Origin of the sequence: Pseudaeromonas sharmana, from assembly GCF_042649925.1 — a bacterium.
GTDB classification, from domain to species: domain Bacteria; phylum Pseudomonadota; class Gammaproteobacteria; order Enterobacterales; family Aeromonadaceae; genus Pseudaeromonas; species Pseudaeromonas sharmana.
On record NZ_JBHSAF010000003.1, the window covers coordinates 1 to 57,671 of the forward strand.

At 55.6% G+C, this 57,671-nt stretch carries 52 protein-coding genes, 1 tRNA gene and 2 pseudogenes (1 of these 55 running past the window's edge); 35 read left to right on the forward strand and 20 right to left on the reverse strand.

Annotated elements, in window-relative coordinates; genetic code table 11:
- Positions 1-110 precede the first annotated feature (110 nt).
- From ACFOSS_RS04875 to ACFOSS_RS04905, 7 genes are all read left to right on the forward strand, one after another.
- Positions 111-187 (forward strand) — tRNA-Asp (locus tag ACFOSS_RS04875).
- A gap of 127 nt (positions 188-314) precedes the next feature.
- Entirely contained in the window at positions 315-1,385 is a 1,071-nt protein-coding gene (locus ACFOSS_RS04880) for a squalene/phytoene synthase family protein (RefSeq protein ID WP_377150995.1), read from the forward strand.
- Entirely contained in the window at positions 1,382-2,524 is a 1,143-nt protein-coding gene (locus ACFOSS_RS04885) for a diguanylate cyclase (RefSeq protein ID WP_377151218.1), read from the forward strand. Before ACFOSS_RS04880 ends, ACFOSS_RS04885 begins: the two co-directional genes overlap by 4 nt.
- Positions 2,525-2,539: 15 nt before the next feature.
- Positions 2,540-2,809: a YihD family protein gene (locus ACFOSS_RS04890; RefSeq protein WP_377150996.1), complete on the forward strand. Its 270-nt coding sequence runs from the start codon at positions 2,540-2,542 to the stop codon at positions 2,807-2,809.
- Positions 2,810-2,837: 28 nt separating this feature from the next.
- On the forward strand, positions 2,838-3,818 hold the full coding sequence (locus ACFOSS_RS04895) for a serine/threonine protein kinase (protein ID WP_377150997.1): 981 nt from the start codon (positions 2,838-2,840) through the stop codon (positions 3,816-3,818).
- Positions 3,819-3,883: 65 nt separating this feature from the next.
- On the forward strand, positions 3,884-4,492 hold the full coding sequence (locus ACFOSS_RS04900; RefSeq protein WP_377150998.1) for a thiol:disulfide interchange protein DsbA/DsbL: 609 nt from the start codon (positions 3,884-3,886) through the stop codon (positions 4,490-4,492).
- A gap of 180 nt (positions 4,493-4,672) precedes the next feature.
- The gene (locus ACFOSS_RS04905; protein ID WP_377150999.1) at positions 4,673-5,161 is read left to right on the forward strand and encodes a DUF523 domain-containing protein; all 489 of its coding nucleotides are present in this window, start codon (positions 4,673-4,675) and stop codon (positions 5,159-5,161) included.
- On the opposite strand, the gene ACFOSS_RS04910 is transcribed toward ACFOSS_RS04905, so the two are convergent.
- The 3 genes and pseudogenes from ACFOSS_RS04910 to ACFOSS_RS04920 all read right to left on the reverse strand — a co-directional run.
- Positions 5,095-6,057, reverse strand: a complete 963-nt coding sequence (locus ACFOSS_RS04910; protein WP_377151000.1) for an acyltransferase — start codon at positions 6,055-6,057, stop codon at positions 5,095-5,097. The genes ACFOSS_RS04905 and ACFOSS_RS04910 overlap by 67 nt on opposite strands.
- Positions 6,058-6,074: 17 nt before the next feature.
- Positions 6,075-6,971: an acyltransferase gene (locus ACFOSS_RS04915; RefSeq protein ID WP_377151001.1), complete on the reverse strand. Its 897-nt coding sequence runs from the start codon at positions 6,969-6,971 to the stop codon at positions 6,075-6,077.
- 64 nt (positions 6,972-7,035) lie between these two features.
- A pseudogene (locus tag ACFOSS_RS04920) lies at positions 7,036-7,710 on the reverse strand (ATP-binding protein); the annotation flags it as partial.
- A 111-nt stretch (positions 7,711-7,821) separates the two neighbouring features.
- Here ACFOSS_RS04920 and ACFOSS_RS04925 point away from each other — a divergent pair.
- From ACFOSS_RS04925 to ACFOSS_RS04945, 5 genes are all read left to right on the forward strand, one after another.
- Complete coding sequence (locus tag ACFOSS_RS04925; RefSeq protein ID WP_377151003.1) at positions 7,822-8,511, forward strand: TnsA endonuclease N-terminal domain-containing protein; 690 nt, start codon at positions 7,822-7,824, stop codon at positions 8,509-8,511.
- Positions 8,504-10,423: a Mu transposase C-terminal domain-containing protein gene (locus tag ACFOSS_RS04930; protein ID WP_377151004.1), complete on the forward strand. Its 1,920-nt coding sequence runs from the start codon at positions 8,504-8,506 to the stop codon at positions 10,421-10,423. Before ACFOSS_RS04925 ends, ACFOSS_RS04930 begins: the two co-directional genes overlap by 8 nt.
- Positions 10,420-11,310, forward strand: coding sequence for a TniB family NTP-binding protein (locus tag ACFOSS_RS04935; RefSeq protein WP_279962178.1), 891 nt, complete (start codon positions 10,420-10,422; stop codon positions 11,308-11,310). The genes ACFOSS_RS04930 and ACFOSS_RS04935 overlap by 4 nt, the downstream gene beginning before the upstream one ends.
- 14 nt (positions 11,311-11,324) lie before the next feature.
- Positions 11,325-12,404, forward strand: a complete 1,080-nt coding sequence (locus tag ACFOSS_RS04940) for a TniQ family protein (protein ID WP_377151219.1) — start codon at positions 11,325-11,327, stop codon at positions 12,402-12,404.
- A 512-nt stretch (positions 12,405-12,916) separates the two neighbouring features.
- Positions 12,917-13,831, forward strand: coding sequence for a hypothetical protein (locus tag ACFOSS_RS04945; RefSeq protein WP_377151005.1), 915 nt, complete (start codon positions 12,917-12,919; stop codon positions 13,829-13,831).
- Here ACFOSS_RS04945 and ACFOSS_RS04950 read toward each other — a convergent pair.
- Together ACFOSS_RS04950 and ACFOSS_RS04955 are read right to left on the reverse strand one after the other, a co-directional pair.
- Positions 13,817-14,275: a hypothetical protein gene (locus ACFOSS_RS04950; protein ID WP_377151006.1), complete on the reverse strand. Its 459-nt coding sequence runs from the start codon at positions 14,273-14,275 to the stop codon at positions 13,817-13,819. The genes ACFOSS_RS04945 and ACFOSS_RS04950 overlap by 15 nt on opposite strands.
- Positions 14,276-14,368: 93 nt before the next feature.
- The gene (locus ACFOSS_RS04955) at positions 14,369-15,817 is read right to left on the reverse strand and encodes a hypothetical protein (RefSeq protein WP_377151007.1); all 1,449 of its coding nucleotides are present in this window, start codon (positions 15,815-15,817) and stop codon (positions 14,369-14,371) included.
- Positions 15,818-16,148: 331 nt separating this feature from the next.
- Between ACFOSS_RS04955 and ACFOSS_RS04960 the strand changes: the two genes are divergently transcribed.
- From ACFOSS_RS04960 to ACFOSS_RS04975, 4 genes are all read left to right on the forward strand, one after another.
- Positions 16,149-16,544: a hypothetical protein gene (locus ACFOSS_RS04960; protein WP_377151008.1), complete on the forward strand. Its 396-nt coding sequence runs from the start codon at positions 16,149-16,151 to the stop codon at positions 16,542-16,544.
- A 122-nt stretch (positions 16,545-16,666) separates the two neighbouring features.
- Entirely contained in the window at positions 16,667-17,959 is a 1,293-nt protein-coding gene (dcm, locus tag ACFOSS_RS04965) for a DNA (cytosine-5-)-methyltransferase (RefSeq protein WP_377151009.1), read from the forward strand.
- 9 nt (positions 17,960-17,968) lie between these two features.
- The gene (locus tag ACFOSS_RS04970; protein ID WP_377151010.1) at positions 17,969-18,415 is read left to right on the forward strand and encodes a very short patch repair endonuclease; all 447 of its coding nucleotides are present in this window, start codon (positions 17,969-17,971) and stop codon (positions 18,413-18,415) included.
- On the forward strand, positions 18,412-19,644 hold the full coding sequence (locus tag ACFOSS_RS04975) for a type II restriction endonuclease (RefSeq protein WP_377151011.1): 1,233 nt from the start codon (positions 18,412-18,414) through the stop codon (positions 19,642-19,644). The genes ACFOSS_RS04970 and ACFOSS_RS04975 overlap by 4 nt, the downstream gene beginning before the upstream one ends.
- A gap of 13 nt (positions 19,645-19,657) precedes the next feature.
- Here the strand turns inward: ACFOSS_RS04975 and ACFOSS_RS04980 are convergent, their stop codons facing one another.
- A complete protein-coding gene (locus ACFOSS_RS04980; protein ID WP_377151012.1) occupies positions 19,658-20,740 on the reverse strand; it encodes a hypothetical protein in 1,083 nt (360 codons plus the stop codon).
- 158 nt (positions 20,741-20,898) lie between these two features.
- Complete coding sequence (locus ACFOSS_RS04985; RefSeq protein WP_377151013.1) at positions 20,899-21,552, reverse strand: metallophosphoesterase family protein; 654 nt, start codon at positions 21,550-21,552, stop codon at positions 20,899-20,901.
- Between the two features lie 156 nt (positions 21,553-21,708).
- On the opposite strand from ACFOSS_RS04985, the gene ACFOSS_RS04990 reads away from it, so the two are divergent.
- Entirely contained in the window at positions 21,709-21,957 is a 249-nt protein-coding gene (locus ACFOSS_RS04990; RefSeq protein ID WP_377151014.1) for a hypothetical protein, read from the forward strand.
- Between the two features lie 56 nt (positions 21,958-22,013).
- Here ACFOSS_RS04990 and ACFOSS_RS04995 read toward each other — a convergent pair whose 3' ends face one another.
- The 4 genes and pseudogenes from ACFOSS_RS04995 to ACFOSS_RS05010 all read right to left on the reverse strand — a co-directional run.
- A complete protein-coding gene (locus tag ACFOSS_RS04995; RefSeq protein WP_377151015.1) occupies positions 22,014-23,945 on the reverse strand; it encodes a PAS domain S-box protein in 1,932 nt (643 codons plus the stop codon).
- Positions 23,946-24,046: 101 nt separating this feature from the next.
- On the reverse strand, positions 24,047-24,598 hold the full coding sequence (locus ACFOSS_RS05000) for a hypothetical protein (protein WP_377151016.1): 552 nt from the start codon (positions 24,596-24,598) through the stop codon (positions 24,047-24,049).
- Between the two features lie 140 nt (positions 24,599-24,738).
- The gene (locus tag ACFOSS_RS05005; protein ID WP_377151017.1) at positions 24,739-24,936 is read right to left on the reverse strand and encodes a hypothetical protein; all 198 of its coding nucleotides are present in this window, start codon (positions 24,934-24,936) and stop codon (positions 24,739-24,741) included.
- A 156-nt stretch (positions 24,937-25,092) separates the two neighbouring features.
- Positions 25,093-25,947, reverse strand: a pseudogene (locus ACFOSS_RS05010) (YifB family Mg chelatase-like AAA ATPase); the annotation flags it as partial.
- A gap of 382 nt (positions 25,948-26,329) precedes the next feature.
- On the opposite strand from ACFOSS_RS05010, the gene ilvG reads away from it, so the two are divergent.
- From ilvG to ACFOSS_RS05040, 6 genes are all read left to right on the forward strand, one after another.
- The gene (gene ilvG, locus ACFOSS_RS05015) at positions 26,330-27,976 is read left to right on the forward strand and encodes an acetolactate synthase 2 catalytic subunit (RefSeq protein WP_377151018.1); all 1,647 of its coding nucleotides are present in this window, start codon (positions 26,330-26,332) and stop codon (positions 27,974-27,976) included.
- Positions 27,973-28,245 carry an acetolactate synthase 2 small subunit gene (ilvM, locus tag ACFOSS_RS05020; RefSeq protein WP_377151019.1) on the forward strand — a complete coding sequence of 91 codons (273 nt, stop codon included), beginning with the start codon at positions 27,973-27,975 and terminating at the stop codon, positions 28,243-28,245. The genes ilvG and ilvM overlap by 4 nt, the downstream gene beginning before the upstream one ends.
- Positions 28,246-28,264: 19 nt before the next feature.
- A complete protein-coding gene (locus ACFOSS_RS05025) occupies positions 28,265-29,197 on the forward strand; it encodes a branched-chain amino acid transaminase (RefSeq protein WP_377151020.1) in 933 nt (310 codons plus the stop codon).
- Positions 29,198-29,321: 124 nt separating this feature from the next.
- Positions 29,322-31,172 carry a dihydroxy-acid dehydratase gene (gene ilvD, locus ACFOSS_RS05030; RefSeq protein ID WP_377151021.1) on the forward strand — a complete coding sequence of 617 codons (1,851 nt, stop codon included), beginning with the start codon at positions 29,322-29,324 and terminating at the stop codon, positions 31,170-31,172.
- Between the two features lie 2 nt (positions 31,173-31,174).
- Complete coding sequence (gene ilvA, locus ACFOSS_RS05035) at positions 31,175-32,707, forward strand: threonine ammonia-lyase, biosynthetic (protein ID WP_377151022.1); 1,533 nt, start codon at positions 31,175-31,177, stop codon at positions 32,705-32,707.
- A gap of 339 nt (positions 32,708-33,046) precedes the next feature.
- Positions 33,047-34,042, forward strand: a complete 996-nt coding sequence (locus ACFOSS_RS05040) for a DUF2860 family protein (RefSeq protein WP_377151023.1) — start codon at positions 33,047-33,049, stop codon at positions 34,040-34,042.
- Between the two features lie 60 nt (positions 34,043-34,102).
- On the opposite strand, the gene ACFOSS_RS05045 is transcribed toward ACFOSS_RS05040, so the two are convergent.
- The 6 genes from ACFOSS_RS05045 to hemC all read right to left on the reverse strand — a co-directional run bounded on the left by ACFOSS_RS05045 (position 34,103) and on the right by hemC (position 41,982).
- A complete protein-coding gene (locus tag ACFOSS_RS05045) occupies positions 34,103-35,320 on the reverse strand; it encodes an ammonium transporter (protein ID WP_377151025.1) in 1,218 nt (405 codons plus the stop codon).
- A gap of 340 nt (positions 35,321-35,660) precedes the next feature.
- Entirely contained in the window at positions 35,661-37,922 is a 2,262-nt protein-coding gene (locus ACFOSS_RS05050) for an LTA synthase family protein (RefSeq protein WP_377151026.1), read from the reverse strand.
- Positions 37,923-38,070: 148 nt separating this feature from the next.
- Positions 38,071-39,219 carry a heme biosynthesis HemY N-terminal domain-containing protein gene (locus ACFOSS_RS05055; RefSeq protein WP_377151027.1) on the reverse strand — a complete coding sequence of 383 codons (1,149 nt, stop codon included), beginning with the start codon at positions 39,217-39,219 and terminating at the stop codon, positions 38,071-38,073.
- A 12-nt stretch (positions 39,220-39,231) separates the two neighbouring features.
- Positions 39,232-40,326, reverse strand: coding sequence for a uroporphyrinogen-III C-methyltransferase (locus ACFOSS_RS05060; protein WP_377151028.1), 1,095 nt, complete (start codon positions 40,324-40,326; stop codon positions 39,232-39,234).
- 4 nt (positions 40,327-40,330) lie between these two features.
- Complete coding sequence (locus ACFOSS_RS05065) at positions 40,331-41,059, reverse strand: uroporphyrinogen-III synthase (RefSeq protein ID WP_377151029.1); 729 nt, start codon at positions 41,057-41,059, stop codon at positions 40,331-40,333.
- Complete coding sequence (gene hemC / locus ACFOSS_RS05070) at positions 41,047-41,982, reverse strand: hydroxymethylbilane synthase (protein ID WP_377151031.1); 936 nt, start codon at positions 41,980-41,982, stop codon at positions 41,047-41,049. The genes ACFOSS_RS05065 and hemC overlap by 13 nt, the downstream gene beginning before the upstream one ends.
- Positions 41,983-42,228: 246 nt before the next feature.
- Here hemC and ACFOSS_RS05075 point away from each other — a divergent pair, with 246 nt between their 5' ends.
- Positions 42,229-44,733, forward strand: coding sequence for a class I adenylate cyclase (locus ACFOSS_RS05075; RefSeq protein ID WP_377151033.1), 2,505 nt, complete (start codon positions 42,229-42,231; stop codon positions 44,731-44,733).
- On the opposite strand, the gene ACFOSS_RS05080 is transcribed toward ACFOSS_RS05075, so the two are convergent.
- Both ACFOSS_RS05080 and cyaY read right to left on the reverse strand, forming a co-directional pair.
- Entirely contained in the window at positions 44,730-45,023 is a 294-nt protein-coding gene (locus ACFOSS_RS05080; RefSeq protein WP_377151034.1) for a SelT/SelW/SelH family protein, read from the reverse strand. The genes ACFOSS_RS05075 and ACFOSS_RS05080 overlap by 4 nt on opposite strands.
- 14 nt (positions 45,024-45,037) lie before the next feature.
- On the reverse strand, positions 45,038-45,352 hold the full coding sequence (cyaY, locus tag ACFOSS_RS05085) for an iron donor protein CyaY (RefSeq protein ID WP_377151035.1): 315 nt from the start codon (positions 45,350-45,352) through the stop codon (positions 45,038-45,040).
- Between the two features lie 73 nt (positions 45,353-45,425).
- On the opposite strand from cyaY, the gene lptM reads away from it, so the two are divergent.
- From lptM to xerC, 5 genes are read left to right on the forward strand one after another with little or no spacing between them, the layout of a single operon-like run.
- A complete protein-coding gene (lptM, locus tag ACFOSS_RS05090) occupies positions 45,426-45,602 on the forward strand; it encodes an LPS translocon maturation chaperone LptM (RefSeq protein ID WP_377151036.1) in 177 nt (58 codons plus the stop codon).
- Between the two features lie 46 nt (positions 45,603-45,648).
- Entirely contained in the window at positions 45,649-46,899 is a 1,251-nt protein-coding gene (lysA, locus tag ACFOSS_RS05095; protein ID WP_377151037.1) for a diaminopimelate decarboxylase, read from the forward strand.
- 8 nt (positions 46,900-46,907) lie between these two features.
- Positions 46,908-47,738: a diaminopimelate epimerase gene (dapF, locus tag ACFOSS_RS05100; protein ID WP_377151038.1), complete on the forward strand. Its 831-nt coding sequence runs from the start codon at positions 46,908-46,910 to the stop codon at positions 47,736-47,738.
- Positions 47,739-47,743: 5 nt separating this feature from the next.
- Positions 47,744-48,427 carry a DUF484 family protein gene (locus tag ACFOSS_RS05105; protein ID WP_377151040.1) on the forward strand — a complete coding sequence of 228 codons (684 nt, stop codon included), beginning with the start codon at positions 47,744-47,746 and terminating at the stop codon, positions 48,425-48,427.
- Complete coding sequence (gene xerC, locus ACFOSS_RS05110; protein WP_377151041.1) at positions 48,420-49,370, forward strand: tyrosine recombinase XerC; 951 nt, start codon at positions 48,420-48,422, stop codon at positions 49,368-49,370. Before ACFOSS_RS05105 ends, xerC begins: the two co-directional genes overlap by 8 nt.
- 7 nt (positions 49,371-49,377) lie before the next feature.
- Here xerC and ACFOSS_RS05115 read toward each other — a convergent pair whose 3' ends face one another.
- Positions 49,378-49,611, reverse strand: a complete 234-nt coding sequence (locus ACFOSS_RS05115) for a hypothetical protein (protein ID WP_377151042.1) — start codon at positions 49,609-49,611, stop codon at positions 49,378-49,380.
- Positions 49,612-49,840: 229 nt separating this feature from the next.
- Between ACFOSS_RS05115 and ACFOSS_RS05120 the strand changes: the two genes are divergently transcribed.
- The 6 genes from ACFOSS_RS05120 to ACFOSS_RS05145 form a co-directional block, all read left to right on the forward strand.
- Positions 49,841-50,548 carry an HAD-IA family hydrolase gene (locus ACFOSS_RS05120; protein WP_377151043.1) on the forward strand — a complete coding sequence of 236 codons (708 nt, stop codon included), beginning with the start codon at positions 49,841-49,843 and terminating at the stop codon, positions 50,546-50,548.
- Between the two features lie 121 nt (positions 50,549-50,669).
- A complete protein-coding gene (locus ACFOSS_RS05125; protein ID WP_377151044.1) occupies positions 50,670-51,152 on the forward strand; it encodes a molybdopterin-dependent oxidoreductase in 483 nt (160 codons plus the stop codon).
- Between the two features lie 82 nt (positions 51,153-51,234).
- Positions 51,235-53,145: a putative bifunctional diguanylate cyclase/phosphodiesterase gene (locus tag ACFOSS_RS05130; RefSeq protein WP_377151045.1), complete on the forward strand. Its 1,911-nt coding sequence runs from the start codon at positions 51,235-51,237 to the stop codon at positions 53,143-53,145.
- Between the two features lie 104 nt (positions 53,146-53,249).
- The gene (gene uvrD, locus ACFOSS_RS05135; RefSeq protein WP_377151046.1) at positions 53,250-55,442 is read left to right on the forward strand and encodes a DNA helicase II; all 2,193 of its coding nucleotides are present in this window, start codon (positions 53,250-53,252) and stop codon (positions 55,440-55,442) included.
- Positions 55,443-56,608: 1,166 nt separating this feature from the next.
- A complete protein-coding gene (locus ACFOSS_RS05140; RefSeq protein ID WP_377151047.1) occupies positions 56,609-57,346 on the forward strand; it encodes a DUF2971 domain-containing protein in 738 nt (245 codons plus the stop codon).
- An 82-nt stretch (positions 57,347-57,428) separates the two neighbouring features.
- Positions 57,429-57,671, forward strand: the beginning of a protein-coding gene (locus ACFOSS_RS05145; RefSeq protein ID WP_377151048.1) for an ATP-binding protein. Its footprint extends 1,551 nt past the window's final position; only the first 243 of its 1,794 coding nucleotides appear in the window; the start codon lies at positions 57,429-57,431; its stop codon lies beyond the right edge, outside the window.

Genomic DNA, 57,671 nt, shown 5'->3' on the forward strand with positions numbered 1-57,671 from the left:
AACGCTGTAGCGCCGATGGTAGTGTGGCATTCGCCATGCGAGAGTAGGACACTGCCAGGCTCCCAATAAGCGCGGGATGACAAGTCATCTCAAGGCGCGACGAGAAACGCGGAGCGGTAGTTCAGTTGGTTAGAATACCTGCCTGTCACGCAGGGGGTCGCGGGTTCGAGTCCCGTCCGTTCCGCCACTACACAGCAAAGCCCAGACGGAAGTCTGGGCTTTTTGCTTTGCGTTGTCCACAGAATCGGCTGGGGATGGTATTGCCTTACAGGCTCTGATGCTAGACTGGCATCAGGTTTGCGGAGAGTGGCGGCATGATATTGACCCTAGAGCAGCAGATGCAACATCTGCAGCATGTATCTCGTTCGTTTGCATTAACCATTCCTCTGTTGCCGCCGCTGTTGGCAGATTGGGTTGGTCATGCCTATCTGCTGTGCCGTATAGTCGATACCCTAGAGGATGATCCGGCTCTAAACCCCAATCACAAATGCCTTCTGATACATCAATTCCTGCAGTTTTTAGCCTCAGATAACGACGATGCTAGCCTGTGGGCGCATGGGTTAACCTCGCAGCTACATCCAGCCACCCGCCCGGCCGAGCTTAGTCTACTTGCAGATATTCCGGCTGTTCTGGCGCGTTATCGGACCTACCCTGACAATGTGCGGAATATATTGTTGCGCGGCGTGCGCATTATGGGGGCCGGAATGGTGGCGCAGCAGCATCAACAGACTAATCCGGATCAATTGGCGCTGGATCGTTACTGTTATGCAGTAGCGGGTGTCGTTGGTGAATTACTGACGGATCTGTTTTGTGTCTATGTTCCAACGTTGCTTCCGTTGCGAGATCGGCTCCTTGAGTTGTCTGTCTCTTTTGGTGAAGGTTTGCAGTTAACCAATATTCTTAAGGATTTGCACGAGGATGCTTCCCGAGGGGTCTGCTGGTTACCATTGAGTTGTCTGACTCAACAAGGTCTGACGGTTGAAAACCTGTCCTCTGCCGCTCTGGAACGGCAGTCAGCTGTACTGTGTCAGCAATTGGCATTGGCCCATGGCCACTTGCAGGATGCGCTGCAGTTTTGCTTACTGTTGCCACGACGCGAGCAAGGTATGCGACAGTTTTGTCTGATTGCTATTGCGATGGCGTTTGCTACGTTGCAGCGTATTCATGCGCAACCGGACTTTCGCGCTGCATCTGAAGTCAAAATCACTCGTCGGCAGGTGCGACGTATCGTACTGGCGTGTCGGTTACTGGGTTACTCAAATACTTTGTTGCGACGGTATTTTTCACGTTGGCAAATGAAGTTACCGCTCCAACAGCGTGATCCGGCAACATTGTGGCATGAGGTCTCTCATTGGCAAAATGAGGAGACAGATCCTTGCAGATGATTGGCTATCCGCGAATTCAGCTCAAGGTGCGTCGCGCCCAGATTTCGTATCTGTATGCCAACGGCAGCTATTCCATGCCGGCTCTGTTCCTGATCACCCTATTGGCTATCTGGACCTCGGGTCCTTACGTGTTAAGTCCTCTGTGGCATGCCTGGTTAGTCAGCAGTGTGATTATCCTCGCCGGACGGACTACTCATCTATGGTGGCGGCGCACACGTCGCTCAACCTCGATCCGTCGACTGGAGTACGAGTACTTTATTGGCTCTACTTGTAGCGCGATTGTTTGGTGTATGGGGCTGATCTTCTTCATGAGCCGGTTACCAGATATAGAGCGTATGTTGATGTTACTGCTTTCCTGCATGTATATCTCGGCATCTGGTGTGTTATTGCTCAATAGTGCCCGTTGCTTTTACGCTACCGTGGTGCCAATTGCTGCAGTCATTTTGCTTGAACTATCAACTGAGCTTTCACCAAGCCGTAATCTATTGATAGCAGTGGTGCTTTTTTGTCTGCTGTTTGCGTCACTGGCGCGACGGCATGTCCTGCACTGGCAATTGGCAGATCTGGCGGATCGTTATGCCCATGCCGCTATGGCCCGCAAGCTCAAGCGTACAACCGAGACCTTGCGCATTGCCTCTCAATCGGACGGACTTACGGAACTGGCGAACCGTGGGCATTTTGATCAGCAGTTACGTACGTATTGGCGCCGTTGTTCGCGAGCTGTATCACCCTTGTCCTTACTATTGATTGATGTTGACCATTTCAAGCAGTTCAACGACAAGTACGGTCATCAGGCCGGGGATGAATGTCTGCGACGTGTCGGGGCCCTGATTCAATCGGTGTTACGTCGAGAGGAAGATCTTGCTGCACGGTATGGTGGAGAGGAGTTTGTTGTCCTGCTGCCCTATACCGGGTTGGAGGGGGCTCGACAGATGGCGCAGCGAATTCAGCAATCCCTGCAAGCCAGTCAGATCCCTCATCTTGCGTCTACTGTAGCTAAGGTTGTTACCTGTAGTGTAGGCGTTGCTGCCGTGACTCCGGACATGAGTAATGACGCATCCGAGCTGGTTGAGCGTGCTGACGTAGCCCTGTATCGTGCTAAACGACAGGGGCGAAACCGTATTGTTATCGCCGATTAATATTGGAGTATTCCTATGCAGTGTCATCGTATCGAAGAATTAATGGAGCTGTTGCAGCAAGAATGGCTGGCAGATCAGGATTTGAGTTTAATGGCTTTTCTGGACAAGATTGCCAACGAGGCCGGTTTTTCACAGCCATTGAGAGAGCTCAGTGATGATGTCTTGATCTATCAACTGAAAATGCGCAGCAAAGGCAGCCAAGAGATGATCCCGGGTCTAGCTAAAGATTGTGTGCCTGATTTTAAGGAAGCACTGCTACGTGCTCGTGGCATTATCAAAGACTAAGTACCACTCCATGGCGAGAGGGCCGAGCATGAGTGCATTTCATTTTGATACCCTGATGCCGGAGTTGATACTGGATGCGCTGGCATCGGTTGGTTTGTATCTGGATTCGGGTTTAACGGCGCTCAATAGCTATGAGAACCGTGTTTATCAATTTCGCATCGAAAATGGTCAGCGCTATATCGCCAAGTTCTATCGCCCCGAACGCTGGACCGTTGCACAGTTGCGTGAAGAACATGGATTGGCATTTCATCTCGCGGCATCTGAGGTCTCGGTGGTGGTGCCAGAGGTGATTCAGGGGCGATCGCTACATGAATTTGCAGGCTATGCGTTTGCGGTTTGGCCCAGTATGGGTGGGCGGCATATTGAGCCCGATAATCTCGACCAGCTTGAGGCCGTTGGTCACCAGTTGGGGCTCTGGCATGCCAGTGTTTCAGGGTATGCACTGCCTGCTCGGGGGCATTTTTCTCATGCGCTGTGGGTATTGAGTCCAATTGAGGTATTGGTGCGCAATCCTCGCTGGCCTGTGGCGATGCAAACTGAGTTTGCGCATCTTCTGGCTGAGCTGGCCCAACTTCTCAAAGGCCCATTGTCTCAGGCTTGGCCACAGCTGGCGCTGCATGGGGATTGCCATCTTGGCAATATCCTGTGGCGCGATGGTCCCTTGCTGGTTGATCTTGATGATTGTCGCATGGGGCCTGCAATGCAGGATATGTGGATGTTGTTATCTGGAGATGAAGCTGAACAGCGACTGCAACTGGATGCACTGATCACCGGCTATGAAGAGTTCATGGCTTTTGACCGTCGGCAGTTGGCGTTGCTAGAACCATTACGCACGGCGCGAATGCTGTCCCAGCTTGGCTGGATTAGTCAGCGTTGGAACGATCCAGCCTTCCCGCTGGCTTTTCCCTGGTTTGCGACCGAGGCGTTTTGGGTCGATCAATATCGATTACTGACAGAACAACGCGACCGCCTGAAAGCCCCACCGATTTCATTGACGAGTTATCACTGACTGAATAGTCTGTGCTGCGGAGCTGACCATTCCGGTTGGCAAACTAAGAATTAACAGGAAAAGCAATGAAGAAAATCATGATGTTGCTGGCTGGTCTGCTAATGACTTCGCTGGTGCAGGCCGCTCCTCTATTCAAAGAAGGGGTGCATTATCAAGTCGTGAGGGAAGCGGCAACGGCCAAGCCAGAGGTGATGGAGTTCTTCTCATATTATTGCCCTCATTGTTACCACTTTGAACCCATTATCGCGGAAGTGAAAAAGAATCTCCCTGAGGGTGTTGAGTTCAAGCGAAACCCTGTTCAGTTTTTGGGGGGCAAGATGGGTCCGGAAATGCAGCGTGCATTCGCTGTTGCCAGACTGCTGGGAGTCGAAGAGAAATTTAGCCCGGTGGCCTTCAAGACCATCCAGGTTGATCGCAACATGCCGCAAAGTCGTGATGACGTGCAGGCGATGTTTGTTACGGCAGGCATTCCCGCTGCTGATTATACCGGCACGGTCGACAGCTTTGCTGTCACTGGTGAGGTGGCCCAATTTGATCGTAATACCGCAACGATGCAAATTCAGGGCGTTCCGGCCACCGTCATCAATGGCCGCTATCTGATTAAGTCTGAATCGCTGAAAAGCGCAGAAGAGTATCAAGAGTTGATAAAATTCCTGCTGGCGAAAAAAGACTAAGCAAGCGGAGTTGATAAGAGGGAGCCTGGCTCCCTTTTTTATTTTGTCTGACAAGGTGTGTTGTGGACATATAACTCGCTGTTGTGGCCTGTGTGATGTTTGCCAGACAGCCTTGAGTTCGCTGCGTATCCATCACTTCAGGCCTGCTAGGTTTCTTGGTCATAAAGGAGTCATAGCCCCATGAGCATGTTGCCATGTACCCCGATTCTGGTCAGTGCTTGCCTGCTGGGGCAGCCGGTGCGCTACGACGGCAGGGCGCAGGCCATACACAGTAGTGTCTTGTTGCGCTGGCAAGAGCAGGGGCGCGTGTTCAGCTATTGCCCTGAAGTGGCAGGCGGATTGCCAGTGCCGCGACCTGCCGCGGAGCTCCAGGCCAATGGCCAGATTCTGACCCGCAGCGGGGAAGATGTCACCGACGCTTTCAGGCGAGGGGCCGCTCAGGCATTGACCTTGTGTCTACAGCACGGCATTCGCTTGGCCCTGCTAAAAGCGCGCAGCCCATCCTGTGGCAATCACCAAATCTATGATGGCCGGTTCCGTGGACAGCTGATCGCTGGTGAAGGCGTAACAGCAGCCCTGCTTCGCCGTCACGGCATATCTGTCTATTCGGAATTCGAATTATCTGAGCTCGAGGCACAGTTGGCCCGGTTTGATGCGGCGCTTGGTTGAGCCTCTTGTTCTTTCATCTGCACCAGGTGAGCATCCTTTTGTTGCCATACGTCGTTCAGCCAAAGCTGGAACTGACGTTTGAATTGCTTGTCATTGACATAGTCACCTCGCAGGTCGGGCGTAATCGCAATTTCGTCGATTCGAACTCGAATGCGACTTATCCGGCCGCATAGTAGATCTCGAAATGGATGTCCCGAACAGTCTGGATAATCCAGCGTGACATTAACAATTTTCTCAAATTGTTCGCCTAAACCAGCCAGTGCCAACGATAGACCTGCGGCCTTGGGGGGCATCAGGTATTGGAACGTGGATCGACTCTGACGGGCTTTTTGTGGGGTGAACCGGGTGCCTTCAACAAAATTGATAACGGTGGTGGGCAGATGGGCAAATTTGGCACAAGCAGCGCGGGTAGTTTCAACATCCTTGCCCCTGCGCTCCGGGTGTTTGAGCAGATATTCACGGCTATAGCGTCGCATGAAAGGCATGTCCAGTCCCCAACAGGCGAGGCCCACAAAGGGCACGTAGAGCAATTCGTATTTCAGAAAGAACTTCGGTGCCGGTAGCCTGGCGCGGAACAGATCACCCAGAATAACGATATCGGTCCAACTCAGATGATTGCAGATAATCAGGTGCCAGCCATCGGGATTGAGGTGACTGTTATCGACAATGTCCCATTCCATCCGATTTGCCAAACGCATCACCATGGCATTGCCGAGCAACCAGCCTTGCATAAACCGGTTGTTCAGCCGGCTGCACGCCAGGCGCCAGGCTTGCAGTGGCAGTAACAGTTTCACCAGTGAAAACACTGTGATCAGCAAAGACCAGAATGCAAGATTGAAGATGGTTAACGTGATGCTCAGTATGACAATCAGGGGGCAGGGCAAGAATGACAGCATATCGTATTAGTTGCTTGTTATGACGTATCCCGGGTCAACCACTCATCCAGCTGACGATCCTTGGCTTGCCAACGATCGTTCAGCCACTGCTGGAAACCATGCTGGAATGACGCATTGTTAAAATAATCACCCTTCAACTGCTCATTGATGGGGAGTTGCTCAATTTTCACGTGGATTTCTCGCACCTTACCGCAGATGAAATCCCAAAATGTGGGTACGCCTTTCGGATAACAGATGGTTACGTCCAACAGATGATGCAGGTGATCGCGCATGGCACCCAGCGTGAATGCCAATCCGCCGGCGCGTGGTTTCAACAAGTGCCGAAACGGTGACTGCTGATGCCGTTGCTTGTGGTCACTGAAGCGCGTGCCCTCAACGAAGTTCATTATGCTGACCGGTATCTGTCGATACTTCTCACAGGCGCGACGGGTCGTCTCGATATCCTTCCCTCGTAGATGAGGGTGCTTTTGCAGGAATCGTGTTGAATAACGGCGCATGAATGGAAAATCCAGCGCCCACCACGCAATGCCGAGAAACGGCACCCATATCAGCTCTTTTTTGAGGAAAAATTTCAAAAAAGGAATTCGTCGGTGGAAAACGCGTTGCAACACCAGAATATCAACCCACGACTGGTGATTCGCGATCACCATATACCATTCTTTTTTTGACAAATTGTCCACTCCGACCACATTCAGACGGCCAAGGCGCAAAAGTCGTTGGATTAGGTTGTTGTTACCGATCCAGCCGTTAGCACAGCCATTTAGCAGTTGGTTACACCGTCGACGACATGCATGAATGGGCAGCAGCTTCACGCACGAGAGCAGCAGAATCGGCAAGAACCAGAACAGTGTATTCACCAAGATCAGCAATAGGCTGCAGCATCCCCGCACACATGGGATCAGTAAGGTCAACATCGGCAGACACCCGGATTGGTCAGAGCTCCGACCATGATATCAAGCGGTTTTTTCGCAAACCATATTACAGTGACTGCAGGCGTTGCAGCAGGCGATCCATTGCCCGGTAATGTAACGCTTCAGCCAAGTGCTGGCGTTCAATGGTGGCCTCCCCAGCCATGTCTGCCAGCGTACGTGCGACGCGCAGGATTTTATGCCATGCCCGCAGTGACAGCGCCAACTTCTGGATGGCTTGTTCAAGGAAGAGTGCATCAGCATCCGATAACGGGCAGTAGGTTTCGATATCGCGGCTATCGAGATGGGCATTCAGTTTGCCACAGCGTGCCAACTGGCGTTCGCGCGTCGCGAGCACGCGCTGTGCAACATCCGCACTGCGTTCGCCACGCTCAGGCGGTTTGCTGAGTGCACCCGGGGGCAAAAGCGGGATATCGACAGTCAAGTCAAAGCGATCGAGAAATGGACCTGAAAGCCGGCTCAGGTAGCGGAGTATCTGGTCAGGGGTTGAGCGACGGGTCTGACCGTCAACATAGCCACAGGGGCTGGGATTCATCGCTGCCACCAGCTGAAAGCGAGCGGGGAAGTCGACCTGTCGCGCCGCGCGGGAAATGGTGATTTGCCCGCTTTCCAGCGGTTCCCGCAGACAGTCGAGAACCTTGCGTTCGAATTCGGGTAATTCATCAAGAAACAACACACCATTGTGCGCCAATGAAATCTCTCCAGGTTTGGGATGGCTGCCACTGTCATTTTTCGAAATAAGTGAGACAGGTCAAACAGTAGATCAATGAGTTACGGCTATTTTTATCGAAATAGATGAGACGCTTTTTTGCAAATAGCTGAGACGAGGTCTAGTTTGAGTGGAAATAGCTGCGACAAGGTTTTGGTGCAACAAGTCCGCAAGATTGGCCCCACACGCCGAAGCGTCTCCGGCAGCTACCCATTCCGAGGCGGACAAGCCATCCAGTATGAGTCAACGCTGGAGCGCGACTTTCTCATCCGCCACGAATTCTTCCTCAATGTTCTCGAAATCATTCCTCAGCCCGTCGAAATCCCCTTCGTTGCCGATAATGGCCGCTCCTACACCTACACCCCCGATTTCTTGATGTCACTGCGTGGGCCTCATGGCTCGACTATCCAGCGGGTACTGGTGGAGGTGAAACCCCAGGCTCTCTGGAAAGAGAATTGGCGGCGCTGGTCGGCCAAGTGGAAAGCCGCAAGGCGGTTTGCCCAACAGCAGGGCTGGTCGTTCCGGATATTTGACGAGTCCCGGATACGGGACCAGGTGCTGGACAACATTCGCTTCCTGGAGCGCTATAAGCGGCTCTCCGAGAGACCCAAGCAATCAGATACCCTCATGCATGCTTTGCGGTCTGAAGGGCCTTCTACGCTGCCTGCTTTGTTTTCCTGTTGTTCGGTGGCCGAGGATGACCATAGAGCATGGACAGTGATGGCTTGGCACCTGCTGGCCATGCGACTAATTGACTGTGATATCTCCAAGTCCCTCGATAGGACAACCATTTTCTGGGTGCCCAGCCATGAGTGATAACAAGGCCAATGACAGTGTTGTTCCCCAGCGCAAACGCCTAAATCTCGATGTCGGGCAATTTGTTGAACATGAGGGCATGGTTTACCGGATCATTCACCACATCGACTTTGAAAGCCTCTTGGGTAAGAACGTGGAGTCTGGACGTTGTAAGCCGCTGCGGATCAGCGAACTTTCATCGGTCTCGGCATCAGTCGTTGCCCGTCTTGACCATCCGGTCGATCTGGATGGTATCGAGGATAAAGATTGGAAGGTTGCGACAGAGCGATATGAAGCAATTAAGCCACTGCTGTCCTTGGGACAGCCTGTTGGCCGAGGGGAAGTCACGCAACGGGCGGAAGAATTAGGTATGAGCCCTGCAACGCTGTATCGCTGGTTATCCCGTTACCGCGCTGTTGAAGCACTTTCCAGCTTGATCCCGATGAATCGTGGATGGCGAGCTGGTAACTCCAGGCTCTCCAACCAACAAGAAGCGCTCATCGATGAGGTCATCCAGTCTTTCTATCTCACGATCCAACGCTCGCGTATCCAGAAAACCGTCATAGAGGTTTTCCGGTTATGCCAACTCCGCAATATCCCGCGTCCAGGCGCTTCGGCGATCAGGGCGAGAGTCCTGCAGGTCTCGGAGCGGGAGCAGTTGCGTAAGCGAGGGTTTCGGGAAAAGGCCAAAAACAAATTCACTGCAGCACCAGGGCGTTTCCCTGGTGCAGATTACCCTTTGGCTGTCATTCAAATTGACCATACGCCGGCCGACATCATCCTGGTTGATGACGTTCACCGTAAACCGATTGGTCGCCCCTGGATCACCTTGGCTATGGACGTTTATAGCCGGATGATTACGGGGTATTACCTCTCGTTCGACCCTCCCTCTGAAACCTCAGTTGCTATGTGTGTGGCCCATTCCATCTTGCCCAAAGAGGATTGGATGACGTTGCACAAGGTTGAGGGCAGTTGGCCGGTCTGGGGCTTCCCTCATACGATCCATGTGGATAACGGAGCAGACTTCCGCTCTTTCAATTTCAGCCGGTCATGTCAGATGCATGGAATTCATCTGAGCTTCAGACCCGTCAAGCAACCCCGGTACGGCGGACATATCGAGCGGATCATCGGCACGGTGGTCAAGGAGTTGCATGATCTGCCTGGTACGACGTTCTCTAATATTCGGGAGCGGAAAGACTATGACTCCGAGAAGCAGGCCGTCATGACCAAAGGCGAGCTTGAGAAATGGATCGTCACGTTCATCTGCAACATTTATCACAAGCGCTACCATGCGGGTATTGGTATGAGCCCCATGACCAAATGGGAGATTGGGATAAACGGAAACCATGAGGTTGACGGGATCGGATATCCGCCCAGACCAGAAGATCGCATGACCATCCTGCTCGATTTCTTGCCATCGTTCAGCCGGACAGTGCAGATTTCAGGCGTCGCCATCGAAGGGCTAACTTATTTCGCAGACACGTTACGGTACTGGCTTAACGCAACCGATGCGGAAACCGGCCAGAAGAAGCAGCTCACCTTTCGGCGTGATCCGAGAGACATATCCTATGTGTGGTTCTTCGATCCGGAATTGAAGCAGTATTTTAAAGTGCCTCTCGCTGACCAGTCCCTACCGCCAATGAGCGTCTGGGAGTATCAGCAAATCAGGAAGCGTCTGCGGGATGACGGATACTCATCTCCGACCGAGACGCAGATCCTCAATACCATCACTCAGCTGCGCGAATTGGTCGAGGAGTCGAAGGTCTCGACCAAGAAAGCCCGCAGGCAATCACAGCGTCGCCGGGAGCACGAGAAGGGCATTACACCAGCGGCTCCTCTTCCAGCAGCCCCAGTATCTGAACCAGCCAAGCCAAATCTGTTGGCGATTGATTTCGATAACATCGAACCATTCAACGATGAGGACATTTCATGACGGAGTATGCCCATCTTCATCCGGACTTCCGGCACGTCATGGCGTTGTCCGATCAGGAGCGAATAGCCTTTATCCATCAACCAAGATGGATTGGTTATCCGGCAGCCAATCAGATCTTGGCAACCCTGAATGAACTCATCGAGCAACCCCAAAAGCCCAGAATGATAAATCTGCTTCTGGTTGGTGAGCCAAACAACGGTAAAACCACCATTGTGCGGCACTTCCATGAGCAGTATTACACGGCGTTTGAAGATGCAGATCCGGAAGGATTCAAACCGGTAATTTTGGCCGAGGCACCACCAACGGCTGATGAAAAAGGGCTGTATGTTTCCATCCTGGAGCGGTTCTTTACGCCCTATCGAATCTCCGACCCAACGGTCAAATTGCGCTATCAGGTTATCCACCTGTGTCGTGCTTGTCGGGTCAAGATGCTGATCATCGATGAGTTCCACTCACTACTGGCGGGCTCAGCTATCAAGCAACGCGAAATCATGAATGCCATCAAATTGATGTGTAATGAACTCATGATCCCGATTGTGGCGGTCGGAACGACAGAGGCTGTTCGTGTTCTGCATACCGATCCCCAACATGCCAGTCGCTTTGATGTTCAGCGATTGCCTTCCTGGGAGATGGACGCCAACTTTGCCAAGCTCGTGGCAAGCTTTGAACGAATACTGCCACTGAAACACCCTTCCATGTTGCGTAGCGCGGAGAGCATCCAGCTCCTGCATTCTATCTCGGGCGGTAACCTGGGGAACTTGCAGCGGTTACTCGCTACCTGTGCCGCAGCAGCTATTAAAGATGGCTCAGAAAAAGTGGATAAGTCGCAGATAGAAAAACACATGTGGCTTCGCCCGACGAGCGGGCAGCGAGAGACTATCCGGTGACATTCAAATGGCCGGTGCCAGTCTATCCACTCCCGGACGAGCTGCTGTCATCCTGGCTTGTCAGGGCGGCGTTAGCCCATGGATGCGAGCCCCTATCGATGACCTCGTCACTCTGGCCGGATTGGCGGGCATGGACGATGGACATAGATCGCCGTTTGGACGGCAATCGGTTAGCGAGTTTGTCCATGTCCTCTGGGCTCACTACTGATGAGATCGGTGGAATGACCCTGGTTCCTCACCTTGAAGGTGTCGTTTTCCCCAACGGCCAGGCACCTGCACTGTTGCCCTGGGTGATAGCGATGGGGAGTCGTAATCGCCAGCACAAAATGGGTGTGCAGTGTTGCCCATCGTGTTTACGCACATCTGAGCCTTACTTTCGTTGGCCGTGGCGACTGTCTTGGCATACCTGCTGTCCTTTGCATCAATGTGGGCTGATTGCCAACTGCCCACGCTGCCATACCCCCATCCAGTTCCATCGCATCTGTGCTCAGGCTCCTCACATCGGGATCTGTTTCTCCTGTGGGTTTGATTTGCGAAGTCTGGTGCCGCCGCAGGCCAGTCCCCATCAGCTTGCTTTTCAGGATATGGCGACTCGCGTATTCGAGCGTGGCTCAGTTGATTGGGGATCCAACTCGATGTCCTCGGTTGGCTGGTTTGCCCTCACGAAGATGCTGTTGAATTTGCTCCGGCGCTCTGTGGCCAGACATACCAACTCACACTCTCATATGATCGACTTTGTCCAATCAGCAGGGATTGATTTGGCATCGATCCAACAACCTCCAACCAGATTCACTATTGAGCTGCTGCCTGCCGATCAACGAGCGCCATTGTTCGCGGCTGTTGGTCATATGTTGTCTCTTGGTAGTGACGAGCTCATGGCTCTGCTCAAACGCTCAGGGGTGTCTCGCAATACATTGATCGACAGAGATAGCTCATGTCCCGAGGATCTGATGGCGTGGCTGCACCAGCTACCGGAAACCCCGGCCAAGAGAAAGAATCTATGTCCCAGAGCTCCTTCTCAGCGCCCAAAGTCGAAGGCGGTCGTGCGTTATGAATGGGCTCGCCTGCTACGCCGACAAGGGCTCTTGCCATGACAGGTGCTGACATTCGCGAGTGTTTTGGTTGTGGACGACAGATAGAGCGAGCTCATAAGGTCTATAAACAGGAGCACTATTGCGGAACGTGCTATGCGCGGGAGTTTAAACCCAAGCCATGTCCGCAATGTGGGGAGCTGGCCAGGTTACCGGCGCGACACCCAGATGCGATTTGCTCGAATTGCCAGAAGCGCCAGCCGTGTGTCCGGTGCGGTAAGGTGGATTACCGGATCGGACTATTGAGTGAGTACGGTCCGGTTTGTAATGCCTGTGCGCGATATTTTTCTGAGCAGAAGCCTTGCAGCCGCTGCGGCGCGATGTCGCACCATCTGTCACGGGTAACGCGGCTTGGTTTTGATGAGCCGGTTTGTCCTCGCTGTGCTCGGGCCGACCACGGGTGTTGTCAGGCATGCGGTCGATCACGGCGATTACGGGTTGCCCCGGATGGTAAACGCTTATGTTCCAAGTGCCTGGAGCAAGGAACGATTGCCTGTCCAAAATGCGGGAAGCCTATGCCTGCCGGTCGCGGTGATTGTTGCGCAGAGTGTTATTGGCATCAGGTTTATGAGCAGCGACTCCGGTTCAATCTTGATGTTTTGAACGCTTCTATTCAGCCGCATTATCAGGCTTTTTCCGGTTGGCTTTTGGGGCGAAGCGGGGCGCATAAAGCTTCTCGATACCTGGATCGGTATCTGACCTTTTTCCAGATGTTGGAGAGGACTGGGCTAATTGAAACAACCAGTTATCAGCCATTGGTGAAGGAGTTTGGTGCTGAGGTGTTGAGACGCTATCAGCTGGCCGCTCTCTGGCTGAAGGAAAGCGGAGGGTGGATTGATGATGAGGCGACGAGATTGAATGATTCAGAGCAGAGGAGCATCAACCGACTTCTTCAAGGGATATCAAACCAGCAGGCCTGTGATGTATTGGTGGGCTACTACGAGTATCTGCAGGCGAAACTCATGCGAAATGAAATGTCGCTGCGCTCGGTGAGATTGGCTCTGACACCGGCCAAGAAACTGCTTGTTCAAACCCTCACCTCCAAGCGCTCTATTCCTGAGCAGCAAGACGTAGCTGCATACCTGTCACTCGTTCCCGGACAGAAGGCGGCTCTGCATGGCTTCATCGCATATCTGAATCGCAGCCAGAACTCTCAACTGAGCATGGCTTTGATTCAGAAGACAAAGCACAAGAGCCAGGCTAAAGCCGCGTTGGAAATGCGGCTTGCCCAGATGGTTCAGAAGCCTGAGACGAACAGGCGGTTTCAGGAGCGGTGGGCCATCACGGCCCTGGCCTATTTCCATGGGTTAACAGGCCCCGCCATCCGGCAGTTGATTGCGAACGAGGGGCTTGAGGATGATGGCGATGGACTGCTGTTTCGCTATCAAGGGCTGACCTACTGGATCCCCAAGTGTTCAATGCAGCTGTGAGGATGACTGGACGGGCTCCAACTCCCAGAGTGTTGGGTGGTCAAGGTCTTCACTGTTCAACTGTTCGCATTGATATGCACACAGCTCAGTGGTCAGCTTTTCCAGCTCGACACTGTCTCTTTGGCTAAGAGCCCGGTGAACTGCCTGCAAAACGGCACGGAGGCTTTCAATGTATCGGAGCAGACTGCTATCCCGGATAGGCTGCAATTGCTGCTCTAGCTGCCGCTGAAGTTGCTCAAAGGGCCAATGCATATCAGGGGCGACATTCAGCAGCGAGCTAACGGCGATGGTTGCTTCGTGAAGCAACGTGAGCTCCTTGGTGACGAAGCGGAGGTATTGGTAGGCCTCCTTGTAATGCTCCCGCTCATCCAGAGAGTCGATTTCGTTCCAAATGGGTTGGAGCAGTTCGGGTGATGCTAGCGTACCTAAGCAGTTGAGCGTCATGGTGGTCTCCTGGCGTGTTCACTACCGACAGAGGCTAGGAGAGTTGTGTGTTGCTGACATCTGTCAGTAATTCAGGCAGAGGGCACTAGGCGGTTATCCGATAGTCACCGAAGTGGGCCTGAGCTCATCATCTGCACTGTCTGGTGCTTCATCCTTTTTCCAGTGGCGGAGAAGTTGTTTCTTTATCAGCTCCAAATCCAGGAGCTCTTCGATAAGCTCGAACGCAATCAGTTCGGGAGTGTCGCAACCAATAGGCTCAAGAATGAGCACACCTTCTGCTCTATCGGCATAGTCAACTTGCACACATCCCATCATGCGGCGTCGTATCCCCCCGTTTTCATCTTGGATAAAACAGGCGGGATAGGGATTGTCGGGTCTGTTGTGAATGAGCGGAACGGGGAATGTGTATTCAGCCTGGCTTAGGGGTGTCATCAGCGTAAAGCGAAGTGCGTGCTGCAACGAATCCAGGCCAGCCCTGAAGTAATCGGGTAATTCCCGAGGGTTGAAGGTCGGCTGTTCTATTCCTGCCTCAATTTCTACAGGTGTGATCCCTTTCCCATTACCAGTAGACCCAACACTGAATGCGCTGGGTGGTGCTGTGGGGTAGGACTGGGCTTTGGATATAGAAAAACTAGGATTTTTAAAAATGGTTTTATGTTCCAGATCTGGAAACTTGGAGTTGAGGGAGGCGAACTGTACGAACTTGGTCTGTCTTTTTTCGTCCGGATCTGTGTCCGTCAATAAGAGCGTCTTCTGGTTTTGTCTGTTGCGCGTTGGTGCTTGGGTTTGGCTACCTTGTGAAGGTGATGCAAGCCGATCGCTATTGCTTGGCGCCACATATCGGACGGATTTGAATGGGAACTCATGGGAGCAGGATAGGATCTCATAAACAATAAAAGTACCATTTTGCGATTCATCATGTCTGATCCACTGCCCGGAGACATGTAGATCTGTTACCCCGTCAAAAGGAAACCAGCATTTGGGGTAGATGGGTAGACCAAGACTTGAACAGGAAAGAGCGCTCTTTCCAATCAATGATGCAGAACGCCATGCCACTGGCGAGTACAGCATTCTAGCTATATCAGCGGCGGATGCGCCCGAGATGCCATCGGCAAGGCGGAGAAAAACGGATTCATCAGGACGCTTTATGTACTGTTTGGCCAGTGCTGTGCGGCTAAGTGTTGGTCTGAAAAGCATGGAGAGAAGTGAGCTTGAAGAGCCGAAGTAAAAGCGAATGAGCTCCATACACGGAATAATGATTTGTAGCCGGGGGCGGTCTGCAATGATGACGCAGTTTGAATGTGTATGTTCGCTATGCCATGGATGTAAACGAATTGGCAGCCAGTAGGACAGCGCTCGCATGAATCCGAATCTCTCGGGCCGTGGTTTACCACCTGCCTTATAAAACTGCGCGGTATCAGCGTTGATATTCAGTTGTCGGAATGTCTCTTTCGATGGGGCTGTGCTCTCCCCAGTTGCTTGACCGTTCTGCCACACGTCGCCAACTTTCAAAAATGGCAGCAATCCAATGGGTAACCACACCTCCCGTTTATCCTCATCTCCCATCGGTCGGGGACGTGGATATCGAGAAAATCGGACGGCAACAGAAGGTTGGGATTGCCTCCTACTGAGGTCTGGGTAGGCAACATCCCCAAACCAATCGATACGCCACGTCCCTTCGAAATTGGCCAACTTTTCAATTGTGAATGGAGTCGTCATATTGTGATCTTCTTTGACATGACATTCTTACAGTATCAGGCATGGATATTGCGGTATCCGCGTTTGGTATCTCAAATCCTGTGATTTTGGAGTGAGAACAGACGTAAACACTTTGATAATATTGACGTATTTATCCGTTACCAAGGAGTTCGGTGTGGCAAATAATCCGATGAGATTTAGGGCTTCATGCATAAAAACACTATCTGCGGTTGAAGCGAGACCAGAGAGATCAAATCAGCATGAATTTAACGGGGTGAGAGAGCTCAAGGGGCTTCTAGGGCTAGATGGTTTTCATTGTAATGCGACCTTCTCGATAAGAGGTGCAGGCATGAGTTGTCTGGCTGAAGTGACGTGGTACGACGCGAGGGAAGCACACCCTACCAGATCTGAGCATCGCCTATATTTCTATTCAAATCCGGTAATGGAGCAAGCAGAAGAAGGTGACAACATCGTTATTGGGTTTGATACAACCAACCATCTTCACATTGTTTTGATCAAAAGAGGCTCTCCAACATTTAGAACGGTAACTGAAGGATGGCACGTTGAATGATGGTCTTGATTTTTTTAGAAAAAGATCAACCACATAGACTCATGAGGCATGATTTTTTGGTTACATCCAGCACGTAAAATTTTTTGATAAATTCCTGGTGTTAGGGATGATGCAAGGACATAATGTCCGCAATCATACCTGGGGATGTAAAAATGACAACATGCCAATCATTCGAACTGCTAAAACTGGCTCGCTCTCGATTTTCCCAGCGTGAAGTTGCAGAGTTTGTCGGTAAAGATACGAAGACAATAAGACGTTGGGAGAAGGGGGAAACCCCTTGTCCCTCTTTGCTTGCGCCCGCGTTACGTGAATTGTTGAAAAAACCATCAAGCAACTTATTGCAACAAGATAATAGCTTTCGATTTATTGATCTTTTTGCAGGCATTGGCGGGATTCGAATGGGGTTTGAATCTCACGGTGGGGAATGTGTTTTTACCAGTGAATGGAATAATTTTTCTAAGAAAACCTACACTGAGAACTATGGAGATAACCACCCATTTGTTGGGGACATAGTTCCATTCCCAGCTGAAAATGTCCCAGAACATGATATTTTGCTGGGTGGATTCCCTTGTCAACCATTTAGTATCGCTGGTGTCAGTAAAAAAAACTCATTGGGACGTCCTCATGGTTTTGAGTGTACAACCCAAGGGACATTATTTTTTGATGTGGCACGCATCATCGCGACAAAGCGGCCAAAAGCATTTTTATTGGAAAATGTGAAAAATTTGGTTTCCCATGACAAGGGAAATACGTTTGAGGTCATCCTGCAAACATTAAGAGATGAACTTCATTACGATGTTCACTATAAGATAATCGATGGAAGACACTTTACTCCGCAACATAGAGAACGGATCATAATTGTCGGCTTTCGTGAGAAAACGGATTTTTCGTGGGATGAATTACAGTTACCGGTAGATGGTCCTCGACTGGGCTCCATTCTTCATAAAACAGACGGCAGTGAACCATATCTACCATGGGATGATGACCGGTTTTTTGATCCAGATAAAAAGTGTGTTCAGCCTAAATACACATTGACTCCTAAGCTTTGGGATTACTTGCAAGCATATGCGGAAAAGCATCGAGCTGCAGGAAATGGTTTTGGCTTTGGACTTGCGTATCCCGATAGCGTAACTAGAACCCTTTCAGCTCGATACTATAAAGATGGCTCTGAGATATTGATCTGGCAGGGTGTGAATAAGCGCCCTCGGAGATTAACTCCCCGCGAATGTGCTCGTTTGATGGGATTTCCGGATACATTTAGAATTCCGGTAAGTGATACTCAAGCATATCGACAGTTTGGAAATAGTGTTGTCATGCCTGTAATGCAGGAAGTTGCTCGTCTAATGGTGCCTCATGTTCAAAGAATGATTTCTGAAGAACAGGAACGGTGCTCATTTCAGATCAAAAGTGCATGACAATAATTTGTGAATGACATAGTAGATAGGCCAACCCGAAGCCGGATGATGTCCGGTATTCGGAATAAAAATACTAAACCTGAGATAATGGTGAGGAGTTGGCTGCACAAACATGGATTTAGATTTAAAATTAATGTTCGAGAGTTGAGAGGGAAACCAGATGTTGTATGCCCCCGCTATCATGCAGTAATTTTTGTTCATGGTTGTTTTTGGCATGGACATGAGTGCTGCTTGTTCAAATGGCCAAAAACACGGCCAGATTTCTGGCATGAAAAAATCACTCAGAACAAAGCTCGCGATCAAAGAGTTATTGATTCATTACTCTCTGCTGGGTGGCGTGTTGGTATTGTTTGGGAGTGTGCTTTGCGTAATTCAGAGGTAGATATGGAGACAATTCTTATGCCTCTTGCTGAATGGCTTAGAAGCGATATCACTACCTTTGAGGTAAAAAAATGAAGTCAGGATATTTATCAGAATATTTCCAAGGTGTTGCCGTCAAAAGGCTGAGTGCAGTAGAGGCCGATGGTACGCGCTCAAGACAACATGAGTACCATGCGACAAAGAGTATGCAGTTGTTTCTTGGGTGCCCAAATGAGAAAACCAGATTACCGGCGCGGTTTCTTTATCTGACCGATGATGATCCTGACCCAATTGTTGAAGATGCATTTCTGACATTGTATAACTGTCGAAAAGACAAACCTCGTGCACCTGAGTACCATTTATATTTTCCGACTACAAATGTTTCGATGAATGCTTGTGAGGGCGACCTTCTTGTTATTGCTAAAAAACGAGATGGAAGCTTACTCGTCATTATTGCAGAAAATGAATCAAGTATATCGCGTCAAATTGAGTGGCTATTTGGTTTTTCAGATGTGGTTCATCCTGGCTTTTCAGTGAAATCAGAACTTGAAACCGAGCAAGACCGTATTGAATTCGCGTCTAGGTTTATTCTGGAAAATATAGGTATTGTTGTCGAAACAAAAGAGGATACATATTTAGATGATATGCTTTCTCGTTTTTCAGGTCGTTTCCCTACAACTAGAGAATTTTCAGCCTATGCTCGTTCAACACTAACCGATCTTAGTCCACACGATGATCCAGACCTTATTCTCATGGCGTGGATGGAACGAGAAGAAATTTTATTTAGAACCCTTGAGCGTTTTTTGATAGCAGATCGTCTGTCACAAGGATTCAGTAATAAAATTAAAACAGATGTTGATGTTGATGGCTTCCTATCCTTTTCTTTGTCGGTTCAAAATAGACGGAAAAGCCGAGTGGGCTTGGCACTTGAGAATCATCTAGAGGTTTTATTTGCTGAAAATGGTATTCGCTGTGCACGTACCGCAGTTACAGAAAATAAGTCGAGACCTGATTTTCTATTTCCGGGTGTAGTTGAATATCATGCGCAAACATTTGATCCTCTCAGACTTACTATGCTTGGCGTTAAATCAACGTGTAAGGATCGCTGGAGACAAGTCTTGGTTGAAGCTGATAAAATCGAACAGAAGCATCTGTTGACCCTTGAAACAGCTATTTCTGTTCACCAGACTGATGAAATGATGGCTAAACGATTACAGCTTGTTCTGCCTCGTAGTCTTCACCAAACTTATACTTCAGCACAACAATCATGGATTATGGATGTTGCCAGTTTTACTGAGCTAGTGAGGGCCAAGCAATCCTTATAAACTTGTGATTACACTAATTACCGATATGTTGTACGCGGAGTCCTCGGAGCCAATCATCTTTAGCTTTATTTGTCTCCAGCCCAAACATAACCGATGTCATTTTTTTTGCAACCTCGATAGCCGGATCTGATAGAACACCTAGTGATGTGAATTTATAGGCTGGAATTTCCTTATAGCTTTGGTTATCGACACCAGTAAGTGAGGTATGTGAGCCTGACTTTTTGGATGGTTGTTTCATAATGCGAGCTGTTTCTGATTGATCCAACACAATGGCGATTATTGCCGCTTTGTTTCTCATGTCCAAATTATTAAATAGATACATTGAACCTGCTTTCAGTGACCAATATGGTTTTACCAGAATAGTATGTAGACACCGGATTTGAGAGTTGATTAGCATCTCTAGCATTCCAAGCTCTCCATCATTAATCCCGAACAGCAGAGGATTTTGGTTGATTGGATATTTGTGTTTTATTTCAAAAATCCAGACGACATCGCCAGCAATAAATATTCTGTCAAGGTTCCATACTGATCTGAAATATGGTTGAATTGCACAATTAATTAAAATTCTTGGAAGTATAACTCGGTCACCAAGTCTGTCCTTGTAATAATCAGATATGAATCCCCAGAATGCAGATTTTTGTCGTTTTTTATCCCTAACAGACTCATCGACGACAAATGGTGTCATTTTGCCGCCAGATAAATCATGCATTAGTTCGGTCAGGACCCTAGGTGTTTCAGTCCTTTTCCCTTTGCTGATTCGTGTGGCTAAAAATTCACCATTTTTATACTCAACAAGATATGGAACAGCGCTTTTCTCCAGAGCTTGCAAGTAGCGGCCTAGCCCTGTTGTTCTAGATCTTGCCCATACGAAAACAATCCAACGTTCGAAAGGGCGTCTGGTATCGACTACGGTAGAATCGACATCAAGGGGGATCACATTCCGATCAATGCTCGGGACGCTGGCAACGATTTGATCAAACAGGCTTTCTACAGTCAAACCCTCGATAAGCTGATGTTTGTCTGCACTGAGAATTGTTGCAGCGAGCTCATGATCGGATAGATCAAGCGCGGATAGCTCTCCCCAAGGTGTGATCATTTCAGTCCTAAGATAATTTTACTGTCTGTAACATTTGTTATTAGGGGCGGATAATCTCACTTAATCTGGTTTTTTTGCAAATACTTATAGTGTGTATGGTCTTTAACTCAAGACGGTCCAATTTTGTTCTCAACTGACTTCAAGGTCAGAATGGGCCATCAAATTGAGAATGAAGGCACGTCATTGAATACCATGAAGCTTCGCAGTCCGACATTGATGCGGCTTGGTGTGCCATAGTGGAACGGGTCATGATGGTGGCCATGGATGATGGTCGTTGCCCCGAGTGATTGAGCCAGATCGTCGATGGTCTGAAAGCCGTGTGGGTGGGCACTGGGGGCCTCATGAGAAACAAGGATATCGGCCTTGAGACCGACGAAGCGCTGAATGTCTTCTGGAAAAATTGAACTTCGATGCTTGCGAGGCAGGCCGCCTCGCCAGAGATTCCCTTTTCCGCAATGGGTAATGAAATCCTGCTTAGCTGTGTACCGAGGCGGTTCAGGTGGATACCAGACTTGGCTACGGAAGATCCCGCCAAGGCCTGCAATCTTGAAACCATCAATTTCGACGACACGGCCATGAAGGTTACGCTCAGAGCATGCAAACAAGTGATCGTGATATCTGACTTCGTCCGTGTCGTGATTGCCATGGATGAACCAGATGTCCGTCAGCCCCAGGATGGACGTGAAGGTTTGCTCGAACGATTGTGACAGGCACAGGTCTCCCAGCATGATCACCGCAGCTGGCTTCATCTGATGAACGCGCTGGATTATGTGCTCAAACTCCCCATGAGGGTCACCGCAAAACAAGATCATGATGTTTCCGTTGATGCATGAATGGGCTGTTCGCCGATGATAGCTGGGACCTGCCTTTGTTGCACATGGGCAAGCCAAACTGTTCTATTTTCTTTATATACAGGTCGGGTGAGAATCATCAATCAACTTCGAAGGCTAAAACCACGGATGACCAGCATGAGCGGTTTATCAACCACTTCAGCTCGACTCATTGTCATATTGTTGATGATGACAGCTCTCGCAGTGCTCTCGACCATCACCAATTACAGCGCAGTATTCCTGTTTAGCTACTTCAACCTAGTTGGTGCGGTATTTGAGCCTATCGCCAAGGTGAGCCTTGGCCTGACATGTTTCCTGTTGTTTATCGATGCGCTGGTTCTTTTTCTGGTCTGGCTGCTTTTTCGTGTCAATAAGGTTGCACCATGACCCATTCCCAATGACTACGACAACCAGATCATCCAGCGTCTCTGCCGGGGGCGTCATTAGGGATATGACTTGTTACCACAAATCTGTGCTTTACCCGCGTGCTTGGCTTCGTACATTGCCGAGTCGGCTGAGCTAACCAGTTGGTCTGCGGAGTTTTCATCACTAGGGTGATGCATCGAAACACCGATGCTGGCGCTGAGGGTGACGATCACAGTGTCAAGTCGTATTGGTTGTTGAATTGCCTCTAGTATTTTCTGTGCCAACATATTGGCATCGGGAATACCGTATTTAATGTTTTCCAGTATAACCGTGAACTCATCGCCGCCTAAGCGTACGGCTGTATCCGTCTGCCGTATGTTTGCTTGTAAACGAATGGCTATTTCGCGCAAGACGGCATCACCTGCATCATGACCATATGTGTCATTGATTTGCTTGAAACCATCAAGGTCGATAAATAGCAGCGCCAAAGACGTCTGCGTCCGTTTAACGCGAGCTATTGCTTTGGATAACAAGTCAAACATCCCACGACGGTTAAGAAGTCCTGTCAATGAGTCATGTGTTGCTTCGTGTTCGCGTATGGCCTCAGCTTGTTTGCGCTCTGTAATATCATGCAAGAACGCGCTAAAAATGGTTTTCCCATCAATGGATAAAGCTCGGATACGAACCTCTACGGGCAATGTAACACCATCACGGCGCACTGCGGTCAACTCGATGTGTTGGTCCAGAACGTGATGTTCTCCGGTGCTTAGATAATGCCTCATTCCTGAGCGATGAGCTTCGCGCATGGCGACTGGAATAATTGTTTCATCAAGTCGACGACCGATCGCCTCCTGGCTGCTCCAACCGAAGGTGTGCTCAGCTTGTTGGTTCCAATCACGGATCACCCCGTTGTGATCAATGCACACATAGGCATCGTTCGCATTTTGAAGCACCATCTGCAATTCAGCTTCGCGCTTGCGTAACTCTTGTTCAGATTGAAGTTGCTGGGCCATGGAGGAAGACAACATTTCATTGGCTAATCGCAGGTCTCTTGTTCTTGTTTCGACCCGTGTTTCCAAGTCTCTGCGAAGTGCAGCTAGTGATTCCTCTGCTTCCTTGCGCTCTTGTATATCTTTGACGATAGAGACGAAGTACTCCAAGTCACCTTGAGGACTCATTTGTTTGGTGACGATCAGTTGTATCCAAACTGTGCCGCCTGCCTTTGTCAGATAGCGTTTTTCCAATTGATAACGATCTATCTCGTCATTTACTAGCTGCTGCAGCAGGGACAAATCTGAACCCAAATCATCGGGGTGGGTAATATCCTGGAACGTGAGCTTAGCGAGCTCATCTTGGCTGTAACCGACAATTTGGCATAGCGCATCGTTGACTCGTATCCATCCGCCATCCGGTGCAACCAATGCAATGCCTACGCCTGCCCGTTCAAAAACGGTTTTAAATCGGGCTTCAATAACCTCAATCGCTTGCATGGCCTGCTCGGACCGCGAGTGACTCAGCAGCATGGCTTCACGCATTTGCACTTCCTTACTTACAACAGCAGCAAGGTCGAGCAGGATATTGGTTTCATCACGGGTTAACTGTCGTGGCTTGGAGTCAATAGCGCATAACGTGCCGATCGGAAAGCCGCCAGAGCTGCGTAATGGTACTCCTGCATAGAAACGAATATTCGGGTTTCCTGTCACCAGGGCGTTATCCATGAAGCGCATATCTTGTGTGGCATCGGGGACAATCATCGGCGTTGTCTGTGCTATGGCATGGGCGCAAAAAGCGAGCTCACGGGGTGTTTCAGCCACATCGAGTCCAACTCGAGATTTGAACCATTGCCGATCGGCATCGATTAATGAAACAAGTGCAATTGGCACATCCAAGACGTGCGAAACCAAACGGGTAATGCGGTCAAATACCTCCTCTGGGGGGGTATCCAAGAGGTTGAGAGCATTTAGCACATTCAAGCGTTCTGTTTCGTCGGGGAGTATTGGATAAGCCATGATGCTTGGTTCTTCTTCGGGCCATGAAGATAAATATAGCCATAATAAACATTAGCTTTCGATTGAGGATACACATTCTGGCAAATGCTGTGCGCGGTGATCTATTGACCAAATAAATGAAGGTCTGCCTCTTCCCGGACAACCTGCAGCAGGTCTTCTCCTGCTGCCCACCGAGCCAAGATGGGCTCTCCAATACTTGACCAGCACTCCATTAAGGTTTTACAGGCTGACAGATGAGCAGTTCTGGAGCCGCTTTGCCGATTATTTCTGAGCTTCTGGAGTGTATCGGCCCGCACACCCAATAAACGTGCTCGTTGCGGGTTGGTCAGTGGAAGGCCATCCAGGAACGCGATGATTTGTTTGATAGGCCTACTGGGCGTTGCCAATGTAGGAGTGCTCACGCCAAGAAAGGCATCCAAGTCCTTGCGTAAGAAATAGAAGTGGCGGCCAGCCTGATAACAGATAGGCAATGCCTTCCCGTTCATGGTTCCGTTAGCCATATGAACACGCAAGAGGGATGGTTGCAGGCGCAAGTACCTCGCTGCCTCTGCGAGCTCGAAGGGGTATTCACCAGGGCTTGAGGATGCAATGCGTTTTTGCCGAATGGTCCATTTGGTCTCTACGATGGCTACCCGTTTGAAGTGATGTTCCATGATTCAGTGGTCACCAAGAGCTGTCCGGAGGACTCTTTTAAGCGGCCTGCTCGACAGTGTCAATGTGAGCACCGGGGATGACGATTTCTTTCCTTATATAAGGAAGGGCTTCTTTGACGATAGCCTGGTGGCGTGGGCGCTTATACATGCATCACGCCATGGCCATAATCAGCCTTCAGCCTTTCAATCAGTTGGCGCTCCTCATCCGTCAACGTGGCGACATCGATGAAGCGCCATTGCCGCTCATAAAGAGCAAAGGCCTCCTGCTCAGAAACTTCGCCAGTTGGCCGGTTCCAGGCAATCAGTTTTAGTTGTGGATATTTATCAATCTGGATCATCTGTCCACCGAAGAGCTTAGTCGGCGATGTTCACCCGTTACGCCCTTTGATTATCACGCCTGAAGATGCAGAGAACAATGCGCCGTGGAGCCAGACATGGCTCCTGGATTTTCTCTTGTCTCATCTATTTCCAATATGTCTCATCTATTTCCAAAAATGACAGCCACCACCGACTAGCGCGACGGATGATGCGCTATGGTGAGGATTGCGAAATGGGCGTAAATGCCACTGTTGCCATTGGCGGTTTAGGCCACTGATTGAGTGGATAGCGGCGGTTTGCTGGGCTTCTTCATCATTCATCGCCGGCAATATGCCCGGAAGACGGCTGGCCAACATGCTTTTTCCCGTTCCCGGAGGCCCCAGCAGCAAGAGATGATGTTGACCGCTGGCCGCAATCTCCAGCGCACGTTTGCCGGTTTGCTGACCAATCACATCCATCAGGTCGGGGAATTGACCGGCGGTAGTTGTCTCCTGTGGTGGTACCGGCTGGGGCAGAGTCTGTTGTCCTGCCAACCACGCACACAGCGCCAGCAGGTGATCGCTGGTATAAGTTTCCGCGGCCTGAATCAGTCCTGCCTCAGGTGCGTTGCCATGTGGTAGCAGTAAGGCGCGTCCTGCAGCTTTGGCAGCAAGCACAGCCGGTAGCGCGCCCAGTATGGGCCGAATCTCGCCGGTTAGTGCCAGTTCACCGAGAAATTCGCACTGCTCCAGGCGTGTCAATGGCAGCTGTCCTGAGGCGGCGAGGATGCCGATCGCAATCGCGACATCGAAACGTCCCCCCTCTTTAGGCAGGTCGGCAGGAGCCAGGTTGACCGTGATGCGCGAAGCCGGAAACTGGAAGCGCGAGGTGATCAAGGCGCTACGCACCCGATCTCTGGCCTCTTTCACCGACGCCTCTGGCAAGCCGACAATGCCGAATGCCGGCAGTCCGCTGGAGAGGTGAACTTCGACGCTGACCAGCGGTGCCGTGACACCCAGGCTGGCACGACTAAAAACGACAGCTAATGACATGAAATGGCGACTCCGCGATATAAACAACTAATGTTCAATCAATCGGTAGAGTTTAGAACCAATAAACAGGCTGTCAGCTGACGGTTTTTAGTGTGTTGTCACACAAAAAAGTGTTGTGCATATTGGTGCGCTGTGCTAGTTGTAGGGCACGCGCCGCCCAAAAGGGGGGCAATTACAGGATTTTCAGGATCGTCATGTTCAGCGCTATTGTCGTCGTCAGCATTATTATCGTGGGCCTAGTGGTGGTGATTATTCCACCGCTCGGGGCGAGGTTGGCTGACGCGAAATGAAATGATCGCATCCAGACACAGCAAACGACCCCCGAGGCTGAACACTCGGGGGTTTTTTTTCAGCCAGATATAACGGAAACAAGGAAGTTGTCATGAACGGGGCCCAGTACATCGTCAGCGCATTGCATCAACAGGGGGTCACCCAGGTGTTTGGTTACCCGGGGGGCGCCATCATGCCGGTATACGATGCTCTGTATGATGGCGGCATCCCTCACCTGTTGTGCCGACATGAGCAGGGTGCAGCGATGGCCGCCATCGGTTATGCGCGTAGCACCGGGCAGGTGGGGGTCTGTATTGCAACCTCGGGACCGGGTGCGACCAACCTGATTACGGGTCTCGCCGATGCGATGATGGACTCGGTGCCTGTTGTTGCCATCACCGGACAGGTAGCCCGTGATTTTATCGGCACCGATGCGTTTCAGGAGATCGATGTGCTCGGCATGTCACTGTCCTGTACCAAGCATTCGTTTCTGGTCACCGATGGTGCGGAGTTGGGTACTGTGATGGCCGAGGCGTTCCGTATTGCGTGCTCCGGCCGGCCGGGCCCTGTGCTGATCGATGTACCGAAGGATATTCAGATGGCTGCCGTTGAACCGCGCGCGCCCATGCATCTGGTGGATGACGAAGAACCTCTGTGTGAGCAGGCTTTGGCTGAGGCTCGGGCACTGCTCGCTGCCGCCGAACGGCCAATTCTCTACGTGGGTGGAGGCGTGGTGCTGGCCGATGCCGTCACTGAACTACGCGCCATGGCGGCGACTTGCGGCTTGCCGGCGGTGACGACACTGAAGGGGATTGGTACCCTGGACCCAGCCTGTGGGTTGTCACTGGGCATGCTGGGGATGCATGGCACCAAGGCGGCCAACTATGCAGTGCAGCAGTCCGATCTGTTGCTGGTGGTGGGAGCGCGTTTTGATGATCGGGTGACCGGTAAGCTGGCCGCATTTGCCCCGCATGCCAAGGTGATCCACCTGGATATTGATGCAGCCGAGATCGGCAAGCGGCGCGAGGTCCAGGTCAGCCTGCAGGCGGATTTGAAAAAGGTGCTGCCAGCCTTGGCACAACCGCTGGCGATTGCTGCCTGGCGCGAACATTGTCAGGCGCTGGCCGCCGAGCATGCCTTCCGTTACGACCATCCCGGCGAACGTATCTTCGCGCCCTGGCTGCTGCAACAGCTCAGCACCCGGTTGCCAGACGGCGCTGTGGTGACGACCGATGTCGGTCAGCACCAGATGTGGGTCGCCCAGCATATGCAATTTGATGACCCCCGAGGCCTGATTACCAGTGCCGGGCTGGGCACCATGGGCTTTGGGTTGCCGGCAGCGGTCGGCGCTCAGGTTGCGCGGCCGGATGATACCGTGGTACTGGTCAGTGGCGACGGCTCCTTCATGATGAATGTCCAGGAGCTGGGGACCCTCAAGCGTGCCCAGTTGCCGGTCAAGATGGTGCTGCTCGACAACCAGCGGCTGGGGATGGTACGCCAGTGGCAGGAGCTATTCTTCGAGGGGCGTTTCAGCGAAACCATCCTCACCGACAACCCGGATTTTGTACGCATGGCTTCGGCGTTCGACATTCCGGGCGAAACGATTACCCGCAAGGAGGAGGTGGCTCCGGCGCTGGCGCGCATGCTGGCCAGCCAGGGCGCCTACCTGTTGCATGTTTCCATCTCATCGGACGATAACGTTTGGCCCCTGGTCCCCCCGGGCGCGGCCAATGAACATATGCTGGAGGCTCAATCATGACACAACATCAGCTCTCAATTCGTGCCCAGTTCCGCCCCGAAGTGCTGGAGCGGGTGTTGCGCGTAGTACGCCATCGCGGTTTCCGTCTCTGTGCATTGAACATGGCGCCGCCGCTGGATTGCCAAGACCTGCACATAACGGTTACTGTCGAGAGCGAGCGTCCAATCCAATTGCTGCATAACCAGCTGGCCAAGCTGATCGACGTCATTCAGGTCGAGGCAGGCGAAGTGCGGCAGGCACAGGCGGCAGCATATTCCATCCGGGCTTGATAAAAGGAAGTAACCACTTATGGCTCAACAGAAGACCACCAAATACATCTGGTTCAACGGTGAACTGGTTGAATGGGACAAGGCGCAAGTGCACGTCATGACCCACGCATTGCATTATGGCTCCTCGGTTTTTGAAGGCATCCGTGCCTATGACACCCCGAAGGGGCCGGCGATCTTCCGCCTCAAGGAGCATATCCAGCGTCTGTTCGACTCCGCCAAGATCTACTGGATGGATATGCCGTTCACCCAGGCGCAGATCTGCGAGGCCTGCCGCGTCATCGTCCGTGAGAACGATCTGAAGTCCGGTTACCTGCGTCCGTTGGCCTTTGTGGGCAACGTCGGGTTGGGCTTGCATCCGCCGAAGGATGCCCATACCGATGTGATGATCGGTGCCCTGCCGTGGGGGGCCTACCTGGGTGAAGAGGGCCTGAAGAATGGTGTCGATGTGGCCGTTTCCTCCTGGAATCGTCTGGCACCGAATACCATTCCGACCGGTGCCAAAGCCGGAGGTAACTATCTGTCATCCCAGTTGATCTCCCGTGAGGCCAAGCGTCACGGCTACACCGAAGGGATCGCCCTGGATGTGAACGGCTACCTGAGTGAAGGCGCCGGAGAGAACATCTTCCTGATCAAGAATGGTGTCTTGCATACCACACCCGCCACCTCGGCCATCCTGCCGGGCATCACCCGCGATACCATCATCACTCTGGCGCGGGATATGGGGTTCACCGTCAAAGAGGAGCCCCTGCCGCGCGAGGCGCTCTATCTGGCCGACGAAATCTTTATGACCGGCACGGCCGCCGAGGTCACGCCGGTTCGCTCCGTCGATCAAATCCAGGTGGGTGCCGGTTGTCGCGGCCCGATCACCGAACAGTTGCAGAAGGCGTTCTTCGGCCTGTTCAATGGTGAGACCGAGGACAAGTGGGGCTGGCTGACGCCGGTTCACGATTAAGTCATGCGACGGGAGGCGTATCAGCGCCTCCCGTTTGTTTCTTCAAGAGCGTCTCGATAAACAGCGCTGCGTTTCTCGAGCCGTTTTTCAGGATTGATTGCCGTATTCAGGGAGTGTTTCACAGATGCCAAAGTACCGTTCCGCTACCACCACCCAGGGCCGAAACATGGCCGGAGCCCGCGCCCTGTGGCGTGCCACCGGGATGACCGACGAGGATTTCGGCAAGCCGATCATTGCCGTCGTCAATTCGTTCACCCAGTTCGTTCCGGGCCATGTGCACCTCAAGGATCTGGGCCAGCTGGTGGCGCGTGAAATCGAGGCCGCGGGTGGCGTAGCCAAAGAGTTCAATACCATCGCCGTCGACGATGGTATCGCCATGGGCCACGGCGGCATGCTCTACTCGCTGCCGAGCCGCGAACTGATCGCCGACTCTGTCGAGTACATGGTGAATGCTCACTGCGCCGATGCCATGGTCTGTATCTCCAACTGTGACAAGATCACTCCCGGCATGATGATGGCGGCGATGCGCCTGAACATTCCGGCCATCTTTGTCTCCGGTGGTCCGATGGAAGCCGGTAAGACCAAGCTCTCCGATCAACTGATCAAGCTTGACCTGGTGGATGCCATGGTGATGGCGGCCGACAGCAAGGTTAGCGATGAGGATACCGTGGCCGTTGAGCGCAGTGCCTGCCCGACCTGTGGTTCCTGCTCCGGTATGTTTACTGCGAACTCGATGAACTGTCTGACCGAGGCGCTGGGCCTGTCTCAGCCGGGTAATGGCTCGCTGCTGGCGACGCATGCCGACCGTGAGGGATTGTTCAAGCGGGCCGGTCAGCGCATCGTCGAACTGGCGAAGCGCTATTACGAACAGGATGACGCCGCTGTGCTGCCGCGTGCCATTGCCAACAAGCAGGCGTTCGAGAATGCGATGACGCTGGATATCGCCATGGGCGGCTCCACCAATACCGTGTTGCACTTGCTGGCTTCTGCACAGGAGGGGGGAGTAGATTTCACGATGGACGATATCGACCGTCTGTCACGCCGCGTGCCCCACCTGTGCAAGGTGGCGCCGTCGACCCAGAAATACCATATGGAAGATGTCCACCGCGCCGGTGGCGTCATCGGTATCCTGGGGGAGTTGGCTCGCGCCGGCCTGTTGCACACCGAGGTGCGTAATGTGCTCGGACTATCGCTGGCCGAGTTGCTGGAGCGTTACGACGTGATGCGTACCCAGGATGCAGCGGTGCTCGATTTCTATCGCGCCGGCCCCGCAGGTATCCGTACCACCAAGGCCTTCAGTCAGGATTGCCGTTGGCCAACGCTGGATCAGGATCGTGTCGAAGGCTGCATCCGCTCCAAGGAACATGCTTACAGTCAGGACGGCGGCCTGGCGGTGCTGTCGGGCAATCTGGCGTTGAATGGGTGTATCGTCAAGACGGCGGGTGTCGATGAATCCAACCTGATCTTCTCCGGTCCTGCGCGCGTCTTCGAGAGTCAGGACGACGCTGTGGCGGCGATCCTGGGTGGTAACGTCAAGGCGGGTGATGTGGTCGTTATTCGCTACGAAGGTCCAAAAGGCGGACCCGGGATGCAGGAGATGCTCTATCCGACCTCGTATCTGAAATCGATGGGATTGGGCAAGGCGTGTGCCTTGATCACCGACGGTCGTTTCTCCGGCGGCACCTCAGGGCTGTCGATCGGCCACGTCTCGCCCGAGGCGGCAGCGGGGGGCAACATCGGCCTGGTGCAGGAGGGCGATCTGATCCATATCCATATCCCGGAGCGCCGTATCGAAATGGCCATCTCCGATGCGGAGCTGGCAGCACGCCGTGCGGCGATGGAGGCCAAGGGCGCGGCAGCGTGGAAGCCGGTCAGCCGTCAGCGCGAGGTCTCGTTCGCCCTGAAGGCGTATGCGATGCTGGCGACCAGTGCCGACCGCGGCGCGGTGCGGGATCGTAGCAAGCTGGAGGAGTAAGCATGTCCAGTCAGCCTGAGTCCGCTGGGGACTATCTACGCAAAATACTGTTATCCCCTGTCTACGAGGTGGCGAAAGTCACCCCGTTACAGGTGCTGAAGAAACTGTCGGATCGCCTCGGCAATCATGTCGCGCTCAAGCGCGAAGACTTGCAGCCGGTGCATTCATTCAAGCTGCGCGGTGCCTACAACAAGATCGCCGGCCTTTCCGAGGAGCAACGGGCGCGCGGTGTCATTGCCGCCTCCGCCGGTAACCATGCCCAGGGCGTAGCGCTGTCCGGTGCCCGCCTGAACATCAAGGCCACCATCGTCATGCCGACCACGACACCGGATATCAAGGTCGATGCGGTGCGCCGCATGGGTGGCAACGTGCTGTTGTTCGGCAACAACTTTGATGAGGCGTATGCCGAGAGCAAGCGTCTGGCCGAATTGCACGGCTATACGCTGATTCCGCCGTTCGATGATGTCGAGGTCATCGCCGGGCAAGGCACCATAGGCCGCGAGCTGCTGGAGCAGGATACTCGCCTGACCCATGTGTTTGTGCCGGTTGGTGGTGGTGGACTGGCGGCCGGCGTGGCGGTGTATATCAAGCAACTGCTGCCGCAGGTGAAAGTCATTGGTGTCGAAGCCGAGGGCTCGGCCTGCCTGCAGGCGGCCTGGGAAGCGGGCACGCCCGTCAACCTGGAGCGGGTGTCGCTGTTTGCCGACGGTGTAGCGGTCAAGCGCATCGGTGAGGAGACCTTTCGTCTCTGCCTCCAGTACTTGGATGAGGTGATCACCGTCAGCAATGACGAGATTTGTGCCGCGCTGAAGGATATCTTCGAGGATACCCGTGCCATCGCCGAGCCCTCCGGGGCGCTGTCGCTGGCGGGCCTGAAGAAGTATGCCGAGGAGCGCCAGCTGGTGGGCGGGCGTCTGGCGGCGATCCTCTCCGGAGCCAACGTCAATTTCCACAACCTGCGCTATGTCTCCGAACGCTGCGAGATCGGTGAAAAGCGTGAAGGCATGCTGGCGGTGACGATCCCGGAACGCAAAGGCGCTTTCCTCGATTTCTGCCATCGCCTCGGCAAGCGGGTGGTCACCGAGTTCAACTATCGCTACTCGTCCGCCGATCAGGCCACGTTGTTCGTTGGCGTGCGCTTGTCGCGTGGCAGCGAGGAGCTGCGGCAGATCATCGATGATCTGCAGGCGGCGGGCTATCCGGTCATCAATATGACCGATAACGATCTGGCGAAGAACCATGTGCGCTACATGGTCGGCGGTCGGCCTTGTGCTTCGTTGACCGAGCGTCTGCTGAGCTTCGAATTTCCGGAACAGCCAGGGGCTCTGCTGCGCTTTCTCGAGACGCTGGGCAGTCGCTGGAACATCACGCTGTTCCATTATCGTAATCACGGTGCGGATTACGGGCGCGTATTGTGCGCGTTCGAACTGGCGGCCAGCGATGATGACGAGTTCCAGCAACATCTGCGCGAGCTGGGTTATGTCTGGCACGATGTGTCGGCCGATCCGGCCTACCGGCTATTTCTGGCCCCCTGAGGGGTGGCGATCCAGGGGGCCGACGGCCCCTTTTTTTCGCGTTGGATTATATCAGCAACCCGTGCCGTGATTGAAAATAGATAATCGAACTGACAAACCAGGCGTGCAATGCTCTCACCGGGCTTCGCCGGCGAATTGTGAATTAATGCGTTGTTTTTGATTGGGTTGTTAATTACTGATTATCGGGAAAAGTAATTATAGTGCGCTCTTTTTTTATGGATGGGCTTAACCTAGGCTGAATCGTCGGGTGAATGTGTACGGACAGAATGGGTTCGCCTGATATTATCGCGGTCGCTTTTTGTCCCTTAAAGGACTGTGTCACCAAACAGGAGAATATCGATGAACAAGTTGATGCTGGCAGTCAGTCTGGGGTTATTGAGTCAGGCCGCGATGGCCGAGATGGCCCCGATTCCGCAGCAGAGTGGTTTCTCAGGCTTTGGTCTGCTTGGTGCAGGCTACAGCAAGGTGGATTCCAATGTCGTGGTTGGTCCGGATGACGATGCCAGCCGCCGTTTGAACTCGCTCTCCAGCCAGACAAGCAGCGATGCCGGTAAAGCCGATATCAATCTCGACCTGCGTTACACCTTTGCCGATACCCGTACCCAGCTGTTCCTTGGCAACCTGATTCAGGATGCGGTGCGTCTGGACTTCACCCAGCAATTTGGCGTGCGTCAGCAGTTTGGTGACAAGGGCATAGTGTCTGCGGCCTATGTCTTCTCCGGGATCCCAGGTGACGTCTGGAGCGATCCGTATAAAGTCGGCGACCGCGATACCACGGATCGCAAGAGCAATGGTCTGCGCCTGGGCTGGGATGGTATCTGGGGCAGCCAGTTCTCGACCAACTATACCGTGCGCAGCATCGACATCGAGAATGAACAGAGTGGTTCCGCGCTGGCGCTGACTCCGGCGCAGCAGGCCTCGCTGGACCGGAATGGCAAGATGCAGACACTGGATCTCGCGTACAACTTCGTTGGCCCTCAGGGCAGCGTGCTGTCGCCGATGATTAGCTATACCCGCAACGATGCGGATGGCGACGCGGCCAGTTATGACCGGACCGCTCTGCAGTTGACCTATGCCCTGCGTCAGGCCAAGTACAGCCTGGTCACCAACGTCGCATTTGGTCAGCTGGAATATGATGAGGTCAACCCGGTATTCGGGCGCATCGTCAAGGCCGATGAATGGGGTGTGAATGCCAACTTCTTCTGGCACAGTCTGTGGGATGTCAAACCGCTGAGTGCTGTTTTCAGCGCCAGCTACGGGAACTCTGATGCCAACGTCGATTTCTTCGATACCGAGCTCAGTCGGGTGAGTGCCGGTTTGATGTACTCGTTCTAAAGCGCTTCATGGCAAAGGAAAACGGCTCCCGCGGGAGCCGTTTTTTGTTGTGCCTGGGTGTCAGATTTGCACTTCGTGAGCGGTGGCGCTGATCTTGTGAATCGCCAGGTCGGCTCCTTGATGTTCGTCTTCCTGGGACAGGCGCAGACCGACGGCCAGACGCATGCCACCGTAGATGATCAGGGCCCCAACAACGGCAATGGTGACACCCATCAGGGTGCCCAGCAGTTGGCTCATGAAACTGACGCCGCCGAGGCCACCCAGCGAGGTACTGCCGAAGATGCCGGCGGCAATGCCGCCCCAGGCGCCGCACAAGCCGTGCAGCGGCCAGACACCCAGCACGTCGTCGATCTTCGGCTTACGTTGCAGCCAGGTGAAGACCAGAATGAAGATGGCACTCGCCACGCCGCCGACCACCAGGGCACCGACCGGGTGCATCAGATCGGAGCCGGCACAGACCGCGACCAGGCCAGCCAGCGGACCGTTGTGCACGAAACCCGGGTCATTGCGTCCGAGCAGTAATGCCACCAGGGTGCCACCGACCATGGCCATCAGCGAATTGACGGCGACCAGGCCACTGATGGCGGAGAGTTTCTGTGCGGACATGACGTTGAAGCCAAACCAGCCAACGATCAGGATCCAGGCGCCCAGGGCCAGCATCGGAATGCTGGATGGCGCAAAGCCGATGGTCTGACCGTTACGTACGCGACCACGGCGGGTGCCGAGCAGGAACAGTGCCACCAGGCCGATCCAGCCACCGACCGCATGGACGACGACAGAGCCCGCGAAGTCATGGAAAGTGGCACCAAACTGCGCCAGCAGCCACTCCTGGACGCCGAAACGGGCGTTCCAGGCAATGCCTTCAAAGAGTGGGTAAACCAGGCCGACAATCAGGAACGAGCAGATCAGCATCGGATAGAAGCGGGCGCGTTCGGCGATGCCGCCACTGACGATGGCAGGAATGGCCGCGGCAAAGGTCAGCAGGAAGAAGAATTTGGTCAGGTCAAAACCATGATTGCTGACCAGCTCGCTGGCGCTGCCCATGAAGGTCTGGCCATAGGCGATGCAGTAGCCAAAGAAGAAATAGGCGATGGTGGAGACGGCAAAGTCGGTAATGATCTTCACCAGGGCATTGACCTGATTCTTGCCGCGCACTGTACCCAGTTCAAGGAACGCGAATCCGGCATGCATCGCCAGTACCATGATGGCACCCAACAGGATAAACAGCGTATCCGAACTTGTGACCAGTGTTTCCACGGCACTGTTTACATCAACCACACCCACCTCCATCACCACAGTTTGATTAGTGGCCTTGCCTGGCCTTGTTTGTTTCGTCAGCACTCATCTGGCGCATACGCCTTAATGCGGGGAGCCCCACTGGTGCAGCGGCAGCCTGTTATTCATGAAGTGTACCAAGTTGTCAGCATCGCCGGCGTTGACTGCTTAACCGTATGAGATGTAATGAAATTTTAGAGCGGTGAATCACCTGGGGATCCCGAGCGGGCGCTGCGGGGTTGGCACTGCCATGGTGCCCAGTTATGGTGCGGTGCACCTATTTGCAAGGCCTGAGTCCACAGCGGTGCCCTGTCAAAGAGCCAGGGCACCATCCGTGGGCTTGTTACTGGTGAAAGGTGTCGTCACGAAACACAGTGTGTAGCGGTAGCAGGTAGCTGGCGGGATCGAACGCCGTCTCCTTACCGAGCACCGGATGCAGCAGGGCTGGCTCTACGGTCGGGCTGGCATGCCGCTGTCCCAGCAGCTGACGGGTTACTTGCCCGGCCTGGAACAACTGGCGTACGGATTGATACTGCTGTTTGAGGGGGGCGCTGCCTTCCGGCGCGAACACCATGAAGGGAATGTCGAAGGTCTGTTCTGTCTTGGCATGGGCCGGTAACACCAGATGGCCGGCATTCATCAGGTAGGGCTGGTGGTCACCAAATGCAATCAGCAGATAACGCAGACCGCTGGCATGCAGACCATCCAGCAGGGATTGCAATGACGCCATCTCGTCAACCACGCCGGTGTAATAGGTATTTAGCGTCTGCCGATCGCTGTCGCTGAGACCGGGGCAGGCGGCATCCAGCTCGTGTTGGCCATAGCGAGCCTGATTGAACGGGCCGTGTCCCTGCATGGTCACCGTGTAGATGAACTGCGGTTGTCCTGGCGCGCTGGTGGCTTGTTGCAGTACCTTGCCGATCAGGGCCTGATCGCTGACATAACTGCCTTTCTGGTCGAGACTGGTGAATTGGTCATCAAAATGCAGCTGCTGGTAACCCATGGCGGGAATGGCTTGGCTGCGCCCCCAGAAGTTTGCTTTGTAGGGATGGTAAAAATGAGTCTGGTAGCCGAGTTGGCGGGCCGATTGTGCCAGGCCCTGTGCGCCGTCGCGCAAGTAGTAGTAAGGCACTATTCCCTGCCGTAGCAGGCCGACAGGCAATCCGGTATTCATTTCAAATTCGGCCAGTACCGTCATGCCTCCCGTCGTCGGCGAGCGAACGCTGCTGATGATGGCATCGGTCCGGGCGGGTACGCGCAGGCTGGGTGCAGGTTTACAGATGCCGCCCTTCCAATCCAGCCACATGGCTTCGTATTGCATGACGATCACCAGATCCCAGTCGGCATGCCCTTCGGTCGTCGTGGCGGCAGCGGGATAATCCGGAGTCGGGTTGGGATTGGGGAAGGCGTAGATGGAATTGCCCCTGACCAGGCCATTGATTAAATCGAACAGATACAGCGAGGGACCCCGGCGCACCATCTCGCGGTGGTAGCTGGACTCGGTATTGAAATAGTTGATGTTCGGGCCCAGTACCTTGTTGCTGGCCTGGATGGCAAACACGCTGAAGCCGAAGAACGCAACCAGGCCGACACCAACGCGCAGCAGCCAGCCGAACCAGCGCAATTTCCAGAGCATCAACACCAGGCCGAGCAGGCCGGCACTCAACCACAACAGGTGATCACCCACCAGTATGGTGACCAGGCTGAGCAGGTTGCTGAGATCATCTCCCCCCAGCGAGGTGCCGTAAATATGAATCTTGGCAAAATTGGCCAGCAAACCGATGGCAAAGAGCGCGGTGAAAACCAGCCCCATGTAAAGATGGCGACCAAGGAGCACGCACACCAGCCAGCCGAGCAGCATCAGCCCCCAGGAGAGGTAGTAGTGTGCATAGCGGTATTCGGCCCAGACAATAAACTCGCTGATGTGGAAACAGAGGGTGGCATTCAGCAACAGGAAGCTGAGGTTGCCAAGCAGCAGTATACCGGCGAGACGCCAGCGGAGCCCTTGGCGCAAGGCGGAGAGCAGCAAACGCTGGCAGGCACCGCAGATCAGCAAGGTGGCCAGCAGCCCCAGCCCCATGCGCTGCAAGTCGAACTCACTGCGCGGCAACGTGATGATCTGGGTCAGCGCAGCGGCGTGACCGGCGCGCTGGATCTCGGTGGTCAGCTGGTATTGTTCGGAAAGCGACTCGGTGGGTACCCGTATGCTGCCAGTTATTGCGACATGGCAAGGGGTCTCAGTCTGACAGCGGTTGGTGAGCCCCTGTTCGACGTCAGGTTGCAGATCGATATGGCTGGCCTCACGGCTGTCACTGTTCAGCAGACGGAACAGCACCTTCTCGTCCTTGGCTAAACTGCGGGTGAAGGTCCAGTTGGAGTCGATGACCGCGTAGGTGCCATGCGTGTCGTTCTTGTAGATCAGGCCCAGGTTATCGAGGCGGGCAAAATCGGTAACTTGCTGATTAAAATGGGGGTAGAACAGCGATTCCGGGCGAAATACCGGTAACACGGCCGTAGCCAGGAACAGCGAAGTCAGCAGACACAACAGGACCCATTGCAAACGGCTGGTAGGCAGAGCATCGGGATGGCGAAAGCGCTTGGACATACAACCGGATCTCGAACGGGTCGAAGGGTGCCGGGGCAATGGAATCGATTACCATCGAGCGGCTGGGAAGAGCCGATGGTGACGTAATGAACAGCAAACTGTCAATTCTGTCATTGACAGTTTGCTGTGCGGTCGACAGATGGCGAAGCTAGCCGCGCTGCTGAGGGTTGGCCGCCAGACTCAAGCGATAATATTCGCTGGCTTTTTCAAATAGGCGCTGCTGTTCCATCAGTCGCGCCAGGGCGCGGTAGGTACGGGGATCCGGCTGCGAGGCCAGTGCCTGCTCCAGCTGTCGCTGGGCTTGCGGATAGTCTCGTTGCAACAGAAGCAGCCAGCCAATGGCTTGGGCCATGCCAGGTTCAGTGGCAGGGTGGCGCTGCAAGGTCGCAAGCAGGGATGGCTGTGGTTGGGTCAGATCGGGTATCAGATCCAGCAGCGGCGTGGCGGGGGCTTTGCGCAACCACTCTTGCAGCAGGCTCGCGGCGGTCTCCTCCTGGCCCAATTGCAGCAGTTGGCGGCCATAGACGGCTTGTAGTTCGGTGCGCTGACGCCAGCTTTTCGGTATTTGCTGCCAGTGTTGTTGCAGCGCATTGAGGTCACTGCCTGCAGCACAAAGTGCCTGGCGATACAGCGCCAGCGCTTCGGTGTCGGCCGTGGGCTGTGGTGCTAGCAGCGCCGCCGGTGCCGCGGAGCTGTCCGTTGCCAGGCTGGCCTCGGCCAGCAGCTTGCTGAGGCCGGCATGTTTGGGGTGCTCGATGCGGAGCGCTTGCAGCGTGCTGACGGCCTCGGCGGTTGCGCCGCGACGCAATTGCAGACGGGCCTTCAACAGCCCGGCGGCCAATCCGGCTTCCGGGTGAGCGGTAACAGCCTGTTGCAGGTAGTCATCACGCCGCGCATCGGCTCCTTGCGCATTGGCGGCCTCGGCGGCACAAAACAACTGGACCAGCGTCTCATCACTGCGGCGTTCGCTGCTGTGAAACAGCTTTTCGGCTCGCGCCCACTCACCTTCTGCCAGCGCCAGCAAGCCATTATGCAACTGGATACGGGCCTTCTGGCTGTTACGGCTGGCAAACCAGCGCCGGGTGGCGCCACGCAGGCCAAACAGCCGGCCCAGCAGGGCCTCTAGCACCAGCAGCGCGGCATACAGCATGAGCGCGAGCAGACAGGCACTGATGACCGTCATCTCGATGGTGTAAGAGCCGATGGCGATCAGTACATACCCCTTGTTGCCGGCCAGCAGGGGACCGGTGACCAGAGCGGCGGCGGCAATCATCACGAGCAGCAGAAAACGAATCATGGCGAAGCCCCCTTATTCTGCGGCCAGATGTTGCAGACGCTGACGGACCAGATCTTCGAGTTGGGTCTGACTCTGGAACTGCTTGGGCAGTGACACACTGACGGCCTGCTCCAGCAGACGGGCGATCTCGCTATGCATGTATTGGGTCGTGGCATCGTTCGGATCGTAATACTGTTCGATCCACTTGTCGGCCTTGGTCAGGTTGTCCTCATACACCGCCTGTTGTTCGCGGTAGATCGCCAGCTGTGCCTGCAGGAAACGGGTCTTCAGGTTTTCCTTCAGGTACCACTCCTGTTGCGGTGACAACAAGGCTTCGACCTGGCCATCACGGCGCCGAATGGTGATGAAGCTGTCAGTGAAAGCATGCCAGCTCTTGCCGAGATTGCTGCGCCAATCAGCCAGATCTTCCGAGGGCGCATCCACCGGTGTGCTGGGGGTGTTCTGGTTGGCGTTCAAGCCGAGCAGGGTCAGTTGATCGACGTTATCAATCAGGGCGCCCAAGCGTAGCACCAGCCCTTCACTATCGAGCTGCGGTAGCTCTTTCAGGCCGGCAATATCTTTCGCCAGTGCCTGACGCAACGGCAACAGGCTAGGGTCATTCAGGTCACGCAGCCGATTGTCAGCTTCAGACAGCAGCATCTGGGCGGCGGTGGCATCGTGCTCCAGCCACAGCTTGCGCCCGGCCATGCGTACCAGATAATCCGCCTCGGCCAGCAGCCAGTCATTCGGGCGCCGGCTTTGCAGTTGCAACAGTTGCTTTTCCAGCATGCCCTGCTTGTCGGCCAAGTGTTGCTGCTCGGTGCCGAGATTGAGGATCTGTTGCTGGCGCTGCTTGTCATTTTCCTGCAGACCCGGCTGCTGCTCCTGCAGGGCCGCCAGGCGCAACTCCAACTGATGGATCAGTTCGCGTTGCTGTTGCTGACGGCTGTTGTCATAGACATAGGCCCCGGCCGCCGTAGCGATGAGCAGCAGGATGGCTACGCCAGCCAACCATTGCCGGGGCTGACGAGGCGCTGCCAGCGGGCTGGCAGGGGCTGCCGAGGGTATCGGCTCTGCTGCCGACGGGACAGTCACGGACATGTTCGGGGTCGATTCTTGTTCTGTCATCCGGTTATTCCTCATGACCTAGAGCCTGACAAAAGGCGGAGTGCGAAGCGCCTGTGGCGATGGTGGGGGCGGGCAGGCCAGCGTCCAGCACCAGTTCGGCAACCCTGTGGCTGGGAACAATAAAGCGCCACTGCTGCCACCAATCACGTTGCTGCTCTGGCAACAACGACAGCAGTCGTCGCAGCAGCTCTCCGCTGGAGATAATAACACTGTCTACCCCGGCTGTACGCCACTGGCTGCACAACTGTTGACCATCCAGCGGTAACCAGTGGCGTTGGTAGCATTCGCAGTAGGTCACGCGGGCCCCGCGGGCACGCAATTGTTCCGCCAGCCATTCGCGGCCGCCATCACCCCGCAGGATCAGAACCCGCTGTCCTGCGACAAGCGTCATCTCCGGTAGCGCCAGTATCCCCTCGCTGCGGGCGTCGTCCGGATAGCGAGCCGTCCGTCCGGCCTGGTGCCATGCCTCGGCTGTGGCTTGACCAACGGCAAAGGTGGGGGTGGGTGGCCAGTTCAACTGGTGGCTGTGCAGCCAGCGCTGGGCCTGTTCGACGGCGGCAGCCGAGATGGCAATCAGCCAGGGGTGATGCGCCAGATGCTCGGGCAGATCGCTCAACTCCCGGCCAGGGATCACCTCCAGTAGCGGGCGGACTACGGGATCATGGCCGGCGCGGCGCAGCTGGCTGGCCAGGGCCTCGGCCTGGGGATGCGGTCGCAGGATTAATGGTCGCATGCACCGTACACAGCGCTGAGGATGCGGTCTGCGCCCTGTTGCAACAGCTGTTGGGCCAGCGCATGACCGAGCGCTTCAGCCGTGGTGGCGGGTCCGTGGCACTCGGCACGTAACACCGTCTGACCATCCGGCGAGCCGACGAGTCCGCGCAGCCAGAGTTGTTGCTCCTGCAAGCAGGCATAAGCCCCGATCGGTACCTGACATCCCCCTTGCAGCGCGCGATTCATGGCCCGTTCCGCCTTGACACACAGCGCCGTGGCCTCATGCGCCAGCGGTGCCAATAGCGCCAGCAGCTCGGTGTCATCGGGGCGGCACTCGATGCCCAGCGCTCCCTGGCCATTGGCCGGCAGGCTGGTTTCGACCGTCAGCAATTCGGTTATCCGTGTGTCGAGGCCCAGCCGCTTGAGTCCGGCCGCGGCCAGAATGATGGCGTCATATTCACCGGCGTCCAGCTTGGCCAGCCGGCTGTTGACGTTGCCGCGCAGTTCACCGATCTGCAGATCGGGACGCAAGGCGCGCAGCTGGCATTGACGGCGCAGGCTGGAGGTGCCGACCCGGCTACCGGGTGGCAACGCCTGCAGTGACGGGAAACGGGGGCTGACGAAGGCATCCCGCGGGTCCTCCCGTTCGCAGATAAGGCACAGATCGAGCCCGGCAGGAAACTCCACCGGAACGTCCTTCATCGAGTGCACGGCTATGTCGGCGCGCCCGTCGAGAATCGCCTGTTCCAGTTCCTTGACGAACAATCCCTTGCCACCCACCTTCGATAACGGGCTGTCGAGGATATGGTCGCCACGTGTACTCATCGGCAGCAGCTCGACGTCCAGCTGCGGATAAAGGGCTTCAAGGCGGGCCTTGATATGGTTGGCCTGCCACAGGGCGAGGGGGCTCTTGCGGGTTGCTATGCGTATCCGGGATCTCATTGGGGCCTTGATCTCTGGGGCGACAATAACCGGATATTAACATTCTTCTCCCGCGACTGCATGGCCACTGGCATCGTGGCCAACGGTGTGCGCCAGCTCGCGAAAATTTCAGTGAATCGATTAACCAGGAGGCGTAAAAATCCCTTTCCGTGAAGGGGTTTACCCGCCTGTTACCTGTTGTTACCATGCTCACACTTTTGCCCGAAATCGGTGCGGGTAATCACTCAGGATGTGAAGGTCAGTCGGTTGTCTTATGAACTTGCTTCGCTCATAGCGCGCTATGATGCGATCAACCAGACCAGAACCGAGCGTGCATTGGAAGCAATGAGTCAACATGGCCAGCAGTTGTTTGAACTGCTGCCGGTGCTGTTCCATTTCAACCATCCGCTCCTGCCAGGCTATGTCTCCGGAGAAGTTCCGCACGGCATCGCCTGCTTTGCCCTGTCTGAAAGTCAGCGCGATTTCATTGATGACATCTGTCTGGCCACCAACTGTCATGGCGGCATTCTGGCGCATGAGCTGTCGATACTCGGCCTTTACTCGATGGGCAGTACCTCCTCCATCGGCCAATGCTGTCGTTCCGACCTCGATATCTGGGTCTGCCACTCTCATCAGCTGGAGCCTGAACGCCTGGAGCTGCTGGAGCACAAGTGCTTGCTGATCTCCAAGCTGGCCGAGAATCGCGGTGTCGAGCTGAACTTCTTCCTGATTCCGGATAACAAGTTTCGCCTCGAGAACCATGCCGAACTGGGTGGTGACAACTGTGGCAGTGCCCAGCACCTGTTGCTGCTCGACGAGTTCTACCGCAGCGCATTGCGCATCGCCGGTCAGCGCCTGCTGTGGCCGATCCTGCCGGCCGAGTGGGAGCCGGATTATGATGCCCGGGTCGAGGCGCTGTTTAGCTCCGGCCAACTGCAACGCCGGGAATGGCTGGATCTGGGGTCGCTGCAACGCATCCCGGCTGAAGAGTATTTCGGCTCGGCGCTGTGGTTGCTATATAAGGGGCTCGATTCGCCGTACAAAGCGGTGTTGAAGATCCTGTTGATGGAGGCCTACTCGGCCGAGTTTCCCCAGACCCAGCTGTTGTCGATGACGACCCGTGACTGGTTCCAGCAGCATGACGACTACAGTCTGCAACTGGATACCTATTACCTGATGCTGGAGAAGGTCACCAGCTATCTAACAGGACAGGGTGATTTGAAGCGCCTCGATCTGGCGCGGCGCTGCTTCTATCTGAAGGTGTGCGACGACCTCAGCCGAGCCGAGGAGCCGCGCCATGGCCAGTGGCGGCGTGATGTCATCACCTCGCTGGTACAGCAGTGGGGCTGGAGTCGCGAGATGCTGCATCACCTCGATAACCGCAACCACTGGAAGGTCGCCGAGGTCAAGCTGGCCTACAACGAGCTGCTCGAAGCCCTGATGCAGAGCTACAGCCAGCTGATCCAGTTTGCGCGCCGCAACAACATCAGCGAGTCAATCAACCCGGAAGACATCGGCATCCTGTCGCGCAAGCTGTATGCGGCATTCGAAGCCCTGCCTGGCAAGGTGCAGCGCATCAATCTGAAGATAGCGCCCGACCTGCACGAGCCGAATCTGAGTATCATCCAGGTGCCGCCCGGGCGCATCAATCGCGCCGGCTGGTATCTGTATAACCGTTCACTCCATCCTGCAGACATTCTCGGTCAGGCGCCGCTGGAATATAACGGCTACCTGAGCAAATTGATCGCCTGGGCATACTTCAATGGGCTGCTGACCAACCAGAGTGCGCTGCATATGCGCGCCATGGGCGCAGATATCGATCTCGAAGGGTTGCAGCAGTTCTCCCATGACCTGGCGGCGACGTTTCCGGTGCGCTTTGCTCCGGCCAGCAATCTGGCGCTCAGCCGGCCATGCGAGATCCGTCATCTCGGCATCTTCCTCAATCTGGAGCTGGACCCGACCTCGCACTGGGAAGATCGTGAACTGGAGTTCGATGCCGACAACGCCGATGTGCTGACGTTCGGGCAGCGGCAGGAGTGTCTGGTCGGCACCATAGATCTTGTCTACCGTAACTCGTGGAACGAAATTCGCACCCTGCACTTCACCGGCCCGGAAGCCGTCGTTGAGGCCTTGTCGACCATACTGGGCAAGATGCATCAGGACGCGATGGCCCCGGAAGCCGTGGATGTGTTCTGCTACAGCCGCCACTTCCGCGGACTGATCCGCAAGCAGTTCCACCAGTTAATTCTCGAATGCATCGATCTGCGGCTGGCGCGCGACAAGCAACGCCTGGTGCGCATGTTGACCATCGGCAGCGAGCGGTTTGCGTTGTTCCTTGAGCGGCGCGGTGTGTCGGTCAAGAGGCTGGAGAGTGCCATCGATTTCTATCGCCAGGTCTCCAGCAACAAGCTTGAGCGCCAGCCATTGGAAGAGGGGCAGGCCCAACTGCGCGTTCCCTCCGTGGTGGATGCCTATGCCAGCGATGGCTTGATCCAGTTCTTCTTCGAGGAAACCAGCCACGACAGCGGCTTCAATGTCTATGTCCTCGACGAGCGCAACCAAATCGAGATTTATCGCGACTACTCAGGCAGCAAGGATGATCTGGTGCTCAGCGTAAACCGCTATTACACCCTGACCCATGAGCGCTTCAATCACGACAGCCAGTTCATCAACTTCAATCTGCCGCAATTCTATGAGCTGGTGTGGCGCGACGGCGAGCAGCAGGTTGAACCCTACCGCTCTCCGCAGCGCGATCTGAACCGCGAGCTCTAGTCCTGGCGGCCGGCGGCGCGATCGGTATGCCCGAGATCGCGGTCCGGGTCGATGCGGTCCCGCACCCGCTGCTTGAGCTCCTTGATCTCCGGAAAGCCACCGTCGCGTTTACGCTCCCACAGCGTCTCACCGTCGACCAGAATCTCGAAGTGGCCACCGGTGTCCGGATGCAGGTTGACCGAGCCCAGCTCCTCGCTGAACGTCGTTAGCAGCTCCTGCGCCATCCAGGCCGAGCGCAGCAGCCAGTTGCACTGCCGGCAGTAATAGATATCGATGACCGGTTTGGACATAACAGGCGCTCCGTTCAGTTCAGTTCGACATCTTCGCCGGCCTGGGTGGTACAGGCGGCGGAGAGCAGGGCCATCAATTCATGTCCCTCGCGGTTGTCGATCCATTGGCCATCCTTGTAGTCGAAGTGGAAGCCGTTGGCCCGGGTCGCTACCCAGATCTGGCACAGCGGTGGTTGCTTGTTGATGATGATCTTGCTGCGGTTCTCGAAGGTCAGCGTCAGAATGCCACCCGAGGTGTCACAGTCGATGTCGACGCCACTCTGCTCGATCGCCTCTTCAATCATCTGGAAACGCGCGTCCGCCAGCACATGGAACTCGCTCTCTTTCATCTGTATCCGGTCCTATTGCATTTAAAAGGATGAGTGCGATTATAGAGGGCCAATTTGCTTTTTAAACCAGACCATGAAGAAACCGACGCGCGTCTGGACTGCCCTGAGTCTGCTGCTGCTGTGCCAACTGGCGGGCTGCGGCTTGAAAGGGCCTCTAGTCCTGCCCAAAGAACAGCCTGCCGCCAGCGCCGAGAGCCCGGCGCAGCAGCCTGCGCCGAAGACGGATACTCCGGCGGTCTCCCAGCCCTGATGGCCGGAGCGGATACAGTCACACGATTTAAGGAAGACGAGGATCAATGGATTATTTCAATTACCGGGAAAATGGCCAACTGGGCGTCGAGTCCTGCGAACTGAGCCAACTGGCGGCCGAGTATGGCACTCCCCTGTATGTCTATTCCCGGGCGACGCTCGAGCGCCACTGGCACGCCTTCGACCAGGCTGCCGGCGAGGTGCCGCACCTGATCTGCTATGCAGTCAAAGCCAACAGCAACATCGCCGTGCTGAACCTGCTGGCCCGGCTCGGTTCCGGTTTCGACATCGTCTCCGGTGGTGAACTGGCACGGGTGCTGGCGGCCGGCGGTGATGCCAGCAAGGTGGTGTTCTCCGGTGTGGCCAAGAGCGAAGCCGAGATGCGTTTCGCGCTGGAGCAGGAGATCCTCTGTTTCAATCTGGAGTCCGAACCTGAACTGGCGCGCTTGAATCAGGTGGCCGGGGAGCTCGGCAAGCGGGCGCGGATTTCGGTGCGCGTCAATCCCGATATTGATGCCGGTACCCATCCCTATATCTCGACGGGTCTCAAAGAGAACAAGTTCGGTGTGCCGATTGAGCGTGCCATCGCGCTGTACCGGCAGGCGGCGACGCTGCCACATATCGAGATCGTCGGCATCGACTGCCATATCGGTTCCCAGCTGACCGAGCTGGAACCCTTCCTCGAGGCGATGGATCGGTTGCTGGCGTTGATCGATCGTCTGGCGACCGAGGGCATTCACATTCACCACCTCGATGTCGGTGGTGGCCTGGGCGTCAACTACAGCGACGAGAACCCGCCGCATCCGGAACAGTATGCCGCCGCCCTGAAGGCCAAGCTGGCCGGGCGCGATCTGCAGCTGATCTTTGAACCGGGTCGTGCCATTGTCGCCAATGCCGGTGTGCTGGTCACCCGGGTCGAGTATCTGAAGGAGGGTGAGGATCGGCACTTCGCCATCGTCGATGCGGCGATGAACGATCTGATCCGGCCATCGCTGTATGGTGCCTGGATGAACATCATTCCGGCCGACCGCAGCCTGGCGCGTCCGCAGCGTCGTTACGACGTCGTCGGCCCGGTGTGCGAGACCGGTGACTTCCTGGGCAAGGATCGTGAGCTGGGGGTAGCGCAGGGCGACTTGCTGGTGGTGCGTTCTGCCGGCGCGTACGGCTTTGCGATGGCGTCAAACTACAACACCCGTCCGCGTGCTGCCGAGGTGCTGGTGGATGGCGCACAGGCCCATCTGGTGCGTGAGCGCGAGCCGCTCAGCGATCTATGGCGCCTGGAGCGGACTCTGCCGTGAGGCCCGATATGATGATTCAGTTTTCCAAGATGCATGGCCTCGGCAACGACTTCATGGTCGTCGACGGTGTGACGCAGAAGGTGTTTTTCAGCCCGGAGACCATTCGCCGTCTTTCCGACCGGCATTTTGGTATCGGTTTTGACCAGCTGCTGCTGGTGGAGCCGCCGTATGACCCGGAACAGGACTTTCATTACCGTATCTTCAATGCCGATGGCTCCGAGGTACAGCAGTGTGGCAATGGCGCGCGCTGTTTCGCCCGTTTTGTCCGCCTCAAGGGGCTGACTAACAAGGACCGCATTGCCGTCAGCACCATGAGTGGCCGCATCGTGTTGCAGGTCGAGCCGGATGGCCAGATCACCGTCAACATGGGCGTACCGGAGTTTGAACCGGGCAAGGTGCCGTTTCGGGCGCAAAAGGCCGAGAAGACCTACCTGCTGCGTGTCGCCGAACAGACGGTGATGTGCGGCGTGGTGTCGATGGGCAACCCGCACTGCGTACTGAATGTCGACGCGGTGAAAACGGCGCCGGTCGAAACGCTGGGGCCCTTGCTCGAGAGCTTCGATCGCTTCCCCGAGCGGGTCAACGTCGGTTTCATGGAGGTGGTCTCTGCCGGCGAGATCCGCCTGCGGGTGTTTGAACGCGGGGCGGGGGAAACCCTGGCCTGTGGCACCGGCGCCTGTGCGGCGGCGGTGATAGGCATGCAACAGGGCAAGCTGCGCGATCGCGTCAAGGTGCACCTGCCCGGTGGCACCCTGCAGATCGCCTGGCAAGGGCCGGGGACGCCGGTTTTCATGACCGGACCGGCCGAGCATGTGTTTGACGGAGAGCTGGAGCTGTGAGCCTGATGCAGTTGGACGAGCGGTTACGCGAAGAACAAGTGGTGGAGTATCTGCAACGCCATCCGGAGTTTTTTCTGCGTCATCAGGCGCTGCTCGATCACCTGCACATCCCCCATCCGGTCAAGGGTGCGGTCTCGTTGGTGGCGCTGCAGCAGGAGCGGCAGCGTGAGCGCATCGACACGCTGGATCAGGAGCTGCGCGCCCTGACCAGCACCGCCAGTCGCAATGAACACATATTCCGTGTCTATGCCGATGTCTACCCCGAGCTGTTTGGCTGCACCACGTTGCGCCAACTGTGGAAACGCCTGCATCAGACCTTCCGCGAGCGGCTGCGCATTCCGGCCAGCGCGCTGTGGATCAACAATGGCCGCATCAAGGCCAAACGCAGCGATCACGGCTTCGTGATGCCGGCGGCACGTTGCCAGCAACTGACGATGCAGTTGATGCGCGGCGAGCGCGTCTACTTCGGCCGTCTGGGTGAGCAGGAACGGCAGGCACTGTTTGGCGAAGGGGCCCTGGTGCACTCCATCGCCCTGCTGCGCCTCGGAGAACAGGGCGACCTGGGTTTCCTGGCCTTTGGTCACGCCAACGGCGAACACTACCATGCCGGCATGGACAGCCTGTTGCTGGAGCAGCTCGGCCGCTTCATCACCCTGCTGCTGCCGAACATGGTGACCTTCCATGACTGATGTCGCCTCGGCATTGCGGGTTGCCGTCGACGCCTTTATCGAGTTTCTGCGCGTCGAGCGCCAGCTCAGTGCCCATACCCGGGAGAACTACCGTCGTCACCTCGGCGAGGCGTGCCGTCTGCTGCACGAAGAGGGGCTGGATGACTGGTCCCGGCTCAGTGCGGCCGCCGTGCGGCGGCTGGTGGTGCGCCTGCATCGCCATGGCCAGCAGGCACCGCGCAGCATTGCTACCAAGATGTCGGCGCTGCGCAGCTTTGCCGATTATCTGGTGCGGCAAGGGGTGCTGCCGGCGAATCCGGCGCGGGGCATCAGCACCCCGAAGCAGGGGCGGCCGCTGCCCAAAAATCTGGATGTCGATCAGGTCTATCAGCTGCTGAACCTGCCCTCGAGCGAGGAGCCGCTGGTGATCCGCGATCGGGCCATCATGGAGCTGTTTTATTCGTCCGGGCTGCGGTTATCCGAGCTGGTGGCACTGAATGTCGACGATCTGAGCCGGCATGACCGTCAGTTGCGGGTGATCGGTAAAGGCAACAAGGAGCGGGTGGTGCCGGTTGGTCGCCTGGCCATCGAATGGCTCGACAAGTGGCTGCAGGTGCGGCCGCAACTGGTGAGTGGCGAAGAGCCGGCGCTGTTTGTCAGCCTGCAGAAGCGGCGTCTGTGCAGCCGGACCATCCAGCAACGGCTGGCCAGCTGGGGCACACGGCAACAGCTGGCTGCGCATGTTCACCCCCACAAGTTGCGGCACAGCTTCGCCACCCACCTGCTGGAGAGCTCCGGCGATCTGCGTGCCGTACAGGAGCTGCTTGGCCACGCCAATCTGGGGACCACCCAGATCTATACCCACCTCGACTTCCAGCATCTGGCCGACGTCTACGACCAGGCTCATCCGCGCGCCAGACGCCAGCCGGACGAACCGTCCGACGCGACGCCTGACGACGCGTAACCGGTGCTCAGCGGCGCTTCCGGCGCCGCCATTGCCACCAGCAGATGCCGCCGGCCACCACGCACAGCGCTATGCCGGCCAACTGTAACCACTCGGCCTCTGCTCCCTGAATCGCCAATCCGCCCCGGGTCATGTGGTAATTGCGCTGCTGATCTTCATCGATGAAATCCACCAGTCGCCACAGCAGCAGACTCAGGGATAACAGCAGGCTCAGCAGCCAGAACAGCGGGCGTGACAACATGGCATTCTCATGACAAAACGATGACCGAAGCAAAGGCGGCATCGTAACCCAGATGGTGGCGGCTGTCGCGGCATGGCGATTCTGCGAAAATGCAGTGTATTCATGACGTCGATTATTAAATCAGACTTAATAATCCCGGCACGTCGGCAGAGCGCGTCGCCGATGGCGTGTGACCGCGACGGTCAAAGCGGGTAGCATGCCGGGGTCGAGGTTGTCAGCAGGAGTGGATATGGAGTTTTTTCGCCGTCTCGGGCCCATCCGGGCCATCAGTTTTGATCTGGATGACACCCTGTACGACAACCGGCCGGTGATCGAGCGCGCCGAGCAGTGGATGGTCACGCACATGCGTGAGACATATCCGGAGACCGCCTTGTATGACCGCATGGCATGGAACCGCCTGAAGCAGCGCCTGCAGCAGCAGGATCCGGCACTGCGGCATGATGTCTCCTTGTGCCGGCGGCGCATGCTGCGCGATGGCCTGCTCAGCGGTGGCATGGCGCTGGCGCGAGCCGAGCAGGAGGCCGATGTCGTGTTTGCCCGTTTTCTCGAGGTGCGTTCGCAGGTCACGGTGCCGGCCGCTACCGCCCGGGTGTTGCAGACGCTGGCCACGCGCTATCCGCTGGTGGTCATCACCAATGGCAATGTGCTGGTGGACCGCCTTGGCCTCGACCATCACTTCCAGCACATCCTCAAGCCCGGAGGTGGCTTGCGCATGAAGCCGGCGCCGGATCTGTTCCACGATATGGCCTGCCGCCTGGGATTACCGCCGTCACAGATACTGCACGTCGGCGACGATGTGACCACGGATGTCGCCGGCGCCGTGCACAACGGCTTTCGCAGCGCCTGGCTCAACGATGTCGGCCAGAGCTGGCGTCGGCTGCGCATCCTGCCGGATGTCATGCTGACCCGGCTCGAGCAGTTGCTGCAGCTGGTGTGAGGGGCGACTTGCGTCTGATGCTGAGTCACGCTTTTTTGCCCTGGCGCACTCGCAACATCCCGGCGTTGGCTAAGCTCTAGACAGCAAACATGGATCCCCCCTGTCTGTTAAGGAGCTACCGATGCGTATCTTGATTCACACCTTGCTGCTGTTGGTTTCACTGGCTTGTCCGCCGTTGCTGGCCGCGGATGCGCCGATCCTCTCGGTTTCCGGGGCGGGTTGTTGCGGTGGCAGCGGCAGCCAGACCTTTACCCTGGCGCAACTGGATGCGCTGCCACAGACCACAGTGGTGACCACCACGCCGTGGACCGAGGGCGAGCACAGTTACCAGGGCGTCCGCCTCAGTGCGCTGCTGGCCAAGCTCGGCATCCACAGCAAGACGGTCAAGGTCACGGCATTGAATGACTACTGGTCTAGTCTGCCGGTGGCGGAAGCCGAGCAGTACCCGGTGATCCTGGCGACACGCCAGGATGGCAAGGTGCTGACGCGGCGCAACAAGGGCCCCATCTTCATCATTTACCCGCTGAGCCAGTTCCCGGACCTCGATCAGGAACGTACACACAGCTTCATGGTCTGGCAGGCTGTCCGTATCGACGCGGAGTAACGCATGGGCCGCGCCAAGCTGCTGTTACTGGCGATCATCCTCTGCAGCTTTGTGGGGGTCACCGGCTGGATTGTCTGGCACTATGATCGCGCCTATACGTTGGCGACGCGCCAAGCTGCTGTTACTGGCGATCATCCTCTGCAGCTTTGTGGGGGTCACCGGCTGGATTGTCTGGCACTATGATCGCGCCTATACGTTGGCGACGCGCCACACCCAGTTGTCGGCGTGGGCGCTGGCCCAGCTGGAGTTGGAGCTGCACGAATTCGAGTCGTCCGTCGACTATTTTCGCGCCGGCCGCATTGACCAGGCGCAGCTCAACGAGGCCTACGACATGGCGTGGAACCGGCTGGATGTATTCCTGACCGGCAAGGAGGCCAAGGCCATCCGTCAGCGCTTTGGTGCCGAACTGCTGTTGCGGGATCTGTTCCAGCAATTGCAGCACTACGAACCGCTGGTCACCTCGGCGCAGCTCGAACCCCAGGATCTGGAACCCTTGCACCAGATGCTGGAGCACATGCTGCCCAAGGTACGCAACCTGATGGTGCTGAACTTCACCGGCCCGCAGGCGATGAGTGATAACGCCGCGCTGGAGCAGTCGAAAGCGCAGAACTTCGTCATCCTCGGCTGCCTGTTGCTGCTCGGCCTGGTGATGGTGCTGCTGTTGCTGCTCGAGGCGCGACGTCAGCACTTCCTGATCTGGCATGATGCGCTGACGCGCTTGCCGAACCGTGCCGCCTTCATCCAGCGTCTGCGGCAGCTGTGTGTCGGCGGCCAGCAGGTGGTGCTGTGTCTGCTGGACTTGAACCGCTTCAAGGAGGTCAACGACTCGCTGGGCCATGCCGTCGGGGATCAGCTGTTGCTGGCGGTCGCCGACAAGCTGCGGCAGTCGCTGCCGGAGGGGGTCTGGCTGGCGCGCATTGGTAGCGACGAGTTTGCGTTGCTGATGAGTAACCAGAAGAGTGAAGCCGCCTGGTTTGCCTATACCAAGCGTCTGCAAACCGGGCTGGAGCGACTGCTGTATCGTGCCGATCCGGCACACCGTGTCAGCGTCAGCATCGGCGTCAGCCAGTACCCGCAGCCGGCGTCGAATGCCGATGAGCTGCTGCTGTTTGCCGATCTGGCGTTGTTGCACGCCCGGCAGGATGACATCCGGCACTTCCAGATCTTCAGCCGCCCCATGCTCAACCAGTATCAGCGCAAACGCCGGCTGGCCACCGAGCTGCGCGAACAGCTGATGGGAAGCGGACCGAGCCAGCTGTTCCTCTGTTACCAGCCGCAGATCCCGCGCCAGCCGCTCGGGCGTCTCGGTGCCGAGGTGCTGCTCCGCTGGCAACATCCGGAGCTGGGCTTTATTCCGCCGCCGGAAATTGTCGAGGCTGCCGAAGAGAACGGTCTTGGCGAGCGGCTCGGTGCCTGGATTTTCCGCACCATGAGTCAGGATTTGGCCCGCTTTCCGCTGCCGGTGGTGCGTCAGCTCGATTTGGCGATCAACCTGTCGACCAGCCTGTTTCACCGCGGCCTGCCGGAGCAGACGCGGGTCTGGCTCTCCGACAGTCCGTTGTTGCCGGAGCAACTGGTGTACGAGCTGACCGAGACCATAGCGCTCGATGATTTGGGGCTCAGCAAACAGGTGTTTGCCGAACTGCGGCATAACGGTATTCGCATTGCCCTCGATGACTTCGGTACCGGCTGGTCGTCGTTTGCCTACCTCAAGGATTTGCAGTTCGACAAACTGAAGATCGACAAGTCATTCATCCAGAAGATGGACAGCGATGCCCGCCAGGCGCTGTTTGTGCAGGCCATCACCGAGCTGTGCCACCGTCTCGACATCTGTGTCGTCGCCGAAGGGGTCGAGACCGAGCTGGAGCTCAGCGAAGTGCTGCGGTTGCTGGTGGACGAAATTCAGGGTTACTACTTCGCGCGGCCGCTGCCGGCCGACGCCTTCTGCGAGTTTGCCGAGCGCCAGCTGCAACGCCCGGTGTTTGCCGCCTGAGTCACGAGGTGGTGCCTGCTGCATCGAGTCCAGCAGCCTGCGCTCGGCGATTGCCATCCCGGCATGTATAATCGCCACCACTGTACATATTCTCAGGAGTCGTGATGGACGTCGAAACCCTGCTCGATGGGCTCAACGATCGGCAACGGGACGCCGTGGCTGCACCGCTGGAAAACCTGCTGGTGCTGGCGGGTGCCGGTTCCGGCAAGACCCGGGTGCTGGTGCACCGCATCGCCTGGCTGCTCGGCGTCGAGCGGGCGGCGACCTCGTCGATTCTGGCGGTCACCTTCACCAACAAGGCGGCGGCCGAAATGCGCGGCCGTATCGAGAAGCTGCTCGGCGGCCAGCTCGGCTATGGCCACGGCGGCATGTGGATCGGCACCTTCCACGGCATCGCGCACCGCCTGCTGCGTGGCCATCATCTGGATGCCGGCCTGGCGCAAGATTTCCAGATCCTCGACGGCGACGACCAGCTGCGGCTGGTGAAACGGGTGATCCGCTCGCTGAACCTGGACGAAAAACAGTGGCTGCCGCGCAGCGTGATGGGCTTTATCAACGGCAAGAAAGATGACGGCCTGCGTCCCGGCGACGTGGTGCCATCCCACGATCCGACCGCCCGCACCTACCTCAAGCTGTACCAGCTCTATCAGGAGACCTGCGACCGCGCCGGCCTGGTGGACTTTGCCGAGCTGCTGCTGCGCGCCCACGAGCTGTGGCTGCACAAGCCGCACATTCTGCAGCACTACCAGCAGCGCTTCCGCCACATCCTGGTGGACGAATTCCAGGACACCAACGCCATCCAGTATGCCTGGGTGCGCATGCTGGCCAGCGGCGGCAGCCATGTGATGATCGTCGGCGACGATGACCAGTCGATCTACGGCTGGCGCGGCGCCAAGGTCGAGAACATCAGCCGCTTCCTGCAGGACTTCCCCGGCGCGCGCACCATCCGGCTGGAACAGAACTACCGCTCCACCGCCACCATCCTCAAGGCGGCGAACCAGCTGATCGCCAACAACAGCGAACGGCTCGGCAAGGAGCTGTGGACCGATGGCGCCGACGGCGAACCGATCTCGGTCTACGCCGCCTACAACGAGATCGACGAGGCGCGCTTCATCACCGGTCGGCTCAAGCACTGGCGCCAGGAGGGCGGCGTGCTGACCGACTGCGCGATCCTGTACCGCAACAACGCCCAGTCGCGGATCCTGGAAGAGGCGTTGATGCAGGAGCAGCTGCCGTACCGCATCTACGGCGGCCTGCGCTTCTTCGAACGCCAGGAGATCAAGGACGCGATGGCTTACCTGCGGCTGCTCGGCAACCGTGGCGACGACGCCTCGTTCGAACGGGTGGTCAACACCCCGGCGCGCGGCATCGGCGATCGCACCGTCGGCCTGATCCGCGACGCCGCCCGCGAGCGCGGCCTGAACCTGTGGCAGGCGGCGTGGGCGCTGTGTGACGAAAAACGGTTGGCCGGCCGTGCCGCCAGTGCCGTCAGCCAGTTTTTGGCGCTGATCAACCGCCTCGACAGCGACACCACCGATCTGCCGCTGCACGTGCAGACCGACCGCGTGATCCGCGAAAGCGGGCTGTGGAGCCTGTACGAAGCGGAGAAGAGCGAGAAGGGGCAGTCGCGCATCGAGAACCTGGAGGAGCTGGTCAACGCCACGCGCACTTTCCAGCCGAACGAAGAGATGGCCGACATGGCGCCGCTGACGGCGTTTGTCGCCCATGCCGCCCTGGAGGCAGGCGAATCCCAGGCTGCCGAGTTCGACGAGGCGGTGCAGCTGATGACGCTGCACAGCGCCAAGGGGCTGGAGTTCCCGCTGGTATTTATCGTCGGCGTCGAGGAGGGGATGTTCCCCAGCCAGCAGTCGGCCGAGGAGCATGGCCGCCTCGAAGAGGAGCGGCGACTCTGTTATGTCGGCATGACGCGGGCGATGCAGAAGCTCTACCTGACCCACGCCGAGAGCCGGCGCCTGTATGGCAAGGAGATGTACCACAAACCGAGCCGTTTCCTGAAGGAGCTGCCGGAGGCGTGCCTGGAGGAGGTGCGGCTGCGCACCCAGGTCAGCTGGGCGCAACCGGTGGCGTCGAGCAACCGCTTCAGCTCCGGCTTCGTGCAGCAGAGCTTCGACAGTACCGGCTTCCGCCTCGGCCAGCGCGTGCTGCACAGCAAGTTCGGTGAAGGCACTGTGCTGAACTATGAAGGCGTCGGCCCGCAGAGTCGCATCCAGGTCAATTTCGATGGTCTGGGCAGCAAGTGGCTGGTGGTGGCGTACGCGCGCCTGCAGGCGTTGTGATGCCGCTGGGGCGGCGGCAGGCCCGCCCCTGTGCTGCCGTGTCGGCGCCCGCGGCCGGTGCGCCAAGTCGGTTGGCGCTGAGTATTAGCGCAGCCCAAGAACAACGTTTGTTTTGTAGGAGCAAGCGCAGCTCGCGATAGGCGTGCCAGGCACGCCTCGGACCGCCGCTGTTTGCGGGTGGGGCCGTTCCGCCCTGGGGCGGCAATGGTGGATTGCCCACCTGTCGCTCGGCGGGGGCGTGCCAAGGGGGCCTTGCCGCCCCCTTGGCGATCCCGGGCATCCCCGGCAGCCTGGCCCTGCGGGTTCCCTCGTCACTCGCTGCGGGCTTGCGGTCCGTTATCGACGCGTTCCTGACGCGGCGATAACTGGCTCGACGTCCTGTCTCGCCACCGTGCCCTGCGCTTGCTCCTCGGCCAGCCAGACGGGGCCAACCGCAAGAGCTCAAGCCTTGAGTTCCGCTCAACAACAACGTTTGTTTTGTAGGAGCAAGCGCAGCTCGCGATAGGCGTGCCAGGCACGCCTCGGTCGGATGGCTGTTTGCGGTTGGGGCCGTTCCCACCTCGGGCCTGCGTTATTGAATAAAAACTTAATAAAACATGATCTTGGCCAAAAGGGGCCATTCCCCCCTCCAAATGTTTGCGCTAGCCTAGAGACTCAAAAAGCGCAAGGTGCCTGTTGGCACTGACAGATCGCGCCGCCATCCCGCCCATCGGCGCTGTGACAGCCGCAAGTCAGGGGCGGTAGCCAGCGCGTTTGCCAGAGAGGGGCGGCGAGGAGGGTCTGAGCTGGCCGATAACGAGATGCGAGATAAAAGGCCCATCTGCCAGTCGTAAATTGAGCAGCAAAAAAGTCCGGTGTTTTACTCGGTCGAATTAAATATGTTTGGCTTATCGTTATATTTAAAATTAACGAGTTATTTTTCGAGTTGGAAAATAGCGGCGCGGTAAACGTTGGGCTTCGTAAACTCAGCCCAACCTACGTGCTAGTGGGTCCATTTGTGCGCTAGGCGGGCCTATCCATCCGCCAGTTTGCTCCTCTGGAAAAACTGTGTAGGGATAAGGGATAGAAGTGCCATATCGAAGAGCGCTTGCGTGATAGATGGCGAGAGTATTCAGAATAGGTGGCATTTAGCCACTTAAAAAAGATTGTTACATGCAAACACACTTATGAGACAGAATCCCAATAGAACATTAACAAGATACATTTCACTTACAAAGTTATTGGCTTTCTTGGAGCACGGTTTATTTATTCCAAAAGCGACTCTATTTGATGATGAGCTAGAAGGTGTTTTATATTATTTTGGCGAAAAGAAACCAACTAATCACATTATATCAAGAGAATCTATACGATCATGTATGGATTGGATATACATTAGCTGTTGGCATTTAGACGAAACTGAGAGTCACGCTATGTGGAAAATATATGGAGCCTCATCAGAATCAGTTGCCATCCAAACTACAGAAGCAGACTTTAAATATGCATATTTTTCCTTAAAATCCAACATGCATACCTATTTTGATTCTGTGCGTTACAAAAACCCGACTCAAGACAACATTAAAGAACTTGATTCTATTTTTGTGCTAAACAACATTAATACTCCAACATATGAAAATACAGCAACATACGCTGCACTTTTATCATTTATGAAACACAGTGGATTTTCATTTGAGAACGAAGCTAGATTGATAGCTATAGATCCTAATGCAAACTCGACATCTAAAAACAATTCTAATGGAATATCCATCTCAAACATAGAAAGTCAACAAATGATAAAAAAAATCCTAATACATCCGTATGCACCAGTGTGGTTTGAAAAACTTGTTATAGATATTCTATGCAATCGATATAAGCTTGACATTCCAGTTCACAGATCAGTTCTAGTTGAAGATTCAGCAAGCATGTAACAAAAAATTAGTGTCGGATGGCTTTCGCCACCGCACAATTGAAAGTTAGTCGGCAAGGGGACTTTTTAGGGAAATTGAACGCATGAAAATTCAAATAAACAAAGCACACAAATCCATACCCGCTGGCGTTAGCTTTGAGCTCCCAACCTTTAGCGTTATTACGGGAAAGAATGGGAGCGGAAAGAGTCACCTACTAGAGGCTATGGCCAATAGTCAAATTTCAACAGTATCTGATCACGGGAACAACCTTGCCAAAGTCTTATTGATCGGATTTGGAGGCCTCAACCCTCAAATCGATGAAGCTTGCGACCCCCAACAGATTACC

Coding starts and splice junctions, on each gene's coding strand:
- ACFOSS_RS05000 (WP_377151016.1), bottom strand. CDS start 24,598: ATGGAACATCACTTCAAACGGGTAGCCATCGTAGAGACCAAATGGACC.
- ACFOSS_RS05060 (WP_377151028.1), bottom strand. CDS start 40,326: ATGACAGAACAAGAATCGACCCCGAACATGTCCGTGACTGTCCCGTCG.
- ACFOSS_RS05025 (WP_377151020.1), top strand. CDS start 28,265: ATGGCTCAACAGAAGACCACCAAATACATCTGGTTCAACGGTGAACTG.
- ilvD (WP_377151021.1), top strand. CDS start 29,322: ATGCCAAAGTACCGTTCCGCTACCACCACCCAGGGCCGAAACATGGCC.
- lysA (WP_377151037.1), top strand. CDS start 45,649: ATGGATTATTTCAATTACCGGGAAAATGGCCAACTGGGCGTCGAGTCC.
- ACFOSS_RS04915 (WP_377151001.1), bottom strand. CDS start 6,971: ATGTTGACCTTACTGATCCCATGTGTGCGGGGATGCTGCAGCCTATTG.
- ACFOSS_RS05105 (WP_377151040.1), top strand. CDS start 47,744: ATGCAGTTGGACGAGCGGTTACGCGAAGAACAAGTGGTGGAGTATCTG.
- ACFOSS_RS05005 (WP_377151017.1), bottom strand. CDS start 24,936: ATGATCCAGATTGATAAATATCCACAACTAAAACTGATTGCCTGGAAC.
- ACFOSS_RS04930 (WP_377151004.1), top strand. CDS start 8,504: ATGAGTGATAACAAGGCCAATGACAGTGTTGTTCCCCAGCGCAAACGC.
- ACFOSS_RS04910 (WP_377151000.1), bottom strand. CDS start 6,057: ATGCTGTCATTCTTGCCCTGCCCCCTGATTGTCATACTGAGCATCACG.
- ACFOSS_RS04985 (WP_377151013.1), bottom strand. CDS start 21,552: ATGATCTTGTTTTGCGGTGACCCTCATGGGGAGTTTGAGCACATAATC.
- xerC (WP_377151041.1), top strand. CDS start 48,420: ATGACTGATGTCGCCTCGGCATTGCGGGTTGCCGTCGACGCCTTTATC.
- ACFOSS_RS04975 (WP_377151011.1), top strand. CDS start 18,412: ATGAAGTCAGGATATTTATCAGAATATTTCCAAGGTGTTGCCGTCAAA.
- ACFOSS_RS05140 (WP_377151047.1), top strand. CDS start 56,609: ATGAGACAGAATCCCAATAGAACATTAACAAGATACATTTCACTTACA.
- ACFOSS_RS05125 (WP_377151044.1), top strand. CDS start 50,670: ATGCGTATCTTGATTCACACCTTGCTGCTGTTGGTTTCACTGGCTTGT.
- ACFOSS_RS05050 (WP_377151026.1), bottom strand. CDS start 37,922: ATGTCCAAGCGCTTTCGCCATCCCGATGCTCTGCCTACCAGCCGTTTG.
- ACFOSS_RS04935 (WP_279962178.1), top strand. CDS start 10,420: ATGACGGAGTATGCCCATCTTCATCCGGACTTCCGGCACGTCATGGCG.
- ACFOSS_RS04990 (WP_377151014.1), top strand. CDS start 21,709: ATGAGCGGTTTATCAACCACTTCAGCTCGACTCATTGTCATATTGTTG.
- dcm (WP_377151009.1), top strand. CDS start 16,667: ATGTCCGCAATCATACCTGGGGATGTAAAAATGACAACATGCCAATCA.
- ACFOSS_RS04880 (WP_377150995.1), top strand. CDS start 315: ATGATATTGACCCTAGAGCAGCAGATGCAACATCTGCAGCATGTATCT.
- lptM (WP_377151036.1), top strand. CDS start 45,426: ATGAAGAAACCGACGCGCGTCTGGACTGCCCTGAGTCTGCTGCTGCTG.
- ACFOSS_RS04980 (WP_377151012.1), bottom strand. CDS start 20,740: ATGATCACACCTTGGGGAGAGCTATCCGCGCTTGATCTATCCGATCAT.
- ACFOSS_RS04900 (WP_377150998.1), top strand. CDS start 3,884: ATGAAGAAAATCATGATGTTGCTGGCTGGTCTGCTAATGACTTCGCTG.
- ACFOSS_RS04950 (WP_377151006.1), bottom strand. CDS start 14,275: ATGACGCTCAACTGCTTAGGTACGCTAGCATCACCCGAACTGCTCCAA.
- ACFOSS_RS05115 (WP_377151042.1), bottom strand. CDS start 49,611: ATGTTGTCACGCCCGCTGTTCTGGCTGCTGAGCCTGCTGTTATCCCTG.
- ACFOSS_RS05080 (WP_377151034.1), bottom strand. CDS start 45,023: ATGTCCAAACCGGTCATCGATATCTATTACTGCCGGCAGTGCAACTGG.
- dapF (WP_377151038.1), top strand. CDS start 46,908: ATGATGATTCAGTTTTCCAAGATGCATGGCCTCGGCAACGACTTCATG.
- ACFOSS_RS04905 (WP_377150999.1), top strand. CDS start 4,673: ATGAGCATGTTGCCATGTACCCCGATTCTGGTCAGTGCTTGCCTGCTG.
- ilvM (WP_377151019.1), top strand. CDS start 27,973: ATGACACAACATCAGCTCTCAATTCGTGCCCAGTTCCGCCCCGAAGTG.
- hemC (WP_377151031.1), bottom strand. CDS start 41,982: ATGAGATCCCGGATACGCATAGCAACCCGCAAGAGCCCCCTCGCCCTG.
- uvrD (WP_377151046.1), top strand. CDS start 53,250: ATGGACGTCGAAACCCTGCTCGATGGGCTCAACGATCGGCAACGGGAC.
- ACFOSS_RS04885 (WP_377151218.1), top strand. CDS start 1,382: ATGATTGGCTATCCGCGAATTCAGCTCAAGGTGCGTCGCGCCCAGATT.
- ACFOSS_RS04995 (WP_377151015.1), bottom strand. CDS start 23,945: ATGGCTTATCCAATACTCCCCGACGAAACAGAACGCTTGAATGTGCTA.
- ACFOSS_RS05055 (WP_377151027.1), bottom strand. CDS start 39,219: ATGATTCGTTTTCTGCTGCTCGTGATGATTGCCGCCGCCGCTCTGGTC.
- ilvG (WP_377151018.1), top strand. CDS start 26,330: ATGAACGGGGCCCAGTACATCGTCAGCGCATTGCATCAACAGGGGGTC.
- ACFOSS_RS04895 (WP_377150997.1), top strand. CDS start 2,838: ATGAGTGCATTTCATTTTGATACCCTGATGCCGGAGTTGATACTGGAT.
- ACFOSS_RS05040 (WP_377151023.1), top strand. CDS start 33,047: ATGAACAAGTTGATGCTGGCAGTCAGTCTGGGGTTATTGAGTCAGGCC.
- ACFOSS_RS04890 (WP_377150996.1), top strand. CDS start 2,540: ATGCAGTGTCATCGTATCGAAGAATTAATGGAGCTGTTGCAGCAAGAA.
- ilvA (WP_377151022.1), top strand. CDS start 31,175: ATGTCCAGTCAGCCTGAGTCCGCTGGGGACTATCTACGCAAAATACTG.
- ACFOSS_RS04945 (WP_377151005.1), top strand. CDS start 12,917: ATGCCTGCCGGTCGCGGTGATTGTTGCGCAGAGTGTTATTGGCATCAG.
- cyaY (WP_377151035.1), bottom strand. CDS start 45,352: ATGAAAGAGAGCGAGTTCCATGTGCTGGCGGACGCGCGTTTCCAGATG.
- ACFOSS_RS05130 (WP_377151045.1), top strand. CDS start 51,235: ATGATCGCGCCTATACGTTGGCGACGCGCCAAGCTGCTGTTACTGGCG.
- ACFOSS_RS05065 (WP_377151029.1), bottom strand. CDS start 41,059: ATGCGACCATTAATCCTGCGACCGCATCCCCAGGCCGAGGCCCTGGCC.
- ACFOSS_RS05120 (WP_377151043.1), top strand. CDS start 49,841: ATGGAGTTTTTTCGCCGTCTCGGGCCCATCCGGGCCATCAGTTTTGAT.